The following is a 46,301-nucleotide window of genomic DNA, read 5'->3' as shown; positions in this document are numbered from 1 at the left end:
AAGCATTTGAAGACCAAGTAAGAGAAATTTTATATAACTAAATACACAAATTATTACAGTTTGAAATTAGTTCAATTTAATATTGCAATTTAAGCTTATAATTATTTATGTGATTAAAGGTAAAATAAGAAGTATAGAATTAGAAATCTCAGTATTTATTTTGAATAGATTGATTAATACCTAATATATGATATAATTAATAATAATTACTAATAATATAGTGAGGTGTTAAAATGGATAATGTCTTAATTGCTTTTTTATTAACTTTATTTGCAGGATTATCAACGGGAATAGGAAGTGCATTAGCTTTTTTTACTAAAAAGACCAATACATCATTTTTGGCTACTTCCTTAGGATTTTCTGCAGGAGTTATGATCTATGTCTCTTTTGTAGAGATTGTCCCTAAGGCTCAGGACTCTTTAGTAGCTGCTTTAGGTACTAAAGGAGGAGAGTGGGCTACAGTAGGATCTTTCTTTTTAGGGATTGCCCTAATCGCAATTATAGATAAATTTGTTCCTGAGGCAGAAAATCCTCATGAGGCTCGAGATAAAAAAGATATTAGAGATATGCAAGATGATACAATAGATGATAAGAGCCAACTCTTAAGAATGGGGCTCTTTTCAGCATTAGCGATTGCTATACATAACTTTCCAGAGGGTTTAGCTACCTTTGCCTCAGCTTTATCAGATCCAACTTTAGGAATATCTATTGCTATAGCTGTGGCGATACATAATATTCCTGAGGGTATTTCAGTTTCGGTACCAATTTATCATGCTACAGGTGATAAGAAGAAGGCCTTTATATACTCCTTTTTATCAGGTGTTGCTGAACCTTTAGGAGCAATTTTAGGCTATTTTGTCTTTAGAGCTTTCTTTAGTGATTTAACCTTTGGAGTCTTATTTGGAAGTGTGGCAGGGATTATGGTCTTTATCTCTATAGACGAATTATTACCTACCTCGCGAAAATATGGCAAAGGTCATCAAGTGATTTATGGTTTTGTAGCAGGAATGGCTGTAATGGCATTGAGTTTATTGTTATTTTAATCTTAAATAGTAATTGGCTGATAAGAGAAGAGAAGGAGTGATTTTATGTTTTTGGAATGGTTTCAAGGATTAAATCCTGTGATGCAAGCTTTATTAGCAACTATCTTTACTTGGCTTTTAACTGCTTTAGGAGCAGGGGTAGTCTTCTTTTTTAAAGAAGTAAATAGGAAATTTTTAGATGGAATGTTAGGTTTTGCAGCTGGAGTAATGATTGCTGCTAGTTTTTGGTCATTATTGGCTCCTGCTATTGAAATGTCTGAAAATTTGGGGGTTCCTGGGTGGATTCCAGCAGTAGTTGGATTTTTATTAGGAGGAGTATTTTTAAGGGCTGTAGATAGATATCTACCCCATCTCCATCCTGGCTTAGCTAAAGGAAAAGCAGAAGGGATCAAGACCAGTTGGGAGAGAAGTGTTTTATTAGTACTTGCAGTAACTCTGCATAATATTCCTGAAGGTTTGGCTGTGGGAGTAGCTTTTGGAGCAGTAGGTGCTAATCTACCTTCAGCTTCTTTAGCAGGAGCAATAGCCTTGGCTATCGGTATAGGTATTCAAAATTTTCCGGAAGGAACGGCTGTATCTGTCCCTTTAAGAAGAGAAGGATTATCACCAATGAAGAGCTTTATGTATGGGCAGGCATCAGGAATAGTTGAACCAATTGCAGGGGTACTTGGTGCAGCAGCAGTATTGCTGATGAGACCGATTTTGCCTTATGCTTTAGCCTTTGCTGCAGGAGCAATGATCTTTGTAGTAGGTGAAGAGTTGATTCCTGAATCACATCAAGAAGGTAATAGCCATATAGCTACAGCGGGATTGATGTTGGGATTTGCAGTGATGATGTCTTTAGATGTAGCGTTAGGCTAAAAAAACAAATTATAGTTAAGAGTTTATTAGATATCTATGGCTTGTAGTAATGGGATTGAGTTTATTTGTAATTTAATTAATAAAGGGAAGTGTAGATATCTACACTTCCCTTTATTAATTATTTTGGATTGTACATACCACGACTTTGCATATAATTGAAGATTCCTTCTCCATGCTCTTGTTCTTCTTTTTGGATATGATTTAGTACCTTTCTAGCTTCTGAGTTAGTAAATTCAAAGATGCTAGTATTATAAGTAGAAGACACATATTTTTCTGTCATTAGCTGATCAGTACATAGTTTGTAGTCAGTAGGATTACCAGTCTGACCTTGGCTGATCTGAGGTTGATTATTTTGCTGTTGCTTTCCTTGATTCATCTGAGGGATAGTACCATTTAGCATCTGGCTAACAGTATCAAAGTGTTGTTGTTCTTGGTCTGCATAATAATTAAATAGTGCTTTTAATTCTGGGTCTTGAGCTTGATTTGCATAATCTTTATACTTCTGAATACAGATCTCCTCATGGCTTTTCTGGTCTTCTAGAAGAGTTCTTTCTTTTTGAGTGAGTGTAATTTGTGTCAAGATATCGCCTCCTTTGTTAGTTTATTTTTTGTAACTATAGATTTTTTTATTCTGATTTTTAAATTTAGATTTAGTTATTAATATAAAGAGGAGTAGCTTTCATTTTCTTGAATATATAATTATTGAGTTATGCTTATTTACTAATTAAAGATTTATTCTTTATCCTATTTCTCTAGCTAAGAGTTAGGAGTTTTTTTATGTTAAAGTTATTTAAATCTATTGGGAGGTAGAGGTATTGAAATTAAAATCTAATTTGACTATTATATTTTTGTTGGTGTTTGTAATATTTTTATTTAATAATATATCCTATGGGGAAGAGGAATATCAAGAGATTTATTTTCGTGGTAAAGTTATTCAAGTAGAAAATCTTGATTCAGATAAGGAGGGTGAAATTTCATTAGAACAAAGGTCAAAAGTATTAATAACAAGTGGAAAGTATAAAGGGAAACAGATTGAGATAAATAGTTTTTATAAGGAGAATCATCCTTATATGAATTTAAAGGTAGAAGAGGGAATGAAGGTTCTCTTAGTGACTAATCAAGCAGAGGATGAGTTAGGTGAGGTCTATTTACATGATGTAATTAGAGACCATGGGGTCTATTATTTAATTGCAATTTTTGCAGTACTATTATTAATAATTGGGAGAGGACAAGGTTTAAAGACAATCATCACTCTAGTATTTACGGGAGTAATAATTGTAAAAATGATGCTTCCTTTGCTTTTGCAAGGTAAGGATCCAATCTTTGTAGCAGTTATCTCGGCTATTGTGATTATTGTCCCTACTTTACTGACTATAGGTGGAATCAATTCTAAATCTGTTGCCTCAATTATAGGGACAGGCTTTGGTGTAATAACTTCAGGTATTCTGGCATTATGGATAGGAAAGATTGCTCATTTGACAGGGTTTAGTAGTGAAGAATCTAAGATATTAATTTACATGGATAGTGATATCAATATTAGGGGATTATTATTTGCGGGGATTATCATAGGTTCTCTTGGAGCCATAACTGATGTCTGTATGTCTATCTCATCAGCTATATCTGAGATGAAGCAGTTAAATAGATCTTTAGGCTGTAGCGAAATGTTCCAAGCTGGATTGAATGTTGGGCGCGATATTATGGGAACAATGTCTAATACCTTATTATTGGCTTATGTTGGTGGTTCGATACCTCTATTATTAGTTTTATTAGGCGCAGAGCTACCTTGGATTAGGATTATTAATATGGATATGATTGTTACAGAATTTGTCAGTGGACTTGCTGGTAGTATAGGGTTGATTATTTCTATTCCAGTGACAGCCTGTTTTGCTTCAATATTAATGTGGTTGGATAATTAACATTTTTACAATATATTCTATATATTATAACAGAATCAAATAGTAAATAAATTAAACAATCAAATTAAAGTATACCACAAATGACTATAATATATAGCTTTATTATAGGTAGATTGTTTGCGAAAGTTAAAAATAAATGGTAGAATTAAATGTAATAAACCAAGTAGGAAGGTAGGAAAATATATGTTTAAGAAGAATAGAACACTTGGAATAATTTTGATATTATTCATGTTAGTTACTGCTGGGAGTGTGGGTTTTTTCTTTCATAAAGCCCAAGCAAATCAAGTAAGTGAACTAAATATGTTTAAAAAGCTATTTGTAATTGTAGATTTAGTTAAAAGAAGTTATGTTGAAGAAACTGATATAGATACATTGTTAACAGGTGCTATTGATGGGATGTTGGAAAGTTTAGATGATCCTTATACTGTCTATCTACCACCACGAGATTTTGAAAATATGCAAGAAGAGTTTGATGGAAAATATGGTGGAATTGGAATAGTTATTACTATGAAGGATAAGCAGTTAACTGTGGTCTCTCCAATCACAGAAACTCCAGGAGAGCGGGCTGGTTTAGAAGGTGGAGATATGATTATGGCTATTGATGGTGTATCAACTAAGGATATGCCGATGGAAGAGGCTGTAGGGATGATGAAGGGGGAGCCTGGTACAGAGGTAACCTTAACTATTAAGAGAAAAGTATCAGAAGAAGAATCAGCTAAGGAGCCTAAAGAATTTGATGTAGATATTGTTCGAGAAGAGATAGAGCTATCTTATGTTAATTCTGAAATGAAAACAGATAAGATTGGCTATATCCGTTTATCCCAATTTATTGATGGTGTAGGTGAAGAGATTGCTACTGAGATTGAAAAGCTACATAAAGAGGGAGCTGAAGCTTATATCCTTGATTTAAGGAATAATCCAGGGGGATTATTGAGTGAAGCTTCTAAGGTAGCAAGTAACTTTATTGATAAAGGTTTTGTAGTTCATGTTAAAGAACGCCAAAGAGAGAAGACATCTATCCCAGTTTATAGTGGAATTACAGCAACAGATGCTCCATTGGTGATATTGGTAAATGGAGGAAGTGCTAGTGCCTCTGAGATTGTAACTGGAGCAATTCAGGATAATGAGCGTGGAGTTATTGTAGGAGAGAAGACCTTTGGTAAAGGTGTAGTGCAGAGTGTAATCCCATTATCTGATGGTTCTGCTGTAAAGTTGACTACTGCTAAATACTATACTCCAAAGGATAGATTTATCCATCATCAAGGAATTGAGCCTGATGTAGAGGTTAAGTATAACCCTGATACTGAAGCAGATGAACAATTAGATGAAGCAATTAAGATATTAGAGGATAAATTAAATTAGAGAGGACTTTGCTAATGAGTAGAGATAGGATATTAGTTGTTTTTCTTAGTCTAACTCTATTGTTCTTACTTACAGCTTGTAGTCAAGAGACTGAACCGGTAGTCAACCAAGATGAAGTAACAACGGATCAAGACCAAATAACTGAAACTATAGAGGTAGATTATACTACAACAATAGATGATTATAATAACTATATAGATAACCTTTTAAAGGATATGGGATTGAATAATGAAGAGTTTACTCTTCAAAGCTCAGAAGAGAAGAGGGAGAGAAAGGTTGATGATTATCATTTTACTTGGACATATAACTATCGTGAGTTAGAAATCCCTCTCTTTGGGAATAAGCTCAAACTATTAGAAACTATTAAAGGTGAAATCATCGATAAACTTGAAGATGAATTTGCGATAGTAGAGGCAGATTGGGTAGATGAAGAGCAGCAAGTGTTAAATATCAAGCTTGCCTTTAAACCTCAGTCTACAGGTGAGAAGATAATTACTCATCAGCTTAAATTAGTTCAAGCTAAGCCCAAGGCAAAACTAGCAATTATATTAGATGACTGGGGCTTTAATCGTAAAGGGACTGAAGAGATGTTGAGTATCAATCGACCTTTGACCATGGCTGTGTTGCCCTTTAGACCTCATTCTCAAAAGGATGCTAAATTGATTAAAGAAGCAGGCTTTGAGATGACTCTGCACCAGCCCCTAGAGCCAATGAATCCTGAGGTAAATCCTGGTGAAGGAGCTATTTATACCACTATGAGCAGTGAAGAGATTAAAGAGACCTTAGAGAAGAATTTAGCTAGCTTACCTGATGTATTAGGAGTCAATCATCATATGGGGTCTAAGGCTTCAGCTGATAGCCATGTCATGGCAGAGATTATGAATGTATTAAGAGAAAATGATTTATTTTATGTAGATAGCAGTACCTCCCATAAGTCAGTTGGATTTGAGACTGCTGTAGAATATGGAGTTCCAACAGCAGCAAACTATCTCTTTATAGATAATGTTGATAAGAAAGAAGCTGTTGAGAAGATGCTGCTTCGCTTAGCAAAGGTAGCCTTAAAGAAGAAAGAGTTAGTGATTATTGGTCATATACGGATGAATACTGCTTTAGCAATTCAAGAGATGATTCCTACTATTGAGGATATGGGAGTTAAGTTGGTTTATGTTTCAGAATTAGTTAGATAAAATAGTGAAGAGTAATGAGTTACGAGTGATGATTCAAAGCAGAAAGATTAGAAGTTTAAGAAGTTAGGGCACCTACAGTTGTAGGTGCTTTTTAACTATATTTAATTATAACTTAGGGTTTGTGTAATGATAGATAATGGGTATATTGCGATAGTTTTGCTACTAGCTTATAGCTACTGGTTATTAGCTAAGATCTTAAAAGCTAAAGGCTAGAAGCCAGCAGCTAGTAGCTAATAAAAAAGTGTCTTAATATCTCTATATTGTGTTATCTTATTATAGATTAATTATTATGAAAAGATGAGGTGAATATCATGTCTAAATTTAAATTAGTCTCTGACTACTCTCCAAAAGGGGATCAGCCAGCAGCGATTGAAAGCTTGACTAAAGGGATACAAGCTGGGATGAAGGAACAGACCTTATTAGGGGTAACTGGATCGGGTAAGACTTTTACTGTAGCAAATGTAATTGAGAAGGTACAGAAACCTACCTTAGTAATTGCTCATAATAAGACTTTGGCTGCTCAATTATGTAGCGAGTTTATTGAGTTCTTTCCTGAGAATAAGGTTGGTTATTTTGTCAGTTATTATGATTATTATCAGCCAGAGGCCTATGTACCTCAGACCGATACTTACATAGAGAAGGATTCTTCTATCAATGAAGAGGTTGATAAGATGAGGTTGGCAGCAACCAGTGCTTTATTTGAACGAGAAGATGTGATTATCGTAGCTAGTGTATCTTGTATCTATGGATTAGGTAATCCAGCAGATTACTTAGATTTGACCTGCCATTTAGAGCGAGGGATGATTAAGGATCGTAGTGATATTATCAGAGAGCTAATAGGTATTCAGTATAAGAGAAATCAAGTTGACTTTGCTCGGGGAACCTTTAGAGTCAATGGTGATGTAATTGAGATAATTCCTGCTTATGAAGATAAGGCATATCGAGTAGAGCTATTTGGTGATGAGATAGATCAAATTAGAGAGATAAATACTCTAACTGGAGAGATTTTAGGTACATTAGATGAATTGACTATTTATCCAGCTAGCCACTTTGTTACACCAGAGGATAAGATAGAACGGGCTTTAAAGGAGATTGAAGAGGAGTTGGAAGGGAGACTTGATTATTTAAGAAGTCAAGGTAAGTTATTAGAAGCTCAAAGATTAGAAGAGAGGACCAAATATGATATGGAGATGTTGGCTGAGGTTGGTTTCTGTTCAGGGATAGAGAACTATTCCCGCCTTTTAGAAGGAAGAGCAGAGGGGAGTCGACCCCAGACCTTGATTGACTATTTTCCTGATGATTTTCTATTAGTGATCGATGAATCCCATAAGACAATTCCCCAAATTGGAGGAATGTATGCTGGTGACCGCTCTAGAAAGGAGAAGCTGGTAGAGTATGGTTTTAGATTGCCTTCAGCTTTGGATAATAGACCTTTGCAGTTTGATGAATTTGAGAGCTTAATCAATCAGGCTATCTATATTTCTGCTACACCAGCTGCTTATGAATTAGACCATAGTCAACAGGTTGTAGAGCAGATTGTTCGCCCAACTGGATTGATAGACCCAGAGGTTGAAGTCAGACCTATCAAGAATCAGATTGATAATTTGTTAGATGAGATTCATCAGGTAATTGATATTGGTGAAAGGATTTTGGTAACTACCTTGACCAAGAAGATGGCAGAGGATTTGACTGCTTATCTGGAGCGAGCAGGGATTAAGGTCAGATACCTTCATTCTGATATAGATACTATTGAAAGGTTAGAAATTATTAGAGATCTAAGATTAGGTAAATTTGATGTTCTAGTGGGAATCAACTTATTAAGGGAGGGCTTGGATATTCCTGAAGTATCTTTGGTAGCAATCCTCGATGCCGATAAAGAAGGGTTTCTACGCTCTAATCGTTCCTTAATCCAGACAATTGGACGAGCTGCTCGTAATGCCAATGGTAAGGTAATCATGTATGCTGACAAGATGACCGATTCGATGAAAGAAGCCATTGGTGAGACCAATCGTCGTCGCAAATTGCAGATGGAGTTTAATCAGGAGCATGGAATTATACCACAGACTATTAGAAAAAAGGTTAGAGAGGTACTCCGTCCTGTAGATATGATTGCTGAAACAAGAGAAGAGTACAAGGTTGATGAAGAGGAGCTAGAGGAGATGTCAGAGGCAGAAATCTTAAGAGAGATTGCTGACTTAGAAGAAGAGATGGAGGAAGCAGCGGCAAATCTAGAATTTGAGTTAGCAGCTCAAATAAGGGATGAGATAGAGGAATTGAGAGATAAACTGTAAATTTTGATAGCACGGAGAGTTTTGGATTTTTAAAAACTCGGAGAAAGAACCTTGAGTTTGAACTAGCAGCTCAAATTAGAGACGAGATTGAGGAATTAAGAATTTATAGGTTTTATAGATATATATATTAAAAATTATTATAAAAAATAAAGTTAGCCACGAATTAGCACTAATTAAACACGAATAAGATATTAAAGAAATTAGTTTATAAATAAAATCTTTTGAATTATTCATGTAGATTGGTGAGATTCGTGGCAAAAAATAATTTGATTTATATTTTTGTAGAAATATTTAATCTAAATCATGTATTTTATCGACATTATAATCACCAATTCGTTCTATAGCTTCCTTTATGTCTTCATCTTTCATCTGGGTTCTCAGTGTTGCAGTTACACTTTTTTCCTTAGCATTAATATTAACAAATTTAATACTATCTATTTCCTGTAACTGAGTCTTAATTTTATCGGTAGATTCTTCATCAAAGGAACCATCAATGTATAACTTCTTTTTCATTTTAGCACCTCCTCTTAACTAGTTATCCTTAGTATAACCGATATTTTAATTTTGAATTTAAAGGGATAACTAGATTTCTAATTAGTATAAATTGATAAAGGCTTAATTAAAAAGCGCTTAAAAATAGATTAAAATTCAATTAAAAAGCAGGAATTGTTATAGTTATAGTCTAAATAGAATAAAGAGAATTGGATAATGTGAAATTATTAAGGAACTGTGAAGTATAACCTATATCTGGTCACCTTGGGTTATATGGAGTTAATGGTGAACCCACCCTATATTATATTTATAATATAGGGTTTTATTTTTTTGATTATAATTTAAGTTTTAAATAGAGAAGGGGTGATAAAATGATTAAGTGGAGTAGTGAGTTAGAGCTTGGATATCCAGAAATTGATATTCATCATCGGGTATTTTTAAAGACGATAAATAAATTTTTACAAGAATTAGATGGAGGAATTGATGATTTAAAAGAAAACTTAGAAAATCTCTTATATTTTCTAACTGATTATGTAGAAACCCATTTTTCTGAGGAAGAGGCAATTCAAAAGAAGATTAATTACTCTGCTTATGCTGAACATAAGCAGACACATCAAAAGTTAAGAGATGAGTTAGAGGGGTTAAAGAGGAAATACTGGGAATTAGTACATGATAGCTCTGATCTCTTTTTACTTAAATTATTTATAAGCAATTTAAAAGAGGATTTAATTAATAGATGGATAAAGCATACCAAAAATGAAGACCAACTTATATTTTTAAATTATGATGAGGATGCTATTTAAATTAGATTATCTATTTGAGAATCTTATTAATTTAAAATAAAAATTAATAAGGTTATTTCTTAAATTCTTCCCTGTGTGAGCCAATTCACAGAACTAAGATAAGAAAGAGATTATAATTTAATTAAGCTAAGAGCTAGAGTTTAATGGCTGAGGTCTTTATATAAATAAAATTACAAGGGGAGATTTAAATGGCTAAAAGACAAATTATTACGATTGATGAGGATAAATGTAATGGATGTGGATTATGTGTAACTGGATGTCATGAAGGAGCTTTACAAATAGTTAATGGTAAGGCTAAGCTGGTCAATGAGAGCTTCTGTGATGGATTTGGTGACTGTATTGGGGAATGTCCTACTGGAGCATTGGTGATTGAAGAGCGAGAGGCTAAAGAGTTTGACTTGGATGCAACAGCAGAGCATGTTAGAACTTTAAGAGGTGATGAGGCAGTTGAAGAGATGATGAAGGCTCAGGAGGTACATGAAGCTAAGGAAGAAGCTCCTAAGCATAATCATGGTGGAGGCTGCCCTGGAAGTAGAATGAGAGTAATGAAAAAACCTAGTGGTGGCTGTCCAGGAAGCCAAGCTAAGAGCTTGAAGAAAAATGATAATAATGGGGATTCTGATGTAGAGGTTCAATCAACATTACAACAATGGCCAGTACAGATTAGCTTATTATCACCTTTTGCACCATACTTTAAGAATGCTGATCTATTGATCACAGCAGATTGTGTACCTTTTGCTTATGGAGATTATCACCGTAAGTTATTAAAAGGAAAGGCAGTGGCAATTGGCTGTCCAAAGCTAGATGATGGTGATGCTTATGTAGATAAATTGGCAACAATTATTGCTAATAATGATTTAAAGAGTATTACTGTAGCTAGAATGGAAGTGCCTTGCTGTGGTGGAATGGTTAGAATTACAGAGGAAGCAGTTAAAAGATCTGGTGTAGATATAGAGGTTGAGATTGTAACTATTGGAATTAATGGAGAGCTTAAATAATTCAATAAATTGTATTATTAAACAGGCTGAGAAGCCTGTTTTTGCTTTGAGATATAATTATATTTGTTTTTGTTTGAAAGGAGATTAGCAACCTAACTAATAATGTTCTTTTTATTATTGGAGGAGCTTTAGGAATAGATATACAATTTGCTAGAATCTTCATGGTTAAACTGACTATTTTAATAGTCAGTTTTTATTTTGTTTCATAATGGAAAAATATAGGAGGTATAATTAAAGGTTGCTGAGTTCTTTGAGATGAGAAGATGATTTAAGATAAATAAATTAAAAATTTTAAGTTCTCTCTGTCAATTATTTTGAAAAAGAGAGAGAACACTTGACATCTAAAAATTTACATGATAGATTAAAAAAGTAATAAAAAGACAATATAAGTCCTTTGATAAAATTATATACAATAAAAGGAACCTTTTGTAGTATAGGTGTTGACTTAAATTAAAAAATATAGATATGATTTTGAAGATAAGCTTAAGTCTAAGTTTAAATATAAGTAAAGTATTAAAATAATATTTTATGTTTTCCTCAAGCTCAATCTTATACCTAGAATCTTACTTATCTATAGAAAGGAGAGATTATGGAATATATTCAATTTGCTTTTACTGGGATTAATATCTTAGCTACAGCTTTTTTAATTATGGTAATGAGCTACTGGGTTTTAATAATATTGGGGATCTTTTCTTTTGATGTTATTGAATTTGACTTAGATATAGATTTCTCGTCTAATATGTACTTTGATGGTGGAGTTGAGACAGAAGACCCAAGATTAGAGATTGGTCCAATCAGATATTACTTTCTGCGGATATTGAAATTTTTAAATCTTGGTTCTGTACCTATTATAATTTATGGGACTATTTTCTTTCTTCTATTATGGGTTTTGAGTATGTTGCTGTATTATAGCAATATTTCTCCAAGATCTATTTGGGGGCTCTTAGCATTTATACTAAACTGTATAATCTCAGCTTTTATAACTAAAGGGCTGACAGAACCTTTAAAGAAGTTTTTTAGTTCTATGGAAGATAGAAGTGATATTGAAATTATTGGACAGAGTTGTATCTTAAAATCTAATTTAAGTTCAGCAAATATTGCCCAAGCTGAGATTATAGTCGATGACTATCCTATTATAATAAATGTAAAATCATTGGGTGAGAGTATTATAAGAGGAAGTCGAGCAATTGTAATCTCTAAAGATAATAAGAAAGATATTTATATTGTAAGAGAGCAACTATAGTTATCGACTATAAGTTTATAGAAACTTACATAAGCTATATATGAGAATATTGTATATAAAGAAGTATAAAGCTTCTTTTATATAAAAAGATAATTTAAGGAGGAATATTAATTGGAAATTGGAATTTTGGATATGGGAATGTTAGAAATGATATTGTATGTAGTGGCAGGAGTTGCTTTTCTTATATTTATAGGATTTCCTATATTATTGACACTATTTTATAAGAAGGTGGATCAAGGAACTGCTATTGTTAAGAATGGAATTGGAGGGTCGAAGGTCTCCTTTACTGGGACTTGGATTATTCCAATCTTACACCATTGTGAATTGATGGATGTATCGATTAAAAGAGTAGAGATTGAAAGAAGTGGTAAGGCTGGTTTAGTATGTAAGGATAATTTAAGAGCTGATATTAAGGTTGCTTTTTTTGTAAGGGTAAATCATACTGAAAAGGATGTATTAAGGGTAGCTAAAGCTTTGGGGACTAAAAAAGCTTCTGATACTAATACTTTAATGGAGTTTTTTGATGCTAAATTTTCTGAGGCTTTAAAGACAGTTGGTAAGAAGTTTGAGTTTACTCAGCTTTATACTGAAAGAGATACCTTCAAGGAAGAGATTCTTCAAGTTATAGGAACTGACTTGAATGGTTATGTCTTAGATGATGCTGCGATTGATTATTTAGAACAGACAAATATAGCAAATTTAGATGAGAATAATGTACTTGACTCAGAAGGTATTAAAAAGATTATTGAATTAACTGCTGAGCAAGCAATCAGAGCCAATGAAGTTAAACGAAATAAAGAGAAAACGATTGTAAAACAGGATGTAAGTGCTAGAGAAGCCGTATTAGAGCTTCAAAGACAACAGGCTGAAGCAGAAGAGAAGCAAAAAAGAGAAATAGCTAATCTGAAATCAAGAGAAAATTCTCAGATAAAGATTGTAGAGGAAGAAGAACGCTTAAAGGCAGAAAGAACAAGAATTAAGACAGATGAAGAAATTTCAATTGCTGAAGAGAATAAAGATAGACAGATTATTATTGCTAGAATAGCTAAAGAGGGAACGGAGTCTGTAGAGCAAGAAAGAGCACAAAAAGAAACTGAGATAGAGAGAACAGAGAGAGAAAAGATAGTTTCACTAGCGGAGATAGCCAAGGAGAAGGATTTAGAAAAAGAGAAGAAGAGTATGCAAGAGGTAGTTAGAGAGAGGGTAATAGTAGAGAAATCGGTAGCTGAAGAGGAAGAGAAGATAAAAGATACTAGAGAGATAGCTCAAGCTAATAGAGAGAAGACGGTAAGTGTTACAAAGGCTGAAAGTGATGCCGAGGTTAAAGCAATTGATAAGATCAAACTTGCGGAAGCAGAGAAGAGAAGTGCTCAAGAATTAGCTGAGAAAGAGGTTATCATGGCAGATACTGAATTAAAGACCTCCCATAAAAAGGCTGAATCTATCAAGATCATGGCAGATGCCAAGGCTGAGGAAGCTTCTGTACAAGGAATCTCTGACTCTAGAGTAATGAAGGCACAAGCAGAAGCCTTTGAAGCAGACGGTGCTTCAAAAGCTAAGGTTGAAGAGATGCAAGCAGCAGCAGAAGCTAAAGCAATTAAGATTAAAGGTGAATCAGAAGCTCAAGTAACTAGAGAGAAGGCATTAGCAGAGGCAGAAGGAATCAATAAGAAAGCAGAAGCAATGAAGAAATTAGATGCTGTAGGAAAAGAGCATGAAGAGTTTAAATTAAAGCTGAATAAAGATAAAGAGGTAGAATTAGCAGAGATCAGCATTCAAGCCGAGATAGCCAGAGCACAGGCAGAAATAATGAGAGATGGCTTGAAGAATGCTAATGTTGATATTGTTGGTGGAGATTCTATCTTCTTTGATAAGCTAATAAATTCGATCAGTACTGGAAAGCAAGTTGATAGATTAGTCAACAACTCTAATGTTTTAACAGATGTAAAGGATACATTTTTTAGTGGTGATATAGATAATTTCCAAAAGCAATTAAAGACTTTAATTGATAGCTTTAATGTAGATTCTGAAGCTATCAAGAACCTTACAATTTCCAATGCTATAATGAAGTATATGGACAGTTCTAATGGTACTCCAAATACAGTTATTAGTAGAATTTTGGACAAAGCTAAAGAGCTTGGAGTAGAGAATGATCCAATAAAATCGATAATTGGGTAAGGGGATAGATATGAGCAAAGAGAGTAAAGAAGAGAAAAAACAAGAAGGTATTGCGACCTATAATGTTATTAAAAATAGGCTGCTAGAAAGTTCAGCAGAGTTGAAAGATAAGTTAGAAAGATTGAATCAAAAAAGAATTGAGATCTATGGGGAGACTAAAAATACTTTAAAGAAGAGTGAAGCTATAGTTACAGAGAATAGCTGTATACCTAGGGATATAGTTCCTGTAGGGAATAAGGTTATATTAGGGTATAATGTACATCTTGGATTAAAATCAGAAACTAAATTAAGTGATGTCTTCTCTGTATATACTTATAATGGAAGTAGATTTGCTAGAGAGGAGTACTCTTTATTAGATGATAAGCAGTTTAAAAGTGATTTTAGAGAGCTATATCAATATTATAAAGAGAGCTTTTTTGCTAAATTTCATGAGAAAGATAATTTTATTTATATGGTCTTTCAAAATGGGGAAAAGGTAGATGATATTAAAAGCTTTAAATGGCTGCTAAAAGAAGATGGTACTATAGAATATTTAGGAAATAGGTTCAGCCATGAAATTACATATCCTACCCAGCAAGAGATTGAATGGAAAGAGACTACAAGAGAAGACCAGGTTGCTGGTCTTCATCCCCATATTTCTATTGAAGATCGTGTATTTGTAGAGACTATTGGTGGAACCTTAACTTTAAAGATAGAGGACAATACAAATTCTGGAGAAGGAATTTATGCAGAAGAGGTAGAGCAGAAGGATCAGAAGCTTGATGATGCTGATGTCTTTTATGCTATAGTAGGAAATCTTATCTTACTTAAGATGAAGCCTTATCAAGAAGGTAATTATAGATATATTGTTTTCAATGAGAAGACAAAAGAGGTACAACGGATAGATTCTATCGGAAAATCGGTAGTATTACTTCCAGAAGATCATGGAATAATCTTTCCTGATGGAATCTTCCTGCAATCAGGAGGTTTTAAGAGGTTTGAACTAAACTATCAGAATATAGTTTTTCAGAATAAAAAAGCTTCAATCAATGGTGAAGACTATCAATATATCTTTTTTGATAAGGTAACAGGTGAGTATTATATTCATAATTATAATATCATTCATCAAGAGATTGAGACTCCAATAATCTGTAATGGCTATTCCCATTTTGATAATGGAGAGATGGTTATCTTTAAAGCAGGGCAAGAGCCTAAAAGAAATCATACTATCCAAATTTGGCAGACCTCCTTTGCTAAAGATATAGTCAAGGCAAAGGAAGAGGATAAAGATGGATTTTTATATAATATAGGAAATAAAGAGATAGTTAGATTGATGGCTGACTGTTATTCTCTCTATAATTTATCTAAAAAAGATGATAGCTACTATGGGTTGTATATAGATATAGTAAGAGATGCAGAAAAGATTATAAATAATTATTTTTGGGTAGATAAAGAGGAAGCTTTTAATCTAAAACAGTCTTTGCTTAAGATTAAAGAAGCAGGGGCAATTGCAATTAAAGAGTTTGATAAGGTTACGAAGATAAAAGAGAATACAGCCAATCAATATGAGCAAGTAAGAGAGAAAGTAGAGGATATAGCCAAAGCAATTGGCTACAATACCTTTGAAAATATAAATGATTTTGTAAAATATTTGACCAAAATAAGAAAAGTAAGAGGAGAAATTGCTGGATTAAAGGACTTACAGTTTATTGATGAAGAAAAGGTTGAAGCTTTATCCTTAAAGGTAAAGGAGAAGAATGATAAATTATCAGAGGATTGTGTAGAGTTTTTATTAGCTGATGATAGTTTAAACCCCTATATAGAATCGGTAGAAGAGATAGAGCTTCAATTAAACAATATTGAAAAAGTTATTGATGGAAGAGAATTGAATGAGAAGATAATAAAGGTATCAGAAGAACTAGAGCTCTTAATCAATATAGTAAATAGTTTGAAGATAGAAGATGCCACTAAGACCTCTGAAATAATTGATAAGATCTCTCTGCTTTTTTCTAATTTGAATCAAAGTAAATCAAAGTTGAAGAACAAGATAGATAATTTAAATGCTAAGGAGAAGGAGTCTGAGTTCTATTCTAAACTAAATTTATTGACTCATTCTGTATCCAACTATTTAGATCTATCTACTACTGTGGAAAAAACCGAAGACTATATGTCTAAGATAATAGTACAAATTGATGAATTAGAGAGTAAGTTCTCTGATTTTGATAATTTTGTAGTAATGCTAACAGAGAAAAGGGAAGAGATCATATCAACATTTGAATCAAAAAAGCAGCAACTATTAGAAAAGAAGAATAGAAAGATAGACTCTTTGGGCAATGCTGCTAAGAGAATCTTTAAAGGCTTAGAAAATATGGTCAAGTCTTTTGAAGAAGTAAGCTCGATCAATGAACTTCTTTCTACTAGTCCCATGGTAGATAAGATCAGAGATATTATAGAACAGTTAATAGAGCTTGGAGATAGTACCAAGGCTGATGATATTGAAAATAAGTTGAAGTCCTTGAAAGAGTCTAGCATCAAGCAGTTAAAGGATAAAAAGGAACTATTCTTAGATGAAAATACTATCAAATTTGGAGATAATCATTTTCTAGTCAATAGTCAGAAGCCTGAACTGAGTCTGCTAAAAAAAGAAGATGGATTTTATTTTCATATCTCGGGTACCGATTTTTGGGAGAAGGTAAATGAAGAGGAGTTTACTAAATATAAAGAGGTTTGGGAGCAGAAGGTTATATCTGAAAATGATGATGTCTATCGGGCAGAATTTTTGGCCTATAATATCTTCAAGGGATATCAAGAGGATAATTCTTTAGAAGAATTATATCAGAAAGATGAGAAGGCTTTAAGCAGTGTAATAAAGGATTATATAGAGAACCATTCTAAAGAATATTATACTAAAGGTGTCCATGACCATGATGGAACAAAGATATTAAGTGCTTTGGTCGATACCTATCTAGAATTAGAGTTGGCTTCCTACAATCCCAAAGTTAGAGCCATTGCAAATCTATTTTGGGAATGTGAATTAGCCGAAGATAGAAAAGAAAAACTAGAGAATAGATTAAGGACTGTCAATCTTATAGCAAAATACTCTAAGCGGGGATTGGTAGGGGGATTTATTCCAGCGTTGGCTCAAAAGATAGGAGCCTTTGTAGCTAAGAATCGTTGGATAGAGTCCCATCAATTTACTAAGGTTGCTGAGTACCTTGCTAAAGAGATAAGTCAGCATGAGAGCTTTGTATTAAGTACAGAAGCAGCAGAAGCATATGAAGATTTTAATAACTTCCTTATCTCAATGGGGGCTAAAGGAGATTTTAAGAAGTCTTTAGAGAATTTAAAGGATGATTTAGAAGGAAAATATATTTTAGTCAATGAATGGGTCAAATCTTATCTGTATGAGAGGAAGTTAGAGTTTAATGATTATCTTTATGAAGTGATATCTATTTTAATCTTAGGTGATTATGCTAAGCGGAGAATAATCAATAAAAAGTCTGAGATAGCCATAGATAAGTTAGTAGGAACTCATCAATCTATTGAGAATGGTCAATATAAGGTAAATATTGTAGAGTTTTTTGATAAGCTAGATAATTTTAATGATAATATTATCCCTCAATATGAAGAGTTTCAGAAATTAAAGCTTGAGAAGATTGAAGCTATCAAGAATCAGATTAATTTTAAATCACTACAACCAAAGGTATTGACTTCCTTTGTAAGAAGTAAGTTAATTGACCAGGTTTATCTGCCTTTAATTGGAGATAACTTAGCCAAACAGATAGGTACAGCTGGAAAGAGCAAGAGAACTGATAATATGGGGATGTTGTTGATGATATCTCCACCTGGTTATGGTAAGACTACTTTGATAGAGTATATTGCCAACCGATTGAGTATGATGCTAGTCAAGATAAATTGCCCAACTATAGGTCATGGTGTTACTTCTCTTGACCCAGCCGAGGCTGAGAATGCCAGTGCTAGAGAAGAGTTGAAAAAGTTGAATTTAGCCTTTGAAATCGGCAATAATGTGATGATTTATTTAGATGATATTCAGCATTCAAATCCAGAGTTTTTGCAGAAGTTTATCTCCTTATGTGATGGACAGAGAAAGATTGAAGGTGTCTATAAAGGAATTAGTAAGACCTATGAATTTAGAGGGAAGAAGGTTGCTGTAGTAATGGCTGGAAACCCTTATACTGAGAGTGGAGATAAGTTTAAGATTCCTGATATGCTAGCAAATAGAGCCGATGTATATAATCTAGGAGATATGCTAAGGGAGAATGAGCAAGCCTTTAAGCTAAGCTATATAGAGAATGCTATTACCTCAAATAGTTACTTGAACAAGATATATATGAAGTATCCTGAGGATATCTATAAGTTAATTCAAGCTATTGCTACAGGTGATAGAGGTGATATTAACTTAACTGGTAGCTATACTGAAGAGGATATAGAAGAGGCTTTAAAGGTCTTAGAGAGCTGTCTGAAGATAAGGGATGAGATATTAAAGGTAAATATGGAGTATATCTATTCCTCTTCCCAAAGTGATGAATATCGAACAGAGCCCCCCTTTAAGCTCCAAGGCTCTTATAGAAATATGAATAAGATTGTGGAAAAGGTAGTCCCCATTATGAATGATAGTGAGATAGATAGGCTAATAGAGAATAGCTATAACAATGATGCTCAGACTTTAGCAACTGAAGCAGAAGCAAGTTTATTGAAGTTCTATGAAATTACTGATAGAATGAGCGAAGAAAGAAAGACAAGATGGACAGAGATAAAGGAGATCTATTTGAAGAAGAAGTCAGAAGAAGATGGTCAAAGGATAATAGAAGTGATAAGAGAATTGAATAATATAGGAGAAAATTTGAAATTAATAGGGAGTAGTATGAAAAATAGTTGATTTTTTAAAGAGAAATAGCTGTAAATTTATTTGTTTTGTTGTAAAAGTATTAATAATAGAGAAGAATATGAGACAGTTATTTCAGTTTTTTAAGATAAAAAGCAGATAATAATAGAGGAATAAAGAGAGGATTCTCAGTTTTTAGTAGAATCCTCTCTTTATTTTTTGCTTTATAAATTTTATTTTATAAAAAACAATTGACAAGGCATTAAAAGAGGAGTAAAATGATAATCAAGATATGTAATAGTTATAATAGTTACTACTATTACATGTAATAAACTAAGAGGAGGGTGAATAAAATGGATGGCAAAGTTAACTTAATTGGACAATTTGCAACAGATTGGATTAAATATAGTGATTATGAGATTAAGGAAAACTCAGTAGGGGAAATTTATATTATTCCAGCTAAAGAAGCAAGTTTTACTATGTATAATCCCTTCAATGTAGCAGAAGATTTAATTTTGGATTTAATAAATCTTGGTGATAGTGCCTTAAAATTAGCAGAAGATAATCAAGATGATCAAGAGAAATTAAATAATGATATCTTGATATTTGCTAGAAAATATGGCTTATTGGGTTTGATAAGTGCTAGTGTATATAATCGAAATATCATAGGTGATAAAAAGGTCTTATTGATTGAAAATAACTTGATTAATAAAGAAAAGATGATGGATGAGAGCGATTATTTAAGTCAATTTACTCCTTTTACAGAAGAAGGGGATATTGTAATTAAAGAGTACAGAAATAGTGTAGATGTAGTAAAAAGAGAGGATTCACCTAAGTACTATGGTAAGCGACCTCTTGTCTTAGACCTTGTTTTTTCAAGATTTTATTCTGAACAGCTTAAGTGGATAATAGATTTTGCTAAGATGATCTCTTCACATTTTAATCAATTATTAATATATCAAAATGAAGCTGGTAATTTAACTGAAAATGTTACAATTATGGCTGGCAAGTTTCAAGCACATAAGATTGGTTTTACAATAAATCAATTGGATAAGACCAATATTGCTTGGCAGTTTGATTCACTAAAAACTGCTATTGAAACAGTCTATGCCTTTGCAGTTACTGATGAATCAACATTGATTAATAGATGTAAGTACTGTGATAGTGCCTTTATCTCCAATAATACTAGAACTAAATATTGTAGTGTATCCTGTAGGAATTGTGCTAATGTCCAAAAGAGTAGGGAAAGAAAAGCCAAGGATTCTTAAAGAATAAAAACTGATGAGATGAATTCATCTCATCAGTTTTTACCTGTTAAACATATAATACTTATTCACTACGCTTTGAAGAGTAATAATAGGGTGGTACTTTAATCCAGCCTCTTTTTCGCATCAATGAATTGAGCATAGCTCCAAACTTGACTCTTGCTAAGAGAAAATTTAACCACATAGTACCAATATCGGATCTAATTGCTTGGCTGATACCGGAGGCACATAGAGTAATAGCTGAGACAACTTTAAGGGATAGTCCATTAGCAATCTCATCATCAGTCAGCTTTACTCCTGAAGGAACATCATCTGGATTAGAACGTGGTTTAGGGGTTGGAGTTGGGGGTAGAGAGATACCTTCTTTTTTAAAGAGATCTTCTATCTTAGCAACTTGTTTGCTACAATCTTCAAAGCTATGTTTTAAGGCAACTATTAGTTCATCATCGGTAGTTGTATTTAGGGCTATCTCTACATAGCGATTTGCTTCAGTTAGTGTACCATGGTAAAGCCATAAATTCATTACCTCTCCTATATGCATTGGACTTTTAGGCTCATCATCTGTTACATTTCCTAAGATTCCTGTTAAAGCATCTTTGATGGTGGTCACTTGAATCTCACCTCCTGCACTTATTTTTCTCAAGGTATTTTTTATTATTCATTAGTACAGATTAATCTTGAATTTTATCATGTTCAAGAATAAAATTATTGTAATAACAGAAAAGAAAGGGAGAATAATTTATGAATATAGATTTAAAGATAGGTGATGAAATAAAAGTAAAATCTAATGTAAAGTGCCCAGGTGATGAAGAAATTTCAATAGGAGGATAGTCAGGTTTTAACTTTTAATACCATAAAAATTAGGATATAATAAAATTGAGGTGATAATAGTGAAGCTACCCTATGGAATTTCTGATTTTAGAGCCTTACGTGAAGAAGGTTATTTATATATTGATAAGACAAGTTATATTGAGAAATTGGAGAAGTTATCAGCTAAGTATCTCTTTTTTATCAGACCGAGAAGATTTGGCAAGAGTCTATTTTTATCTACTTTAAGCCATTATTATGATATTAACCAGACGAATAATTTTGAGAAGCTATTTGGTGATTTATACATAGGTCAAAATCCAACTAAATTAAGAAATAGTTATCTTATTTTAAAGTTAAATTTTTCAGGGTTAAATACAGATAATGAAGATAGATTAGAGAATTCCTTTAGATTAAGTTTAATTGATGCGATTTTTGATTGTTTAGATAGGTATAAAAAATATTTTGATAATGGATTAGAAATTAAAGCTAGAATAAAGGATATTGAAGATATAGGTGCTATTTTAAGTATTTTTATCACAGCAGTAAAGAAGTTAGAGCAAAAAGTTTATTTAATAATTGATGAATATGACCATTTTGCTAATGATATAATTGCTATGGGTGAAAGTAAATTTTATAAAAATATCATCAGAGCAACTGGTTTTGTCAGAGATTTTTATGAGACAGTTAAGATAGGAACTGAAAGTGTAATAGATAGAATCTTCATTACTGGAATTTCTCCAATTATGCTTGATGATCTGACTAGTGGCTTTAATATAGCTAGTAATTTGACTATGAATCCTATACTTAATGAGATGCTAGGTTTTACAGAAGATGAGGTAAATAGAATTATAAGTGAATTTAATATGATTGATGACAAATTATCCTTAGTTGAATTGAAGAATAATTATAATGGTTACTTATTTAATCATCGTGGGAAAAAGAGGGTTTATAATCCAGATATGGTCTTGTATTTCTTTAATCAGTGGCAGATGACCGGTTTTTATCCAGAGGATTTAATAGATGAGAATGTAAAGACCGATTATGGTAGGCTAAATCGCTTAGTTAGCAATGAAGAGAATAGATGGGTCTTAGAAGAGATTATCTTGAATGAAGGTATAGTAGCTGATCTTGTTACTAAGTTTTCTTTCGATAGGATGTATGATGATGAATACTTTGTTTCACTCTTATTTTATATGGGATTGTTGACAATAGATAGGCGAGAGAGGATGAGACTCTTTTTAAAGATACCTAATTATGTGGTTAAGACTATCTTTTGGGAATATATTGAGAAGAGTTTAGAAAGTAGGTTTGAGATTAGATTAAGTACCAACGAATTAAGAAAATCTATAGAAAATTTGGCTTATGATGGTCAGATAAAGCCTTATATCGACTATATAAGTGAGAATGTTTTAAAGAGGTTATCGAATCGAGATTTACAGAACTTCGATGAGAAGTATATTAAGGTAATATTATTTTCCTATCTTGTTGATAGTAAGGCGTACAAGCCAGTCAGTGAAAGAGAGGTAGAGAAGGGTTATATTGATATCTACTTAGAGAAGGATTTAAGAATGCCAGATGTGGAGTACGAATGGATTATTGAGCTGAAGTATTTGAAGAAGAGTGATAGAGATAAGCTAGATGAGGTCAAAGCGGAGGGGTTAAAGCAGTTAGAGGATTATGCAAGGAGTAAGAGTTTTGAGGATAGGGAGAAGGTGAAGAAGGCTTTGTTGATTTTTGTGGGCAAGGAGGAGTATTATTTAATTGAGGGTTAATAAAAGATATATTATTTGAATTAGTTGGTAAATTAGTTGTTTTTATATGTATATATGTGTGTGGATTTAGAGTGAAATTCAATGGGGATATTGCGACACTTTTCACTTTGGTAGTTAGGGGTTAGGTGGTTAGATTTTACTAACTCCTACTCACCTGCCTTCTAAATGTCGCTTTTTCTCTATATAGAATCATAGTTAACTTTTATTTTAGATCCAGAAATCATAATATAAGTGAGGTTAATTTTTATAATCCATCTGCTTTCTAATCTTTTCTTTAACCTCATAACCTGCCAATTTTTCACAGAGATATAGTCCTAAATCGATTGAGGAGGTCACACCTCTGGCAGTGATAATATTCCCTTCATCAATAATTCTCTGACACAAGACCTCTTGACAATAGCCTTCAAGCTCTGTAAAGGCATTAGGATGGGTAGTAGCCTTTTTATCCTGTAATAATCCTGCTGCTCCTAATAATAAAGAACCAGTGCAAACAGATACGATCAAATCACAGCCTTTAGCCGTTTTAATCCATTCTAGGAAATTAGTATCTTTAATTAAAGTTCTAGTTCCAAATCCACCTGGGATAATGACTAAATCAAAATTACTGAGGTCGACTGCTGTTTTGGTAGCAGTGAACTTTAAGCCTGTAAATTCATTAATCTCCTGTTGAGAATAAGAGCAGATTTCCCATTCTAACTCTGGGATAAAGCCCATAGTCTTTAGTCTGACTAGGGGATCATAAATCCCAATCAAATCTAATGCAGTCATTCCCTTAAAAATTACAAAAGCAACTTTCATTATATTCACCTCTACTTTAAGATAATTCTATTGTCATCCAAATTATTTCATCTTTTTTATCAGGTTGAACTTCATCTTCTACAAAGCCCATTCTTTTATAAAATCCCAGCCCTGTTCTACTACTAGGCACATGGAGTTTTTCTATATCTTTTTTCTTAATAGATATTAACAAATGATTAAACATAAGCCTACCTATTCCTTGACCATGTAATTCAGGCTTAACAAAAAAATTAGATATAGAATATTTTGGGGAATCATTATCACCAAAATTAGCAATTGCTCCTGTACTAATAATTTCATTATCTTTTTTGACTACATATATTTCTTTCCATTTCATTTGCTCTTTTAATCTTTCTGGCTTATTATGTTCCTTAAATTTTTCAACGATCTCTTTTGAATGATGATTTATCATAACTTCATCAAAGTTTCTTCTAATTAATTCCCAGACTAACTCAATATCATCTTTCCTTATCTCTCTGATTTTCATCATAAGTTCCCCCTATTTCAAGGTTAAAAGCTGATTTCACTTTTAAACTGTATTTGTCTTAAAGACTAAATTTATTTATTTTTCTCTTTTAACGTTCCTGAAATTAGCGATGTCCCGATAATGCTCCTAATCTCAAAGTAAAGCTAAGCCTCACATAAGTCAGCCCATCTTTCTTTTGTGTACCTAAATTAGGATGTAGCTAATCTCATGTTAGGCGAAGTAGCGTCTTAATTGCAAAATAACACTAATCTAAGGAAAGGTAATAGACCATTCATCCCATGATTTTCCATTACTTAGTACTCCAGCTAAAATTCTTGGTCTGATTTCATCTGAATATATAGAATTATCCCATTTTCTCATATATCCTTTCCCAGACCCAGATAGATTAACAAGTCTAAAATAATCTGCTAATCTTCTCAGTTCTTTGTTTTCCCATGATAATTTATTAATAATAGAATTAATAGTTGTACCAATAGGAGTAAAATTATTGACTTGACTTTCAATTTGATTAGAAAACTGAATATAAGATGTTGTTGCACAACCTTCTTTTCCATATATTTGACTTAAGTTTTCCCACTCTGAAACTTGATTAGGACCTATATATGTCATTTTACTAACCACCCATGTGGCTAAATCAGCAACACAAATTAAATCTAACATTTCTCGTGGGTGATTGACTTGTTTTTTATCCTCTCGATAAAGAGTTTGTTCAATATTTTTTATAGGAGTAGAATTTTCGTTTTTCCAAGAATGAGAATGTGCAAGTAAACCATATGTTATTGGACTATGTAATTCTTTATAAGGTGTTCCAAATCTATTTGGAAATAATTTTCTAATTTCTACTGAATTTCTTATAGCTTCTTGAATATGCTTCGCTTTTAAAGTAACTTTACATTCAAATGCCGCTAAAACTCCTCCTGCTAAATATAATTTTTTATCTATTAATTTTTTTGGATATTCAGGTTGTAGGATTAATATATCAATTTGAGGACTAGCTTTACCATCATGACTTAAAATTCTTCCTTTTGTAACAATTTGAAAAGTTGGTGAAAGCCAATCTCTAAATAATGATGCCCAATTTTCTTCTCCTTGATCCCCAGCTGTACCAGGGTCTTCTGTAGCTCTTCTTTGAATTCTATAATATTCTTCTGACATATTTCTTGTTGCAGACAACATAAAATCAAATAATTCATTATTTTTTTTCATTTAATCCCCCCTAAAAAATTTATTCTCAATTTTAGCTAAAACACATAACTAAAAATTAATAATTAGCTTTATTTAACTCATTTAATTTTAATGCCAATTCTTTAACTCTATTTAGAGCTTTAGTATCTTGATTAGCAGGTTTTTTATTAGTATTTAAAGAAAGAACTTTTCCAATTGATTTAACATTAATATGTCTAAATATAATATTTGCTCTTTTAATTACATCATTGGGACTGCCATCTCCTCCACCTGTTAGAATAAGAACATCCTTCTTCTCTTTAAGCTCTAAATCAACCCCTCTTCTTATACATCTCTTAAAAATCAAGATTTCGATAATTATATAACTTGATTTTCCTTTTCCAAGCCCAATATATCTGCTATATCTCTTAAAGAATTAATTATATATGTAGGTTTAATCTCATGTTTCCACTTATCTTCATTTCTATTTATCCAACAGGTTTTGATTCCAACTCTATTTGCACCCATTATATCTGACAATGTATCACCTATATGAAGTATTCTTTCAGGTTTGACATTATAATACTCTATAACTTTTTTAAAAACTTTACCATTAGATTGATTTTTATATGCTTTTAACTTTTCAGAAATAAAGACTTCATCAAAGTTAAAGTTTTCTATATGAGAAGAAATCATATCAATATCTGAATCGCTTACTAAACATATTGGAATAGCTTTACCAATAAAATTAAAAAAATGATTAGTATCAGAGTAAGGATTAGCTAAACTATGCTCATTAGCCCAAATTTCACTAGCTTTTCGAGCCGAAAATTTCAATCCCGTCTTTATAAAGACTTCTTTATAATACTCTCTAAAAATAGATTTTAAATTTGAGAATTCTTTTGCTAAAATAACATCTTCATGAAATCTTTTGTAAATAAATTCACCCATCAAATTGCTATATTCTTGAGCTAATTTTTCTGAATAATCTTTTTCAAGAATTCTCTTCCAAATATAATTTCTTCTAGTATGTACATCAACTAAAGTCTGAAACATATCTATACTTATAACTTCAAATCTCCCTATCATTTCCCCACCATACTTTCATACTTTTGATTTTGTCTAACTCTTATATTAACGACATACTTCGTTTAAATCACTGTATAATAGATATTAACGACACATGTCGTTAATATAAATTCTAACTCTTCTAGATAAATCCAATTAATTACTATAATACAGTAAAATCTAATTTTTTTCAATTAATATTCCAAAGTTGTCTATTTATTGAAAATGATTTAATAAATTTTTAATATCAGATTTCTCAATTCTGCATTGTCAACCACCCCTTCCTTTGATATAATTAAGCAAAATGAGATTTCGAGTAGAAAGGATGGAGTAGGATGAAATATATCAGTACACGGGCAAATTATGATTTAGTCAGTGCAGCAGAGGCGATTCGTTTAGGGATGGTACCGACAGGAGGATTATTTGTACCTGAGAATGTACCTACCTTTACTAAAGATGAGATTTATCAGATGAGCAAGCTTAGCTATCAAGAGATTGCTTATCAAGTATTAGAGAAGTTCTTAACTGATTATAGTCAAGAGGAGATCAGAGAGGTTATCGCTGCTTCTTATAATGATAATACTTTTGCTAAAGAGGATATAGCACCAGTTGTCAAGTTGAATGATAATACTTATATTTTAGAGTTATGGCATGGTCCGACAGCAGCTTTTAAGGATATGGCATTACAGATACTACCACACTTATTGGTTAAGGCGATTCAAAAGGGTGATTCAGATAAGGAGATAGTTATCCTAGTAGCTACTTCTGGTGATACAGGAAAGGCAGCTTTAGAAGGATTTAAGGATGTAGATGGAATTAAGATTATTGTCTTCTATCCTAATGATGGAGTAAGTAAGGTACAAGAGGCTCAGATGCTGACTACAGAGGGTGATAATACGGTAGTAGTCAGTGTTGAAGGTAACTTTGATGACTGTCAAAGTGCTGTTAAAGAGATCTTTGGAGATGTTGATTTCAATCAATTAATCAATCAGAATGGTTACCAATTCTCTTCAGCCAACTCTATCAATTGGGGAAGGTTAGTACCACAGATTATTTACTATTTTGCAGCTTATGCTGATCTACTTAGAGATGAAGCTATTGAAGCCGGAGAGAAGATAAATGTTAGTGTACCAACTGGTAACTTCGGTAATATCTTAGCAGCCTATTATGCTTCACAGATGCGACTGCCAGTTAATAAGTTTATCTGTGCATCTAATACAAACAAGGTCTTGACAGATTTTCTTAAGACAGGTGTTTATGATATCAATCGTGATTTTCATAAGACTATCAGTCCATCGATGGATATCTTAATCTCTTCTAATCTAGAGAGATTCTTATTTGAGATGACAGGACATGATGCTGAGAAGATTAATGGATGGTATGATGACTTAAAGACTACTGGCAGATTTGAGATCGATGAAGCTACTAAAGCGAAGATTAAGGATATTTTTGTAGGAGAATGGACTACAGAAGAGGAGACTCAAGCTACAATTGCTCAAGTCTTTGAAGAGTATAACTACACTCTAGATACCCATACGGCAGTAGGGATTGACTCTTATCAGAAGTATTTAAAAGAGTCAGGTGATCAGACAGTAACTATAGTTGACTCTACAGCAAATCCTTATAAGTTCAGTAAATCAGTCTTAGAGGCTTTAGAAGGAGAGAGTCAAGAAGAGAATGAGTTCAAAATTCTAGATACTTTAAATCAAGTAACGGGCTTGGAGATTCACCGAGGTTTGCAAGATTTAGAAGAGAAAGAGATTAGACATAATAGAAGCTGTGCTAGTCAAGAGATAACAGCAGAGATTAAGGATATTTTAGGAATAAAATAACTTAAAATTATTATAAAAGGAGTAGAGTCGTAATTACGACTCTACTCCTTTTTTTATGAGAGTGAATAATAGCTCTTTTGTGACAAAATCAATCAACCATGAATAGTATATATTAACACAATATGGAAGGAGGGGGAACTATGAGTGAAAATACTGTACAAGGCTCACACAAAGACTGTTGTAAGCCAGATTGTAAAGATAAGAGGAAGTTGCCTTTTGACCGTGCTTTCTGTGTTAAATTTGATCTATGTATTGAAGCAAAAGTTACGAATTTTAGGATTATAGATTTGGGGCCATGTCCTGATTTTCATAATTAGAGGATTTAAAGTGTTAGATTAAATAAGTGTAGATACTTATTAAGTATCTACACTTATTTAATCTAAATTCTATGTGACCGAAACTTAACTATGATACATAATATATACTATCTAAAAGTATAAAAGGAGGTGTTGTTTGATTAATGGCAGATAAATATTCGACTAAAATTACATGTGAGAGGTACTTTAGAATTAATTCAGCAGAACCTATAAACCCCGAGGATATAGAGATATCAGTCAATTATAATGGTGATGATAACGATAATCATGCCGAATCTGTAGAAGAACCTAACCTATTAGTTATGGCTATTTTATGGGCCTATTATCAGGCTGGTGAGCAAGGCTTACTAAAAGAAGGTTTACCTGCTCCTTGGGAAGAGATTGCTGAGGGTGATGAAGATGATAAATGGGTAGAATTTTTAGAATGTATTAGTAGTCATTCAGATTGGTCAAATTGGATTAGAGATCCCCAAGAGGCTAAAGAACAGATTATTGAAATATATAATGAAATAGAAGGAAGATAAGATTCTTTTGGGATAGGTATAATTGCTTATCCCGTTTTATTCTAAAGTAGGAGATATACATAGGGGAATAAAATAAACTTTTAACTATTAAGCTAATATGTTATAATAACAATATAAACTTAATTAGTTAAATTAATAAATGTAAGGGTTGAGATAATTATGAATGGTTTATTAAAAGGTAGTTTTGATTTGATGAAGCAACTTAATATCTCTGTTATTTTAGAGGTGATTAGAACTAAAAATGCTATTTCTAGAGCTGATATAGCTGAGATTACAGGATTAACTCCTGCTAGTGTTTCTAAGATTACTAAAGATTTAATGGAGAGAGGATTTATTCAGGAGTCTGGTTTAGGAGAGTCAAGTGGAGGTCGTCCACCAGTCTTATTAACATTAAATCCTAAGGCTGGCTATGTGATAGGAGTTAATTTAGGTCCTGGTTTTTTAGAGATTGTATTGACTGATTTAGAAGCAAATATCCTAGCTGAATCCCATGAGAGATTAGAGAAGATAGATCAGGATTATATTTTAGAGAGTCTATTTACTTTGATTGAGAATATTATTAGTAATAATAAAATAGCTAAAGAAGATATTATAGGAATTGGAATGGCGGTTCATGGTGTAGTTAATAGTCAGACTGGTATCTCTGTCTTTGCTCCCCATTATCATTGGAAAGATGTCGCAATTAAGGACTTGATAGAAGAGAAGTTTGATATACCTACTTTTATTGACAATGATGTAAGGGCTATGGCTTTAGGGGAAAGCTGGTTTGGTGTTGCTAAAGGGATTGATAATTTTATTACTATTAATATTAGTAATGGAATTGGTTCTGGAATTATGATTGGTGGTAAGCTCCATTATGGTGTTGATTATAGTGCAGGAGAGCTAGGGCATACTATAGTAGATAATGATGGACCAAAATGTAGTTGTGGTAATTATGGTTGTTTAGAGAGTTTAGCTTCTAATACTGTAATTGTTGAAAGAGCAAGAAAGTTAATCAAGCAAGGTGTACAGACAGGGATTACTTCTTTAGTAAAGGGAGATTTAGCGAAGTTAACTACTACAACTGTCTGTAATGCTGCTAATCAAGGTGATGATTTAGCTCAACAGCTTTTAAAAGATATTGGTAGATATTTAGGAATAGGAATTACTAACCTTTTAAATATATTAAATCCTAGGATGATAGTGATTGTAGGGGATATAGTTAAAGCTAAGTCTTATGTCTTTTCAGCTATCTTAGAGACTGTTGAAGTTAGAGCCTTAGAGACTATAGCCAAAGATACAAAGATAGTTGCAACAGATTTAGGTAAGAATGCAGCAACTATTGGTGGAGTAACCTTGGTATTAAAAGAATTGTTCAAAGGTGCTAAATTATTGGAAAAAGGTAATAAATAACATTAAAGCTATTACTTTAGGTTTATAACTACATAAGTTTATAAGAAACTTATGTTTTTTATTTAATAATTTATTGTTTCTCAAGATAATTTGCTTTTTTAGGAGGTTTAATGTGATTAAAGAGAGTAGTTATAAAGGATTAAAGAGTATTATCATAGAAAATAATCGATTAAGAGCTGAATTTATTCCAGAGTATGGTAGCAAGATGGTTTCTTTCTTTAATAAAGAAAGAAAGAGAGAGTTTTTGTTTCAAAGTAATGATCAACAACTCAAGGTCCCTAAATATAATGCTGATTTCTCCAAATTTGATTCTAGTGGCTTTGATGAGGTCTTTCCTAGTATAGATGCTAGTTTTTATCCAGATGGCAGCTGGGCTGGAACACCTATCCCAGACCATGGTGAAGTATGGGCTCTTTCATGGAAAGCTCAAATTAAAGAAGAGATACTTGAATTTGAGGTCTATAGTCCAAGGTTTCCTTATAAATTAAGCAAAAAGGTTAGCTTACAAGAAGATGGGATAAGAATAGATTATAAAGCAAGCAACTTCTCTGATGAGGAATTTAAGTTTATTTGGACTGCCCATGCTCTATTAAATTGTGACCATCGAAATACTAAAATTATCTTACCACAAGGAGAAGATAAGATAATAAATGTAGAAAGGAATAGTCAATATTTAGGAGAATGGGGTGAGCTACATTCATATCCAATTGTTAAGACTAAAAGTGGTAAAAAGATTGATATGAGCAATGTTGAACCCAAAATAGCTAATAATTGTGAGAAATTCTATATTCCCCATAGATTAAAGAACTCAAGGTGTGGAGTGGAGTATACCGATACTAGGGAGCGTTTAATTTATAACTTCCCAGTTGATAAAGTGCCTTATTTAGGAGTTTGGAAGACTCAAGGTGGCTATCGTGGTGATTATAATATTGCTTTAGAGCCTTGTACTGGTATTTATGATGATCTGTATTTAGCAGATAGGATTGGTAGAGCTACTATAATCCCTGCTAGAGAGAGTTATAAGTGGTACTTAGAGATGAAGCTAGAGAGGTATTAAGGTAATAAAGTAAATCTGTAAATATAAAATAATGTTTGACAATATGATGGCTATATACTATAATTATATTTAGTGAAAGGGATTACTGATATAAGTATCTAAGATAAATGTATTTTTTTAGCCATCTTACTTTATTTAATTAATTAAGTTTTACAAGAAGTATGAATTATAGATAAACAACTCTAAAAAGAAATTTAAAACCTTATTTCTGCCACGAATCTACACGAATGAACACGGATAAAAAGATTAAGTAGAAATATAACTATTATTTGATTTTAATGCGTGTTAATCTATATTAATCTGTGGCTAGTAATTCTTTTATTTTTATTTCACTTTAGAATTGGATATCTATATTTTAGTAGCCTTATAAGAGACTTAATGAATTAAGAAGATGAAAGACTGTTAGAATTAATTAAAATATAAGATTCTACTATATATTAAGAGTTATAAGTGGTTATAAGTTGATAATAAGTATAAGAACCCACTATATCTTTGGAGTAGTATTATCAACTGTATATTATCTATTTTAATATGCAGTTGTAGAGATTCTATTCTTAAGGTATTAGTGGGTTTTATTTTTACTAACTTTGTTTCATAAGTTAATTAAGTTATCTTGGGAGAGCTTATAAAGAACACTTTTAATCAAATAAGGAGGAAAGATAATGAATCTATTTACAATTGTATCATTTTTATTTTTTACTGGTTTAGTTGCTTTAATATCTTATAGGTTGACACGTAACGAGGATCTGGACAGTAAAGATGGATATTTTCTTGGAGGTAGAAGTTTAACTGGTTGGGTAATAGGTGGATCTTTAATGTTAACTAACCTCTCAACTGAACAGTTAATCGGATTAAATGCCCAAGGTTATACAGATAATATGTCGGTAATGGGCTGGGAAGTTGGCTCGGCAATTGCTCTTGTAATAGTTGCCTTTTATTTATTACCAAGATATTTGAAAGGTGGAATTACAACTATACCAGATTTCTTAGAAGAACGTTTTGATTCTGGGACTAAGAGAATCATTACTATATTATTTTTATTTGGATATGTATTAAATCTTTTACCACCTATTCTTTATTCAGGTGCGAGAGCTATCAATGGAATGTTTAATATTCCACAATTATTAGGTGTTAGTCAATGGACTGGTTTATGGGTTACAGTTTGGGCTATAGGTATTATAGGTTCTATTTATGCTATTTTTGGTGGCTTAAAGGCAGTAGCAGTTTCTGATACAATCAATGGTATTGGATTACTTATTGGTGGATTATTAGTTCCTATTCTTGGTTTAATGGCTTTAGGTGGAGGTTCACCAATAGAAGGTTTCCAAACTATTATGCAAAATACACCAGATAAATTAAATGCAATAGGCTCTTCATCAGATCCTGTTCCCTTTAGTACTATGTTTACAGGAATGCTATTAGTAAACCTTTTCTATTGGGGTACAGCTCAACATATCATGCAGAGAGCATTAGGAGCTAAGAACTTAAAAGAAGGACAAAAGGGTGTTCTTATAGCAGCAGCGTTAAAATTATTAGGACCTGCATTCTTAATTTTACCAGGAATTATTGCTTATAATATGTTCGGACCTGGTTTAGAACCGATGCATGCTTATCCAAAATTAGTTAATGCAGTATTGCCAAAGCCATTGGTGGGATTTTTTGCAGCAGTACTATTTGGCGCGATTTTATCATCCTTTAACTCTACGTTAAATTCATCTGTAACATTGTTTTCATTAAATATTATTAAACCATTATTTAAACCAGAGGCTTCAGATCAAGAGCTTGTAAAGAGCGGAAAGATTATTGGTACAGTACTTGCTATCTTTGCCATGTGTGTAGCGCCATTAATTGCTAAGGCACCTCAAGGATTCTTCCAATACATGCAAACTGTAAATGGATTCTATAATGTACCTATCTTTACTATTGTATTTATTGGATATGTAACAAAGAGAGTACCAGCAATTGCAGCTAAGATATCACTCTTTGTATTTATTACTGCTTATGGAATAACTCAATTATTCTGGGATACAGGAGTACACTTTTTACACATTTTAGCGGTATTATTTGTGATTTGTTCTGCGCTTATGCTAGTTATCGGAAAATTAAAACCAAGAAAAACAGCTTTTATATTAGAAGACAAGAAGGCAGTAGAATTAACTCCTTGGCAGAAACTATATCCTGTTGGAATAGCTATAACTATTGCAATGATAGCAGTTTATAGTGTGTTTTCTAGTGTAGGAATTGCTGGTTAATTCAATGCTGGAGTAAGTAAATTTTTAGAGACTAAATTATAAATAAAAAGCTAAGGTTGATTCTTTGTCAAAGAATCAACCTTAGCTTTTTATTGTTTATTCTATAAATCCTTTCGGTATTTTGATGGGGGGATCCCCTTAACTTTTTTAAAAATCTTGGAGAAGGTTAAAGGATCTTGATATCCTACGGAGCGAGATATATCAGCGACTGATAAGGAGTTATTTTTTAATAGTTTAGATGCTCTGTCCATTCTAAAATTAATTAAAAATTCTTGTGGTGACAGGTTAAGGTAATCTTTAAAGATAGACCAGAGATAGCCTCTATTTACACCAATATAGCTGCTAACCTTAGAAATGCTTAAATTATGATTATAGTGATTTTTAGCTATATATTCTACTGCCTTTTTTAGATAAATCTCTTTTGTACATATATCACTATTGGATAGCTTATTATTATTTCTTATAATATTAAGCTCAGCTAAAAATAAATATAATAGACCTAGTAGTTTAATCTCTTTTACCATCTTAAGATTTTTAGTAGAGTTCATTTTTTTAAAGATACTTTCGATTGAATTATTTTTGGGGTCAGTAGAGAATATAGGGTTTTTCTGTGTAAGACTAGCTTGTTTTAGGTAGCTTTCTGCTTTAAGACCATTAAATCCAATCCAAGCATAGGTCCAAGGATCATCTTCATCTGCTTCATAATAAGTAACGATATCAGGACAGATTAGAAAGCCCTGACCAGTATGCAATTGATATACTTTATTATTTACTTCAAATTTACCCTTACCTTCATAAATGTAGTGAATTAAATAGTGATCTCTAACTGCAGGACCATAGTAGTAGCTTGCTTCACAATTTTGAAATCCACTAACATAGATGTCTATGTCAGTAAGGTGTAATCTATCAACATTAATATCTAGTTGTTGATGGGAATAGTTGTCAGACATAAAATTACCTCCTTTAAGTTAATAAGCTTATCAAAAGCTTTTATCTACTATTAACTTTATTTCTTAAATTTAAAAACTTTTTATAATAGCACTCCTTATAGTTTTTTACTATTAAGCAAATTTCATAAAAATAAGCGCTGTAATTTCAAGATTCTTAGTTATACAAAAAAGACTTCACTCCATTTTTGTCGACTATATTAGCTAATTATATAAAATAGAGGTGAAGATATTATGTATATTCGATAAGACTATTTATTTTCCCTTGAATATCTACTCAGTATATATTCAAAGAATAGGTTAGAATTAATTTTTGGAAACTTAATATTTGGAGTAAAGTTAATTATCTTCATAGCTCTGTATAGTGTCGAAGGCCTAACCATAGAAGGGTTGTCAAAAAAGATCAACTTAAATAATGGCTATTGTATTTTAGGGTTTTAGGTTCAATTATACTAAAAAATATTTTCAAATAATTTTAAGGATATATTATATTGACTTTAATTATAATCTATTAAATTTATGTTTTGAAATATTTTTTCTTGTAGAGAAAAAGAATTTTTAAATCGGTTTATTTGACATTAGACCATATTCAGTTAACATATTTCCATTTACATTATACAAAAAGGTAATTATAATATAAGCATAATAAGTTAAATAATTCTATAAAACAGATAAATTGACACTTTGATTTGTGTATTATTAATTTAATTAATTAATTAAGTTGGGGTAATTCTATAATTATATAAGCCCATCTTATAATGTCTACTAGTGGTATGTATTTAGATATTATAAGATGGGTTTTTTGTTTAGGTTAAGAATATATCTTAATAAAAAATCAAGTAATTAGATAGGAATATAAGAGATTGTTCTAAAGAAAGGGGGTGAGGGTGTTATTTAAGTGAGAAATAACTATTATAAGTTATATAATCTTCTCTATCTTTATAAAAACTATAAAAAGAGGGAGTGGGAACATGAATAAAAGAGTATTAACGATATTTATAATTGGGATGTTGATTATTGTCTTTTCAGCATGTAGCAATGATGAAAAGATAACTGAAAAAGTAACTAAAAAAACACCCCCTACAGCAGAGGTAACTGCTGAGGCTAATAGAAAGTTAGCAGGAAAGCTTACTCTTGATCAGATGTATGTTTATAAATCTCTATCAAATTATCAGCAGGCACCAGAACTTGCTGGTTTAGTAAGTAAAGGAGAGTTAGCTCCTCTTAAAGAGAGACTACCTAAAAGTCCAGCTGTTATTCAAAAAGAAATGATGTCTGATGGCATTGGAGAATATGGGGGAGTTTGGAGAGATACCTTTGCAGTACCAGTAGAGAGTTGGAACTGGGCAGCAGGGCATACTCAAGGATATTTTGGAATTAATCAGATTGTTCAAGAAGGATTAGTTGAATTAGGACCAATGTGGATGATGGCTAAGCCACAAGTTCTTCCTAGATTAGCAACTGATTGGGAATGGTCTAAAGATGGTAAGACTTTAACTATGAATCTGATTAAAGGGGCTAAGTGGTCAGATGGCCAACCATTTACAGCAGATGATGTATTATTTACTTATAACCATATGATTTTAGATCCTAAAGTCAGCAGGAGTATAACCTCTGCGACTACTTGGACCTTTGCTGGTAAGGTTACTGAACTTGAAAAGGTAGATGACTATACAATTAAATGGCACTTTGGTGTAGCTAAGCCTGTTGCTGCCCTTTACAATATGGTTGGTAATAATAAGTTTGCTATAGCACCGGCTCATATTTATAAGCCACAGCATCCTGCTTTTAATAGTAAGATGAGTTATAGTGAATTTGAAAATATAGCTCCTCCAACTAAATTACCTGTAGTAACTATGGGACCTTATGTTCCAGTAGAATACAGAACAGGACAGATGCTGATATTAACTAGAAACCCTTACTTCTGGCAGGTAGATGAAGAAGGTAAGCAGTTACCATATTTTGATGAGGTCTGGTTTACAGAAGCTAAGTCTGGAGAGGTTAGAACCTTGAATTTAATTAATGGTTCTGGTGATAGGACTAATATTGAGAATCCAAGTACTTTTTCTATGATTAAACAGGCTACTTTACAAAAAGATTATATTGATATTAACTTTGGTCCTTTTGATTCTGGATATCATGTATATGTTAATATGTCAAAGTATGCTAGTGTAAAAACTGAAAAAGATAAAGCTAAACGAAATTTATTTAGAAATACTGAATTTAGAAAAGCATTATCTTATGCAGCTAATCGTGAAGGAATAGCTAAAGTTTTATTCCCTAATCCACGATTTGTTCAAGCTTGGTATGGAGCATATCCATCAGGTTCTATTTATTATAACGATGAAGATGTTACTGCTTATAAGTATAATGTTGCTAAAGCCAAAGAGATAATAGTAAAATTAGGTTTTAAAGATACTGATGGTAATGGAATTGTAAATTGGACTGAGGGTGTGTTAACAGGTGAAGATTTAGTTATTGTAGCAGAAATGAGTGCTGACCAAGCTGCTAGTATCAGTATAGCAGAAGCACTAATTCCAATGTATAGAGAAATTGGGATTAAGCTAGTGGTTAAGCCATTACAAGGAAATGTAGCTAATCAAAAAGATATGATTGGTGATTATGATCTAAGAATTGTCAGAGAAGATGCAAGAACTGTTCCTGATACTAAACCAGAAACACTTGGACCAGTTAATGAAAGTGCTCCTTGGTGGCATTTGACTTCAAATGATGGTAAAAGGGATTTATTAGCTTGGGAAGAGAAACTAGCTGATTTATTAAGACAATCTCAAGTAACAATAGATCCTGATAAAAAAGCAGAAATTTTCTCTAAGGTTCAAGAGATATATACTAAAAATTGCTATACCATTCCTCTTATAGAGGTAAGACGTGGAATTGGAGTTAATAATAGAATTAGAAATATTGCTCCAGATACTCCAACTTATCAATATGATTGGACTCTGTCTAACTTCCCACTTGAGATTCTGTGGACACCAAAGGCAGAACAGAAGACACCACAGCACCATGATAAGATTGTTATACCAGATAGCTATAAATAGATTATTCTCATCCTACAGTAATTTGCTTGGATGATTATTCTTCAAGCAAATTACTAATTCTATATAATTACGAAGGGGGAATAAAAATGCTAAGTTATATTCTTAGAAGGATCTTATATGCAATTCCTTTATTAGTAGTTATTAGTTTTATCTCCTTTATTATTATTAATCTACCTCCAGGAGATTATTTAACTACTTTTAAAAGTACCTTAATGTCTAGAACTGGGATATCTAAATTGGAAGCTGAAAGAATAGCAGCAGAGGTGGAAAAAAAGTATGGTCTTGATAAACCTTTTATAGCTCAGTACTTTAACTGGATCAAGAATATAGTATTAAAAGGTGATTTTGGTTATTCTTTCAACTACAAACGACCAGTTTCAGAAGTAATCTGGTCTCGGTTAGGGATGACTATGTTGATTGCTTTAGGGGCTCATATGATTTCAGTAGTAGTAGGGGTTATAATAGGAATCTTCTCTGCTATTTATAAATATGGAGTTGTAGATACCATTTTTACAGTACTATCTTTTTTAGCTCTTTCTGTTCCTCCATTCTTTGTGGCTTTAGTATTAATGTATTTAATTAGTGTAAAAGTTGGTGGACATGTAGGAGGATTTTTCTCTCCAGAGTATGTAATGGCTGACTGGAATTGGGCTAAATTTATAGATTTCTTAAAGCATATTTGGATACCAATATTTGTTGTTGGTTTAGCTGGAACAGCTCGGAATATGCGAGTGATGAGGACTAATTTATTGGATGTTTTAAATCAACAATATATTATGGTAGCACGAGCTAAAGGCTTAAAGAAGAATCATGTTATTTTCAAGCATGCTCTTAGAAATGCTATTCAACCGATAGTAATGTATTTAGGGATGTCATTACCATTTTTAATTCAAGGTGCGATGGTAAGTAGTATTGTTTTAAGCTTACCGACTACTGGACCGATGTTCTTTACTGCTTTAAATACTCAAGATATGTACTTGGCTGGTTCTTTTCTAATGATGCTCTCTGTAACCCTAGTTATTGGTAATCTTTTATCTGATATTTTATTAGCATTAGTAGATCCGAGGGTTAGCTATGAGTAATGAACAATTAAGTATTTCAAAAGACCAGCAGAGTATGAATGTAGTAATAGAAGAGAGGGTTAAGGTAGAGAGCTTTAAGGATAAGGTTATTCGTAGATTTAAAAAGAATAATTTAGCTGTAGTTGGTTTGGTATTAGTAAGTATAATTATCTTAATTAGTTTATTTGCTCCTTTTTTAAGTCCTTATGATTATAAAGGTTCGAAAGTAGCTAATTCTTATTTACCACCTCAAAGGATACATTTTATTGATGAAAAGGGAGACTTCCATTTGCATCCCTTCGTGTATAAACTTGAAGAGGGAATGGATCCTGACACTTGGGAGCGAACATATGTAGAGGATACTGCTAGAAGATATCCTATTAATTTCTTTGTTAGTGGATGGAGTTATAAAGTCTTAGGTCTTTTTAAGATGGATTTACATCTATTTGGTGTAGAAGATCAGGTGACATTCCATATTCTAGGGACAGATCAATTAGGACGCGATCTATTGAGTAGGATTATTTATGGGAGTAGAGTTTCGGTTACAATTGCTTTATTAGGAGCAACAATAACTGTCATAGTTGGTTCAGCAATTGGGGCTATATCTGGTTATTATGCTGGAAAGGTTGATATGATAATTCAACGAATTATTGAGATGATCAAGATGTTTCCTAAATTGCCATTATGGATGGCTTTAAGTGTAGCAATTCCAGCTGAATGGCCTCCTATGGCGACATTAACAGGTATTATTTGTATTTTTGCCTTTTTAAGCTGGACTGATTTAGCTAGAGAGGTTAGAGGAAAGGTGCTCTCTTATAGAAATACGGAGTTTGTTCTTGCTGCTGAGACCTTAGGAGCTCCTACCTCTTATATTATCATTAAGCATATATTACCAAATGCATTGAGCCATATTATAATAATTGGAACCATTACGATTCCTCAACTTGTTTTATCAGAAAGTGCATTAAGTTTTTTAGGGTTAGGTTTACAGCCACCAATGGTTAGCTGGGGAGTATTATTAAATAATGCTTCTAACTTACAAACAATTAGTCAGTATCCATGGCTAATGATACCAGGATTATTTATATTAGTTACAGTTCTTGGATTTAACTTTTTAGGAGATGGACTTCGAGATGCTATCGACCCATATGGAGATTAAAATATATCAATGGTAAGGAGGCAAATTTATGAGTGCAGAAGATATGGTGGCTAATATGAAAGATGATAAATTATTAGAAATTAAGAGTTTAAGGACTCATTTTCATACTCCAGAAGGTAAGGTGCGAGCAGTTGATGGAGTTGATTTAGTAATACCTAGAAATACTAGTGTAGCTTTAGTAGGAGAAAGTGGTTCAGGTAAGAGTGTTACTTCTAAATCGATTATGGGCTTATTACCCCAGCCTCCAGCAGAGATAACTGGTGAAATATTATATTATCAGGGGGATCAATCTATAAATTTATTAGAGCTTGATCCTGATGGTGATGAATATAGTCAGATTAGAGGTAATGAAATCTCTATGATCTTTCAAGATCCAATGACCTCTTTGAATCCAGTATTCACCATCGGAAATCAGATTATGGAAGTAATATTGCGCCATACTGATTTGACTAAAGCTGAGGCAAAAGAAAGAGCAATTGAGTTGTTAGATAAGGTAGGAATTGCAAATCCTAGACAGAGAGTAGATGAATATCCTCACCAGTTTAGTGGAGGAATGAGACAGAGAGTGATGATTGCTATTGGTCTTGCTTGTAATCCAACCTTATTGATTGCTGATGAGCCAACTACAGCTATTGATGTTACTATTCAGGCTGGAATACTTGAGTTAATGAAAGAATTACAGGAAGAATTTAAAACATCTATGTTGATGATTAGCCATGATTTAGGCGTTGTTGCTCAGGTAGCAGATAAGGTAGCTGTAATGTACTTAGGAGAGGTAGTAGAGTATGGTGATGTGCTGGATATCTTTCATTCACCACAGCACCCTTATACTAAGGCATTATTAAAATCGATTCCTATTTTAGGTCAAAATAGGGGTAGGGAGTTTGAAGTTATTGAAGGTACAGTTCCAGACCCCTTTAATATACCAGTTGGATGTCGATTTCAGACCCGTTGTAATAATCAGTGTCCTAGCAAGTATCAAAATCCACCAATGATTGAAGTAAAGCCAGGTCATATTACTAAATGTTGGCTATATAAGGGGGATGAGAGCTAATGGCAGTAGAGCTTGAGAATAATTATAGCGAAGAAGATAAAGATGTAATTATTGAAATTAGGAATTTAAAGAAATACTTTCCGATTCAAAAAGGAATCTTTAAAAAGACGGTTGCTCATGTTAAAGCAGTTGATGATGTAAGTATTAAGATTAAAAGAGGTGAGACTGTGGCTTTAGTTGGAGAGAGCGGTTGTGGGAAGTCCACCTTAGGTCGCTGTGTAATGAAGATCTATGACTCTACTGAAGGGGAGATTAACTATTATCCTAAGAAGGCAATTAAAGATAAGAAAAAGCTAGATATTGCTAATATCGAAAGAGAATATTTAGCTAAATTACGAGAAGAGATACAGATGATCTTTCAAGATCCCTATTCTTCTTTGAATCCGAGAATGAATATTTTAGAGATCCTAAGTGAACCTTTTCGTTTTCATAGTAAAAAATGGACTAAAGAAGAGATCAGGGATAGAGTGGAATATTTATTAGAGGCAGTAGGCTTAAGAAGTAGTTATTTAACTAGATTCCCTCATGAATTTAGTGGAGGACAGTTACAAAGGATTGCTATTGCTAGAGCCTTAGCTTTAAATCCTGATATTATTGTAGCGGATGAGCCGGTATCTGCTTTGGATGTCTCTATTCAGGGGCAGATAATTAATTTAATGAAGAAACTACAAAAAGATTTAGGATTAACTTATCTTTTTATCTCTCATAACTTAGCTTTAGTTGATAGAATTGCTGATAGAATTGTGGTTATGTATCTAGGAAAGGTCATGGAAGTAGCTGCTACTAGTGAATTAGTCAGTAATATTAAACATCCTTATACAAAAGCGTTATTATCTGCAGTGCCGATTGCTGATCCTACTATTAAGCAGAAGCGGATTATTTTATCAGGAAATATTCCATCGCCGAGCAATCCACCAACTGGCTGTGTGTTCCATACAAGATGCCCTTATGCCAAAGAAAAGTGTAAAGTAGAGGTACCTGTATTGCAAGAAGTAGTTGATGGACATCAAGTAGCTTGCCATTTTAGTGAAAAGCTAAATTTACAAAAGATAAATCTATAAAATTGATTTTCAAAATTTGCTTAAATAAATAGAAATAAGTTGACAGAGGAAATTTTATTATATCAAAGCAAAAAGGAGGTGAACTCCTACAAGCTATAAGTATAACTTAGATTAAAAATTATTTGAATATTTCAAAAATAATCATTATAAAATAAAAGGGGGAAAAATAATAATGAGAAAGATTTCTTTATTACTTACGTTTGCTTTAGTTGTAGCTTTAACGGTACCAGCATTCGCGGTTGTAGACAATGTGGAGATTACAGGAGAGGTTGAGACTGTTTTTGAGATTGGTCACTATGGGGAGGATGAGGATACCACTGCTGAATTATGGCAAGAGGGGGATGTGCTAGATATTGATTTGCCTGAAGCAGGGGATAGAAAGGATGGCGATGATTTTCCTGCTGAAAAAGCATTTTACCAAACAATTAATCTAAATATCACAGGAAATGTTGATAATATCAAGTTCGACTTAGCTGTAGACACTATTACTAATAGTTTTGCTGAGGCTACTCGTGTACCTTATAGCAATACCGGTTATGATTTAGGTGAAAATGATGATACAAATCAGTTCAAAATGGATACTGCTTTATTAACAGTCACTAATGATGTTTCTACACTTAAAGCAGGGGATTTAAATGGTACTAAGGTAGATAAGTATTTCATCAATGATGAAGATATGGAAGGGGTGGATATAACTACAACTGTTGCTGATGTAGATGTAAGGTCTTTTGTATTAGGTAAAGATGAAAAAGAAGATGATTTCTATGGTGTAACTGTAGCAAAAGATTTTGGTGCTACTAAGCTTACTGGTAAATTATATCATGCAAGAGAGGCTGCTGAAAAGGTTACTGACTTAGCCCTAGAAGCTAAGTCAACTGTTAGTAATGCTTTAACAGTTAATGGTCAGTTGGCATTTAATAGCGCAAAAGAGGCTGATACAACTTCTTCATTCTTCAATGTAAATGCTAACTATGTACTTACTGATATGGTAACTGTACGTGGTGAGTTTGAAACTGTTGGAGAAGATTTTGTATCCTATTATAATGATTTGGAGAAAGATGATGATTATAATAAGTTTAATGTTGGTAGTGACTTTGCATTAAATGATAACAATACTTTAAAAGCCGATTATACTGTATATGATCATGCTAATGATCCTGAAAAGAAGAATGCTATTAAGTTAGCTTTAGATAATACTACTGGAGCATTTACTAATACTGCTTCTGTAGAGTTTACTAAAAATAATGGCTATGAAGAAAATACTGATATAACTGTTCTGACTTTAGAATCTGAATATGCTATGAGTGATATTACTACGATAACTGCTAAATTAGTAAAGCAAGCTGCTGATGATGTATCTGCTAATAATGATTATGTTAAATATACTTACTTAGCAGCTGGTTTGGATCATAAATTATCTGACAATATTAGTTGGAATACTGAAGCTAAATATATTACTGGAAGTAATTCTGATGATACTGATGATGGAGAAGGTAATTCTCTAAAAACTAAATTAAAGGTTAGTTTCTAATTTAAATTAATTAAGCTACAACCTTCTAGGTATTCTCTAGAAGGTTGTAATTATATTAGATTAAACTAATTTACCGATTTATATTTTATTAATAAATAAAGTAGGAGAGTGATATTATGCCATTTAAAGTGACCTTTATTGGAGCGGGAAGTGTAGGCTTTACACGGAATTTATTGAGTGATTTATTAGTAGTTGAGGAATTTCATGATATTGAAATTGCCTTTACCGATATCAACCAAAGAAATTTAGAGATGGTAACTCAGCTTTGCCAAAGAGATATTGATGAGAATGGTCTTGAGATTGAGATAGTAGCTACCACCGATAGAAGGGAAGCTCTTAAAGGTGCTCGTTATGTGATTAATGTAGTTAGAATTGGCGGTTTAGATGCTTTTAAATTAGATGTAGATATTCCATTAAAGTATGGTATTGACCAATGTGTCGGCGATACTCTCTGTGCTGGAGGAATTATGTATGGTCAGCGAGGAATTGCTGCAATGTTGGAGTTTTGTAAGGATATTCGTGAGGTTAGTGAGCCAGGTTGTATTATGTTAAATTATGCTAATCCTAATGCTATGATTACTTGGGCATGTAATGAGTATGGTAAGGTTAAGACAATTGGACTCTGTCATGGTGTGCAGCATGGACATCAGCAAATAGCAGAGGTATTAGGTCTAAAACAGAGTGAAGTAGATATTATCTGTGCTGGTATCAATCATCAAACCTGGTATCTTCAGATTAAATATAATGGTGAGGATATGACTGATAAATTATTAGAGGCATTTGAAAATCATCCAGAGTATAGCCAGACTGAGAAAGTAAGAATCGATATGTTACGCAGATTTGGTTATTATAGTACAGAATCTAATGGACATTTAAGTGAATATCTACCTTGGTATCGTAAGCGCCCTGAAGAGATTAAAGATTGGATAGACTTAAGTGATTGGATCAATGGTGAGACAGGAGGATATTTAAGGGTCTGTACTGAAGGGCGGAATTGGTTTGAGACTGATTTCCCTAATTGGTTACAGCAGCCTGCTAAAGAGTTTAGTGCTGAAAAGCGTAGTGAAGAGCATGGCTCTTATATTATAGAGTCTTTGGAGACAGGTAGAATCTATCGGGGGCATTTCAATGTGATTAATAATGGAGCAATCACTAATTTAGCTGATGATGCTGTGGTAGAAGTACCAGGCTATGTTGACGCTAACGGAATTAATATTCCTCAAGTAGGTGATTTACCGTTGGGATGTGCTGCTGTTTGTAATGCAAGTATTAGTGTTCAACGTTTAGCTGTTAAGGCAGCTGTTAATGGAGATGATACCTTGTTACGTCAAGCGATGATGATGGATCCCTTAACTGGAGCAGTCTGTAATCCACCTGAAATCTGGCAGATGGTAGATGAGATGCTAGTAGCAGAAAAAGAGTGGCTACCACAATATCAAGAAGCAATTGCTAGTGCCAAAGAGAGATTAGCGTCTGAAAATTTAATTGAGACTGCTGAAGGATATCAAGGGGCTGCTCGCCTAAAAGTTAAGACTGTAGAAGAGATGAGGGTTAATCGAGAAGAAGCAACTAAGAATGCTAGTAATGCTAATAAAGCCAAAGACAGAATAGCTGTTGATAAGTAAGTTATTATAGCGTTTTACAGACCTTAACCCTGCTTGCTATAATTATTTAATAGAGCAAATCCAGAGGGTTTAGGAATGGCTGGAGATTAATTAAAGGTAGTTTGACTTTCCCCCTGTTTGTGAGACAGTAAGTTAAGGTATATAATATAATCATTCAAGGGGGAATAAAAATGACTGAATCTAAAAGAACATATGATGAACAATTTAAACGAGAAGCTGTTGAATTAAGTTTTAATTCAGATAAAACTTGTAAAGATATCGCTCAAGATTTAGGTATTGATTATAATGCTTTAATTAGATGGCGTAAAGAATATAGAGATAATGGTAATCTAGCTTTTCCCGGTCATGGCAAACAAAAGCTTTCACCAGAAGAGGAAGAGATTAAAAGACTTAAAAAAGAATTACGCATTGTTCAAGAAGAACGTGATATATTAAAAAAAGCAGTAAGCATCTTCTCACAGAAACCAAGATGAAATATGGTTTCATCCGAGATCACAGTAATGAATTTGCTGTCGAGAGGATGTGCAAAGTTTTAGAAGTATCTCGGTCAGGATATTATAAATGGTTAAAAAGAAAACCAAGTAAAAGAAAAGAAGAAAATGATAGACTAAAGCTTAAAATATCTGAAATATACTGGCAAAGTAAAGGTAGCTATGGTAGCCCTAGAGTTTATAGAAAGCTTAGAAATCAAGGCATTAGATGTAATAAAAAGCGAGTAGAAAGACTAATGAAAGAACTTGGTTTAAAAGCAATCCAGAAACGAAAATTTAAGGCTACAACTAACTCTAATCATAATTTGCCTGTAAATGAGAATATCCTGAATCGAGAATTTGATGTAAAAGAAAGAAATAAGGTCTGGGTTTCAGA

At 32.8% G+C, this 46,301-nt stretch carries 35 protein-coding genes, 2 pseudogenes and 1 riboswitch; of the genes and pseudogenes, 28 read left to right on the top strand and 9 right to left on the bottom strand.

From position 1 onward, the window contains the following. Window positions 1–233 precede the first annotated feature (233 nt). Together zupT and BX659_RS15485 are read left to right on the top strand one after the other, a co-directional pair. Window positions 234–1,043: a zinc transporter ZupT gene (zupT, locus tag BX659_RS15490; protein ID WP_097019226.1), complete on the top strand. Its 810-nt coding sequence runs from the start codon at window positions 234–236 to the stop codon at window positions 1,041–1,043. 51 nt (window positions 1,044–1,094) lie between these two features. Beyond that, entirely contained in the window at window positions 1,095–1,904 is an 810-nt protein-coding gene (locus BX659_RS15485) for a ZIP family metal transporter (protein WP_172431988.1), read from the top strand. Window positions 1,905–2,022: 118 nt separating this feature from the next. On the opposite strand, the gene BX659_RS15480 is transcribed toward BX659_RS15485, so the two are convergent. Then, window positions 2,023–2,484 carry a spore coat protein gene (locus tag BX659_RS15480; protein ID WP_097019224.1) on the bottom strand — a complete coding sequence of 154 codons (462 nt, stop codon included), beginning with the start codon at window positions 2,482–2,484 and terminating at the stop codon, window positions 2,023–2,025. 235 nt (window positions 2,485–2,719) lie between these two features. Here BX659_RS15480 and BX659_RS15475 point away from each other — a divergent pair, with 235 nt between their 5' ends. The 5 genes and pseudogenes from BX659_RS15475 to BX659_RS19730 all read left to right on the top strand — a co-directional run. Then, window positions 2,720–3,820 carry a YibE/F family protein gene (locus BX659_RS15475; RefSeq protein ID WP_097019223.1) on the top strand — a complete coding sequence of 367 codons (1,101 nt, stop codon included), beginning with the start codon at window positions 2,720–2,722 and terminating at the stop codon, window positions 3,818–3,820. A 183-nt stretch (window positions 3,821–4,003) separates the two neighbouring features. Next, window positions 4,004–5,182, top strand: a complete 1,179-nt coding sequence (locus BX659_RS15470) for a S41 family peptidase (RefSeq protein ID WP_097019222.1) — start codon at window positions 4,004–4,006, stop codon at window positions 5,180–5,182. Window positions 5,183–5,196: 14 nt separating this feature from the next. Beyond that, entirely contained in the window at window positions 5,197–6,369 is a 1,173-nt protein-coding gene (locus BX659_RS15465; RefSeq protein ID WP_097019221.1) for a divergent polysaccharide deacetylase family protein, read from the top strand. A gap of 311 nt (window positions 6,370–6,680) precedes the next feature. Further along, entirely contained in the window at window positions 6,681–8,660 is a 1,980-nt protein-coding gene (uvrB, locus tag BX659_RS15460; RefSeq protein ID WP_097019220.1) for an excinuclease ABC subunit UvrB, read from the top strand. Between the two features lie 44 nt (window positions 8,661–8,704). Further along, window positions 8,705–8,791, top strand: a pseudogene (locus BX659_RS19730) (UvrB/UvrC motif-containing protein); the annotation flags it as partial. Window positions 8,792–8,951: 160 nt separating this feature from the next. Here the strand turns inward: BX659_RS19730 and BX659_RS15450 are convergent. Then, window positions 8,952–9,173, bottom strand: coding sequence for a cation transporter (locus BX659_RS15450; protein WP_097019219.1), 222 nt, complete (start codon window positions 9,171–9,173; stop codon window positions 8,952–8,954). 201 nt (window positions 9,174–9,374) lie between these two features. After that, window positions 9,375–9,458: riboswitch (cyclic di-GMP riboswitch) on the top strand. A gap of 65 nt (window positions 9,459–9,523) precedes the next feature. On the opposite strand from BX659_RS15450, the gene BX659_RS15445 reads away from it, so the two are divergent. From BX659_RS15445 to BX659_RS15420, 6 genes are all read left to right on the top strand, one after another. After that, on the top strand, window positions 9,524–9,955 hold the full coding sequence (locus tag BX659_RS15445) for a bacteriohemerythrin (RefSeq protein WP_097019218.1): 432 nt from the start codon (window positions 9,524–9,526) through the stop codon (window positions 9,953–9,955). A gap of 188 nt (window positions 9,956–10,143) precedes the next feature. Next, on the top strand, window positions 10,144–10,953 hold the full coding sequence (locus tag BX659_RS15440; RefSeq protein ID WP_097019217.1) for an ATP-binding protein: 810 nt from the start codon (window positions 10,144–10,146) through the stop codon (window positions 10,951–10,953). Between the two features lie 589 nt (window positions 10,954–11,542). Continuing rightward, window positions 11,543–12,196 (top strand): hypothetical protein, encoded by a 654-nt coding sequence (locus tag BX659_RS15435; protein WP_097019216.1) that lies wholly within the window; start codon window positions 11,543–11,545, stop codon window positions 12,194–12,196. A 111-nt stretch (window positions 12,197–12,307) separates the two neighbouring features. Continuing rightward, window positions 12,308–14,374, top strand: coding sequence for a flotillin family protein (locus BX659_RS15430; protein ID WP_253250801.1), 2,067 nt, complete (start codon window positions 12,308–12,310; stop codon window positions 14,372–14,374). A gap of 10 nt (window positions 14,375–14,384) precedes the next feature. Further along, window positions 14,385–19,253, top strand: coding sequence for a DNA repair ATPase (locus BX659_RS15425; RefSeq protein WP_253250800.1), 4,869 nt, complete (start codon window positions 14,385–14,387; stop codon window positions 19,251–19,253). Between the two features lie 299 nt (window positions 19,254–19,552). Further along, window positions 19,553–20,467, top strand: a complete 915-nt coding sequence (locus BX659_RS15420; protein ID WP_097019214.1) for a hypothetical protein — start codon at window positions 19,553–19,555, stop codon at window positions 20,465–20,467. A 61-nt stretch (window positions 20,468–20,528) separates the two neighbouring features. Here BX659_RS15420 and BX659_RS15415 read toward each other — a convergent pair whose 3' ends face one another. After that, window positions 20,529–21,074: a DUF3231 family protein gene (locus BX659_RS15415; RefSeq protein ID WP_216358848.1), complete on the bottom strand. Its 546-nt coding sequence runs from the start codon at window positions 21,072–21,074 to the stop codon at window positions 20,529–20,531. Window positions 21,075–21,351: 277 nt separating this feature from the next. Between BX659_RS15415 and BX659_RS15410 the strand changes: the two genes are divergently transcribed. Further along, entirely contained in the window at window positions 21,352–23,046 is a 1,695-nt protein-coding gene (locus BX659_RS15410) for an AAA family ATPase (RefSeq protein WP_097019229.1), read from the top strand. 237 nt (window positions 23,047–23,283) lie between these two features. On the opposite strand, the gene BX659_RS15405 is transcribed toward BX659_RS15410, so the two are convergent. The 5 genes from BX659_RS15405 to BX659_RS15385 form a co-directional block, all read right to left on the bottom strand. Next, the gene (locus BX659_RS15405; protein ID WP_097019213.1) at window positions 23,284–23,844 is read right to left on the bottom strand and encodes a DJ-1/PfpI family protein; all 561 of its coding nucleotides are present in this window, start codon (window positions 23,842–23,844) and stop codon (window positions 23,284–23,286) included. A gap of 16 nt (window positions 23,845–23,860) precedes the next feature. Then, window positions 23,861–24,331 carry a GNAT family N-acetyltransferase gene (locus tag BX659_RS15400; RefSeq protein WP_097019212.1) on the bottom strand — a complete coding sequence of 157 codons (471 nt, stop codon included), beginning with the start codon at window positions 24,329–24,331 and terminating at the stop codon, window positions 23,861–23,863. Between the two features lie 249 nt (window positions 24,332–24,580). Beyond that, entirely contained in the window at window positions 24,581–25,537 is a 957-nt protein-coding gene (locus tag BX659_RS15395; protein WP_097019211.1) for a DUF6602 domain-containing protein, read from the bottom strand. Window positions 25,538–25,592: 55 nt separating this feature from the next. Beyond that, complete coding sequence (locus tag BX659_RS15390) at window positions 25,593–25,862, bottom strand: hypothetical protein (protein WP_106231941.1); 270 nt, start codon at window positions 25,860–25,862, stop codon at window positions 25,593–25,595. 11 nt (window positions 25,863–25,873) lie between these two features. Further along, on the bottom strand, window positions 25,874–26,584 hold the full coding sequence (locus BX659_RS15385) for an HAD family hydrolase (protein ID WP_097019209.1): 711 nt from the start codon (window positions 26,582–26,584) through the stop codon (window positions 25,874–25,876). Between the two features lie 314 nt (window positions 26,585–26,898). On the opposite strand from BX659_RS15385, the gene thrC reads away from it, so the two are divergent. The 6 genes from thrC (at window position 26,899) to BX659_RS15360 (ending at window position 33,937) form a co-directional block, all read left to right on the top strand. Beyond that, window positions 26,899–28,395, top strand: a complete 1,497-nt coding sequence (gene thrC / locus BX659_RS15380) for a threonine synthase (protein ID WP_097019208.1) — start codon at window positions 26,899–26,901, stop codon at window positions 28,393–28,395. A 140-nt stretch (window positions 28,396–28,535) separates the two neighbouring features. Continuing rightward, the gene (locus BX659_RS19095) at window positions 28,536–28,712 is read left to right on the top strand and encodes a hypothetical protein (protein ID WP_172431987.1); all 177 of its coding nucleotides are present in this window, start codon (window positions 28,536–28,538) and stop codon (window positions 28,710–28,712) included. Between the two features lie 143 nt (window positions 28,713–28,855). Then, window positions 28,856–29,236, top strand: coding sequence for a hypothetical protein (locus BX659_RS15375; protein ID WP_097019207.1), 381 nt, complete (start codon window positions 28,856–28,858; stop codon window positions 29,234–29,236). Window positions 29,237–29,395: 159 nt separating this feature from the next. Beyond that, complete coding sequence (locus tag BX659_RS15370; RefSeq protein ID WP_097019206.1) at window positions 29,396–30,628, top strand: ROK family transcriptional regulator; 1,233 nt, start codon at window positions 29,396–29,398, stop codon at window positions 30,626–30,628. A 112-nt stretch (window positions 30,629–30,740) separates the two neighbouring features. After that, complete coding sequence (locus tag BX659_RS15365) at window positions 30,741–31,685, top strand: DUF5107 domain-containing protein (protein ID WP_097019205.1); 945 nt, start codon at window positions 30,741–30,743, stop codon at window positions 31,683–31,685. Between the two features lie 662 nt (window positions 31,686–32,347). After that, window positions 32,348–33,937, top strand: coding sequence for a solute:sodium symporter family transporter (locus tag BX659_RS15360; protein WP_097019204.1), 1,590 nt, complete (start codon window positions 32,348–32,350; stop codon window positions 33,935–33,937). A gap of 101 nt (window positions 33,938–34,038) precedes the next feature. On the opposite strand, the gene BX659_RS15355 is transcribed toward BX659_RS15360, so the two are convergent. Further along, on the bottom strand, window positions 34,039–34,887 hold the full coding sequence (locus BX659_RS15355; RefSeq protein WP_097019203.1) for an AraC family transcriptional regulator: 849 nt from the start codon (window positions 34,885–34,887) through the stop codon (window positions 34,039–34,041). A gap of 968 nt (window positions 34,888–35,855) precedes the next feature. Here BX659_RS15355 and BX659_RS15350 point away from each other — a divergent pair. The 8 genes and pseudogenes from BX659_RS15350 to BX659_RS19500 all read left to right on the top strand — a co-directional run. Next, window positions 35,856–37,943 carry an ABC transporter substrate-binding protein gene (locus BX659_RS15350; RefSeq protein WP_097019202.1) on the top strand — a complete coding sequence of 696 codons (2,088 nt, stop codon included), beginning with the start codon at window positions 35,856–35,858 and terminating at the stop codon, window positions 37,941–37,943. Window positions 37,944–38,029: 86 nt separating this feature from the next. Beyond that, complete coding sequence (locus BX659_RS15345; protein ID WP_097019201.1) at window positions 38,030–39,025, top strand: ABC transporter permease; 996 nt, start codon at window positions 38,030–38,032, stop codon at window positions 39,023–39,025. Then, on the top strand, window positions 39,018–40,163 hold the full coding sequence (locus BX659_RS15340; RefSeq protein WP_253250799.1) for an ABC transporter permease: 1,146 nt from the start codon (window positions 39,018–39,020) through the stop codon (window positions 40,161–40,163). The genes BX659_RS15345 and BX659_RS15340 overlap by 8 nt, the downstream gene beginning before the upstream one ends. A 28-nt stretch (window positions 40,164–40,191) precedes the next feature. Continuing rightward, window positions 40,192–41,217, top strand: coding sequence for an ABC transporter ATP-binding protein (locus BX659_RS15335; RefSeq protein WP_253250798.1), 1,026 nt, complete (start codon window positions 40,192–40,194; stop codon window positions 41,215–41,217). Next, window positions 41,217–42,278: an ABC transporter ATP-binding protein gene (locus BX659_RS15330; protein ID WP_097019200.1), complete on the top strand. Its 1,062-nt coding sequence runs from the start codon at window positions 41,217–41,219 to the stop codon at window positions 42,276–42,278. Before BX659_RS15335 ends, BX659_RS15330 begins: the two co-directional genes overlap by 1 nt. Before the next feature lie 172 nt (window positions 42,279–42,450). Beyond that, the gene (locus BX659_RS15325) at window positions 42,451–43,809 is read left to right on the top strand and encodes a hypothetical protein (protein WP_097019199.1); all 1,359 of its coding nucleotides are present in this window, start codon (window positions 42,451–42,453) and stop codon (window positions 43,807–43,809) included. A 116-nt stretch (window positions 43,810–43,925) separates the two neighbouring features. Continuing rightward, complete coding sequence (locus BX659_RS15320; RefSeq protein WP_097019198.1) at window positions 43,926–45,434, top strand: alpha-glucosidase/alpha-galactosidase; 1,509 nt, start codon at window positions 43,926–43,928, stop codon at window positions 45,432–45,434. Between the two features lie 170 nt (window positions 45,435–45,604). After that, a pseudogene (locus tag BX659_RS19500) lies at window positions 45,605–46,301 on the top strand (IS3 family transposase); the annotation flags it as partial.

This window comes from Orenia metallireducens, assembly GCF_003001995.1.
In the GTDB taxonomy this organism is placed as follows: Bacteria; Bacillota; Halanaerobiia; order Halobacteroidales; family Halobacteroidaceae; genus Orenia; species Orenia metallireducens_B.
This window is presented reverse-complemented; position numbering and strand designations above follow the sequence as displayed.

Bases quoted from the DNA above. Each gene is read 5' to 3' on its own strand.
- zupT (WP_097019226.1), top strand. From the start codon at position 234: ATGGATAATGTCTTAATTGCTTTTTTATTAACTTTATTTGCAGGATTA.
- BX659_RS15470 (WP_097019222.1), top strand. From the start codon at position 4,004: ATGTTTAAGAAGAATAGAACACTTGGAATAATTTTGATATTATTCATG.
- BX659_RS15465 (WP_097019221.1), top strand. From the start codon at position 5,197: ATGAGTAGAGATAGGATATTAGTTGTTTTTCTTAGTCTAACTCTATTG.
- uvrB (WP_097019220.1), top strand. From the start codon at position 6,681: ATGTCTAAATTTAAATTAGTCTCTGACTACTCTCCAAAAGGGGATCAG.
- BX659_RS15450 (WP_097019219.1), bottom strand. From the start codon at position 9,173: ATGAAAAAGAAGTTATACATTGATGGTTCCTTTGATGAAGAATCTACC.
- BX659_RS15445 (WP_097019218.1), top strand. From the start codon at position 9,524: ATGATTAAGTGGAGTAGTGAGTTAGAGCTTGGATATCCAGAAATTGAT.
- BX659_RS15440 (WP_097019217.1), top strand. From the start codon at position 10,144: ATGGCTAAAAGACAAATTATTACGATTGATGAGGATAAATGTAATGGA.
- BX659_RS15435 (WP_097019216.1), top strand. From the start codon at position 11,543: ATGGAATATATTCAATTTGCTTTTACTGGGATTAATATCTTAGCTACA.
- BX659_RS15425 (WP_253250800.1), top strand. From the start codon at position 14,385: ATGAGCAAAGAGAGTAAAGAAGAGAAAAAACAAGAAGGTATTGCGACC.
- BX659_RS15420 (WP_097019214.1), top strand. From the start codon at position 19,553: ATGGATGGCAAAGTTAACTTAATTGGACAATTTGCAACAGATTGGATT.
- BX659_RS15405 (WP_097019213.1), bottom strand. From the start codon at position 23,844: ATGAAAGTTGCTTTTGTAATTTTTAAGGGAATGACTGCATTAGATTTG.
- BX659_RS15400 (WP_097019212.1), bottom strand. From the start codon at position 24,331: ATGAAAATCAGAGAGATAAGGAAAGATGATATTGAGTTAGTCTGGGAA.
- BX659_RS15395 (WP_097019211.1), bottom strand. From the start codon at position 25,537: ATGAAAAAAAATAATGAATTATTTGATTTTATGTTGTCTGCAACAAGA.
- BX659_RS15385 (WP_097019209.1), bottom strand. From the start codon at position 26,584: ATGATAGGGAGATTTGAAGTTATAAGTATAGATATGTTTCAGACTTTA.
- thrC (WP_097019208.1), top strand. From the start codon at position 26,899: ATGAAATATATCAGTACACGGGCAAATTATGATTTAGTCAGTGCAGCA.
- BX659_RS19095 (WP_172431987.1), top strand. From the start codon at position 28,536: ATGAGTGAAAATACTGTACAAGGCTCACACAAAGACTGTTGTAAGCCA.
- BX659_RS15375 (WP_097019207.1), top strand. From the start codon at position 28,856: ATGGCAGATAAATATTCGACTAAAATTACATGTGAGAGGTACTTTAGA.
- BX659_RS15370 (WP_097019206.1), top strand. From the start codon at position 29,396: ATGAATGGTTTATTAAAAGGTAGTTTTGATTTGATGAAGCAACTTAAT.
- BX659_RS15360 (WP_097019204.1), top strand. From the start codon at position 32,348: ATGAATCTATTTACAATTGTATCATTTTTATTTTTTACTGGTTTAGTT.
- BX659_RS15355 (WP_097019203.1), bottom strand. From the start codon at position 34,887: ATGTCTGACAACTATTCCCATCAACAACTAGATATTAATGTTGATAGA.
- BX659_RS15350 (WP_097019202.1), top strand. From the start codon at position 35,856: ATGAATAAAAGAGTATTAACGATATTTATAATTGGGATGTTGATTATT.
- BX659_RS15345 (WP_097019201.1), top strand. From the start codon at position 38,030: ATGCTAAGTTATATTCTTAGAAGGATCTTATATGCAATTCCTTTATTA.
- BX659_RS15340 (WP_253250799.1), top strand. From the start codon at position 39,018: ATGAGTAATGAACAATTAAGTATTTCAAAAGACCAGCAGAGTATGAAT.
- BX659_RS15335 (WP_253250798.1), top strand. From the start codon at position 40,192: ATGAGTGCAGAAGATATGGTGGCTAATATGAAAGATGATAAATTATTA.
- BX659_RS15330 (WP_097019200.1), top strand. From the start codon at position 41,217: ATGGCAGTAGAGCTTGAGAATAATTATAGCGAAGAAGATAAAGATGTA.
- BX659_RS15325 (WP_097019199.1), top strand. From the start codon at position 42,451: ATGAGAAAGATTTCTTTATTACTTACGTTTGCTTTAGTTGTAGCTTTA.
- BX659_RS15320 (WP_097019198.1), top strand. From the start codon at position 43,926: ATGCCATTTAAAGTGACCTTTATTGGAGCGGGAAGTGTAGGCTTTACA.